General features: G+C 65.3%; 52 protein-coding genes (1 of these 52 only partly in view). 28 read left to right on the forward strand and 24 right to left on the reverse strand.

The genetic code is table 11. The features are described 5' to 3' along the window. Positions 1–61 precede the first annotated feature (61 nt). The 10 genes from KBI52_RS28735 to KBI52_RS28780 form a co-directional block, all read right to left on the reverse strand. Complete coding sequence (locus tag KBI52_RS28735; protein ID WP_210812481.1) at positions 62–832, reverse strand: sulfite exporter TauE/SafE family protein; 771 nt, start codon at positions 830–832, stop codon at positions 62–64. Positions 833–835: 3 nt separating this feature from the next. After that, entirely contained in the window at positions 836–2,839 is a 2,004-nt protein-coding gene (locus KBI52_RS28740; protein ID WP_210812482.1) for an alpha-glucosidase, read from the reverse strand. Positions 2,840–2,848: 9 nt separating this feature from the next. Further along, entirely contained in the window at positions 2,849–3,613 is a 765-nt protein-coding gene (locus KBI52_RS28745) for an SDR family NAD(P)-dependent oxidoreductase (RefSeq protein ID WP_173949307.1), read from the reverse strand. A 12-nt stretch (positions 3,614–3,625) separates the two neighbouring features. Continuing rightward, positions 3,626–4,507: an SMP-30/gluconolactonase/LRE family protein gene (locus KBI52_RS28750; protein WP_210272268.1), complete on the reverse strand. Its 882-nt coding sequence runs from the start codon at positions 4,505–4,507 to the stop codon at positions 3,626–3,628. Positions 4,508–4,518: 11 nt separating this feature from the next. Next, a complete protein-coding gene (locus KBI52_RS28755; protein WP_210812483.1) occupies positions 4,519–5,325 on the reverse strand; it encodes an HpcH/HpaI aldolase/citrate lyase family protein in 807 nt (268 codons plus the stop codon). A gap of 9 nt (positions 5,326–5,334) precedes the next feature. Beyond that, the gene (gene araD / locus KBI52_RS28760) at positions 5,335–7,068 is read right to left on the reverse strand and encodes an L-arabinonate dehydratase (RefSeq protein ID WP_210812484.1); all 1,734 of its coding nucleotides are present in this window, start codon (positions 7,066–7,068) and stop codon (positions 5,335–5,337) included. 12 nt (positions 7,069–7,080) lie between these two features. After that, positions 7,081–7,932, reverse strand: coding sequence for a carbohydrate ABC transporter permease (locus KBI52_RS28765; RefSeq protein ID WP_173949303.1), 852 nt, complete (start codon positions 7,930–7,932; stop codon positions 7,081–7,083). A gap of 5 nt (positions 7,933–7,937) precedes the next feature. Beyond that, a complete protein-coding gene (locus KBI52_RS28770) occupies positions 7,938–8,876 on the reverse strand; it encodes a carbohydrate ABC transporter permease (protein ID WP_210812485.1) in 939 nt (312 codons plus the stop codon). A gap of 74 nt (positions 8,877–8,950) precedes the next feature. Continuing rightward, complete coding sequence (locus KBI52_RS28775) at positions 8,951–10,210, reverse strand: ABC transporter substrate-binding protein (RefSeq protein ID WP_371823225.1); 1,260 nt, start codon at positions 10,208–10,210, stop codon at positions 8,951–8,953. Between the two features lie 64 nt (positions 10,211–10,274). Continuing rightward, positions 10,275–11,348, reverse strand: coding sequence for an ABC transporter ATP-binding protein (locus KBI52_RS28780; RefSeq protein WP_210812486.1), 1,074 nt, complete (start codon positions 11,346–11,348; stop codon positions 10,275–10,277). Between the two features lie 300 nt (positions 11,349–11,648). Between KBI52_RS28780 and KBI52_RS28785 the strand changes: the two genes are divergently transcribed. After that, positions 11,649–12,686 carry a LacI family DNA-binding transcriptional regulator gene (locus KBI52_RS28785; RefSeq protein ID WP_247654708.1) on the forward strand — a complete coding sequence of 346 codons (1,038 nt, stop codon included), beginning with the start codon at positions 11,649–11,651 and terminating at the stop codon, positions 12,684–12,686. Between the two features lie 193 nt (positions 12,687–12,879). Then, entirely contained in the window at positions 12,880–13,233 is a 354-nt protein-coding gene (locus KBI52_RS28790; protein WP_173949300.1) for a RidA family protein, read from the forward strand. A 13-nt stretch (positions 13,234–13,246) separates the two neighbouring features. Here KBI52_RS28790 and KBI52_RS28795 read toward each other — a convergent pair whose 3' ends face one another. Together KBI52_RS28795 and KBI52_RS28800 are read right to left on the reverse strand one after the other, a co-directional pair. Beyond that, positions 13,247–14,044 carry a glycosyltransferase family 2 protein gene (locus KBI52_RS28795; protein ID WP_173949299.1) on the reverse strand — a complete coding sequence of 266 codons (798 nt, stop codon included), beginning with the start codon at positions 14,042–14,044 and terminating at the stop codon, positions 13,247–13,249. Positions 14,045–14,142: 98 nt separating this feature from the next. After that, positions 14,143–14,952, reverse strand: a complete 810-nt coding sequence (locus tag KBI52_RS28800; RefSeq protein ID WP_173949298.1) for an endonuclease/exonuclease/phosphatase family protein — start codon at positions 14,950–14,952, stop codon at positions 14,143–14,145. 248 nt (positions 14,953–15,200) lie between these two features. Here KBI52_RS28800 and KBI52_RS28805 point away from each other — a divergent pair, with 248 nt between their 5' ends. Continuing rightward, on the forward strand, positions 15,201–17,726 hold the full coding sequence (locus KBI52_RS28805; protein WP_210812487.1) for a heavy metal translocating P-type ATPase: 2,526 nt from the start codon (positions 15,201–15,203) through the stop codon (positions 17,724–17,726). Beyond that, positions 17,723–18,178 carry a Cu(I)-responsive transcriptional regulator gene (gene cueR, locus KBI52_RS28810; protein ID WP_173949296.1) on the forward strand — a complete coding sequence of 152 codons (456 nt, stop codon included), beginning with the start codon at positions 17,723–17,725 and terminating at the stop codon, positions 18,176–18,178. The genes KBI52_RS28805 and cueR overlap by 4 nt, the downstream gene beginning before the upstream one ends. 129 nt (positions 18,179–18,307) lie before the next feature. Here cueR and KBI52_RS28815 read toward each other — a convergent pair whose 3' ends face one another. Beyond that, positions 18,308–18,886 carry a tyrosine phosphatase family protein gene (locus KBI52_RS28815; RefSeq protein WP_173949295.1) on the reverse strand — a complete coding sequence of 193 codons (579 nt, stop codon included), beginning with the start codon at positions 18,884–18,886 and terminating at the stop codon, positions 18,308–18,310. A gap of 259 nt (positions 18,887–19,145) precedes the next feature. Here KBI52_RS28815 and KBI52_RS28820 point away from each other — a divergent pair, with 259 nt between their 5' ends. From KBI52_RS28820 to KBI52_RS28830, 3 genes are all read left to right on the forward strand, one after another. Next, positions 19,146–19,877: a L,D-transpeptidase gene (locus KBI52_RS28820; RefSeq protein ID WP_173949294.1), complete on the forward strand. Its 732-nt coding sequence runs from the start codon at positions 19,146–19,148 to the stop codon at positions 19,875–19,877. A 105-nt stretch (positions 19,878–19,982) separates the two neighbouring features. Then, positions 19,983–20,186 carry a DUF2892 domain-containing protein gene (locus KBI52_RS28825; RefSeq protein ID WP_173949293.1) on the forward strand — a complete coding sequence of 68 codons (204 nt, stop codon included), beginning with the start codon at positions 19,983–19,985 and terminating at the stop codon, positions 20,184–20,186. Between the two features lie 234 nt (positions 20,187–20,420). Beyond that, positions 20,421–20,804 carry a DUF1622 domain-containing protein gene (locus tag KBI52_RS28830; RefSeq protein WP_173949292.1) on the forward strand — a complete coding sequence of 128 codons (384 nt, stop codon included), beginning with the start codon at positions 20,421–20,423 and terminating at the stop codon, positions 20,802–20,804. Here KBI52_RS28830 and KBI52_RS28835 read toward each other — a convergent pair. Further along, a complete protein-coding gene (locus KBI52_RS28835; RefSeq protein ID WP_210812488.1) occupies positions 20,787–21,746 on the reverse strand; it encodes a homocysteine S-methyltransferase family protein in 960 nt (319 codons plus the stop codon). The two genes, KBI52_RS28830 and KBI52_RS28835, sit on opposite strands and share 18 nt — an antisense overlap. A gap of 253 nt (positions 21,747–21,999) precedes the next feature. Here KBI52_RS28835 and KBI52_RS28840 point away from each other — a divergent pair, with 253 nt between their 5' ends. Next, a complete protein-coding gene (locus tag KBI52_RS28840; RefSeq protein WP_247654711.1) occupies positions 22,000–22,692 on the forward strand; it encodes an EAL domain-containing protein in 693 nt (230 codons plus the stop codon). 252 nt (positions 22,693–22,944) lie between these two features. After that, positions 22,945–23,775 carry an alpha/beta fold hydrolase gene (locus KBI52_RS28845; protein WP_210812490.1) on the forward strand — a complete coding sequence of 277 codons (831 nt, stop codon included), beginning with the start codon at positions 22,945–22,947 and terminating at the stop codon, positions 23,773–23,775. 128 nt (positions 23,776–23,903) lie between these two features. On the opposite strand, the gene tyrS is transcribed toward KBI52_RS28845, so the two are convergent. The 5 genes from tyrS to galE form a co-directional block, all read right to left on the reverse strand. Next, the gene (gene tyrS, locus KBI52_RS28850) at positions 23,904–25,157 is read right to left on the reverse strand and encodes a tyrosine--tRNA ligase (RefSeq protein WP_173949288.1); all 1,254 of its coding nucleotides are present in this window, start codon (positions 25,155–25,157) and stop codon (positions 23,904–23,906) included. A gap of 207 nt (positions 25,158–25,364) precedes the next feature. Next, positions 25,365–26,339 (reverse strand): phosphoribosylaminoimidazolesuccinocarboxamide synthase, encoded by a 975-nt coding sequence (locus KBI52_RS28855; protein WP_173949287.1) that lies wholly within the window; start codon positions 26,337–26,339, stop codon positions 25,365–25,367. A 228-nt stretch (positions 26,340–26,567) separates the two neighbouring features. Next, complete coding sequence (locus tag KBI52_RS28860) at positions 26,568–27,671, reverse strand: outer-membrane lipoprotein carrier protein LolA (protein WP_210812491.1); 1,104 nt, start codon at positions 27,669–27,671, stop codon at positions 26,568–26,570. Positions 27,672–27,818: 147 nt separating this feature from the next. Beyond that, a complete protein-coding gene (locus tag KBI52_RS28865) occupies positions 27,819–28,361 on the reverse strand; it encodes a DoxX family protein (protein ID WP_173949285.1) in 543 nt (180 codons plus the stop codon). Between the two features lie 118 nt (positions 28,362–28,479). Next, complete coding sequence (galE, locus tag KBI52_RS28870; RefSeq protein WP_210812492.1) at positions 28,480–29,472, reverse strand: UDP-glucose 4-epimerase GalE; 993 nt, start codon at positions 29,470–29,472, stop codon at positions 28,480–28,482. Positions 29,473–29,586: 114 nt separating this feature from the next. Here galE and KBI52_RS28875 point away from each other — a divergent pair, with 114 nt between their 5' ends. From KBI52_RS28875 to KBI52_RS28890, 4 genes are all read left to right on the forward strand, one after another. Beyond that, positions 29,587–29,892 carry a hypothetical protein gene (locus tag KBI52_RS28875; protein ID WP_173949283.1) on the forward strand — a complete coding sequence of 102 codons (306 nt, stop codon included), beginning with the start codon at positions 29,587–29,589 and terminating at the stop codon, positions 29,890–29,892. A gap of 470 nt (positions 29,893–30,362) precedes the next feature. Next, positions 30,363–33,473 carry a calcium-binding protein gene (locus KBI52_RS28880; protein ID WP_210812493.1) on the forward strand — a complete coding sequence of 1,037 codons (3,111 nt, stop codon included), beginning with the start codon at positions 30,363–30,365 and terminating at the stop codon, positions 33,471–33,473. A 301-nt stretch (positions 33,474–33,774) separates the two neighbouring features. After that, positions 33,775–35,151 (forward strand): pyridoxal-phosphate dependent enzyme, encoded by a 1,377-nt coding sequence (locus tag KBI52_RS28885; RefSeq protein WP_173949280.1) that lies wholly within the window; start codon positions 33,775–33,777, stop codon positions 35,149–35,151. Next, positions 35,148–36,308, forward strand: coding sequence for a cystathionine gamma-synthase (locus tag KBI52_RS28890; RefSeq protein ID WP_173949279.1), 1,161 nt, complete (start codon positions 35,148–35,150; stop codon positions 36,306–36,308). The genes KBI52_RS28885 and KBI52_RS28890 overlap by 4 nt, the downstream gene beginning before the upstream one ends. A gap of 154 nt (positions 36,309–36,462) precedes the next feature. On the opposite strand, the gene hutC is transcribed toward KBI52_RS28890, so the two are convergent. Continuing rightward, positions 36,463–37,167 carry a histidine utilization repressor gene (gene hutC / locus KBI52_RS28895; protein ID WP_210812494.1) on the reverse strand — a complete coding sequence of 235 codons (705 nt, stop codon included), beginning with the start codon at positions 37,165–37,167 and terminating at the stop codon, positions 36,463–36,465. A gap of 7 nt (positions 37,168–37,174) precedes the next feature. After that, positions 37,175–38,533, reverse strand: coding sequence for a formimidoylglutamate deiminase (locus KBI52_RS28900; RefSeq protein WP_210812495.1), 1,359 nt, complete (start codon positions 38,531–38,533; stop codon positions 37,175–37,177). Positions 38,534–38,699: 166 nt separating this feature from the next. Here KBI52_RS28900 and hutI point away from each other — a divergent pair, with 166 nt between their 5' ends. The 9 genes from hutI to KBI52_RS33700 all read left to right on the forward strand — a co-directional run bounded on the left by hutI (position 38,700) and on the right by KBI52_RS33700 (position 48,576). Beyond that, positions 38,700–39,902: an imidazolonepropionase gene (hutI, locus tag KBI52_RS28905; RefSeq protein ID WP_210812496.1), complete on the forward strand. Its 1,203-nt coding sequence runs from the start codon at positions 38,700–38,702 to the stop codon at positions 39,900–39,902. Positions 39,903–39,913: 11 nt separating this feature from the next. Further along, complete coding sequence (gene hutH, locus KBI52_RS28910) at positions 39,914–41,449, forward strand: histidine ammonia-lyase (RefSeq protein WP_210812560.1); 1,536 nt, start codon at positions 39,914–39,916, stop codon at positions 41,447–41,449. Then, positions 41,446–42,276: an N-formylglutamate deformylase gene (gene hutG, locus KBI52_RS28915; protein WP_173949275.1), complete on the forward strand. Its 831-nt coding sequence runs from the start codon at positions 41,446–41,448 to the stop codon at positions 42,274–42,276. Before hutH ends, hutG begins: the two co-directional genes overlap by 4 nt. 16 nt (positions 42,277–42,292) lie before the next feature. Continuing rightward, positions 42,293–43,957, forward strand: a complete 1,665-nt coding sequence (hutU, locus tag KBI52_RS28920) for a urocanate hydratase (RefSeq protein ID WP_173949274.1) — start codon at positions 42,293–42,295, stop codon at positions 43,955–43,957. Continuing rightward, positions 43,957–44,535 (forward strand): HutD family protein, encoded by a 579-nt coding sequence (locus KBI52_RS28925; RefSeq protein WP_210812497.1) that lies wholly within the window; start codon positions 43,957–43,959, stop codon positions 44,533–44,535. Before hutU ends, KBI52_RS28925 begins: the two co-directional genes overlap by 1 nt. Positions 44,536–44,715: 180 nt before the next feature. Further along, the gene (locus KBI52_RS28930) at positions 44,716–45,657 is read left to right on the forward strand and encodes an ABC transporter substrate-binding protein (RefSeq protein ID WP_173949272.1); all 942 of its coding nucleotides are present in this window, start codon (positions 44,716–44,718) and stop codon (positions 45,655–45,657) included. Positions 45,658–45,760: 103 nt separating this feature from the next. Then, positions 45,761–46,537, forward strand: a complete 777-nt coding sequence (locus tag KBI52_RS28935) for an ABC transporter permease (RefSeq protein ID WP_173949271.1) — start codon at positions 45,761–45,763, stop codon at positions 46,535–46,537. After that, entirely contained in the window at positions 46,534–47,325 is a 792-nt protein-coding gene (locus KBI52_RS28940; RefSeq protein ID WP_173949270.1) for an ABC transporter ATP-binding protein, read from the forward strand. Before KBI52_RS28935 ends, KBI52_RS28940 begins: the two co-directional genes overlap by 4 nt. A 117-nt stretch (positions 47,326–47,442) precedes the next feature. Continuing rightward, entirely contained in the window at positions 47,443–48,576 is a 1,134-nt protein-coding gene (locus KBI52_RS33700) for a hypothetical protein (RefSeq protein ID WP_210812498.1), read from the forward strand. 73 nt (positions 48,577–48,649) lie between these two features. Here the strand turns inward: KBI52_RS33700 and KBI52_RS28950 are convergent, their stop codons facing one another. After that, a complete protein-coding gene (locus tag KBI52_RS28950) occupies positions 48,650–49,066 on the reverse strand; it encodes a hypothetical protein (protein WP_210812499.1) in 417 nt (138 codons plus the stop codon). A gap of 307 nt (positions 49,067–49,373) precedes the next feature. Between KBI52_RS28950 and KBI52_RS28955 the strand changes: the two genes are divergently transcribed. Both KBI52_RS28955 and KBI52_RS28960 read left to right on the forward strand, forming a co-directional pair. Then, positions 49,374–49,601: a hypothetical protein gene (locus KBI52_RS28955; protein ID WP_210812500.1), complete on the forward strand. Its 228-nt coding sequence runs from the start codon at positions 49,374–49,376 to the stop codon at positions 49,599–49,601. 125 nt (positions 49,602–49,726) lie between these two features. Continuing rightward, positions 49,727–50,131, forward strand: a complete 405-nt coding sequence (locus tag KBI52_RS28960) for a hypothetical protein (protein WP_210812501.1) — start codon at positions 49,727–49,729, stop codon at positions 50,129–50,131. A 19-nt stretch (positions 50,132–50,150) separates the two neighbouring features. On the opposite strand, the gene KBI52_RS28965 is transcribed toward KBI52_RS28960, so the two are convergent. Next, positions 50,151–50,636 (reverse strand): Lrp/AsnC family transcriptional regulator, encoded by a 486-nt coding sequence (locus KBI52_RS28965; protein WP_259060110.1) that lies wholly within the window; start codon positions 50,634–50,636, stop codon positions 50,151–50,153. Between the two features lie 106 nt (positions 50,637–50,742). Here KBI52_RS28965 and KBI52_RS28970 point away from each other — a divergent pair, with 106 nt between their 5' ends. Genes KBI52_RS28970 through KBI52_RS28980 form a run of 3 tightly spaced genes read left to right on the forward strand, consistent with a single transcriptional unit; the run spans position 50,743 to position 54,354 of the window. Then, a complete protein-coding gene (locus KBI52_RS28970) occupies positions 50,743–51,951 on the forward strand; it encodes a diaminopropionate ammonia-lyase (protein ID WP_210812502.1) in 1,209 nt (402 codons plus the stop codon). Then, positions 51,948–53,183: a Zn-dependent hydrolase gene (locus KBI52_RS28975; RefSeq protein WP_210812503.1), complete on the forward strand. Its 1,236-nt coding sequence runs from the start codon at positions 51,948–51,950 to the stop codon at positions 53,181–53,183. The genes KBI52_RS28970 and KBI52_RS28975 overlap by 4 nt, the downstream gene beginning before the upstream one ends. Positions 53,184–53,193: 10 nt before the next feature. Then, positions 53,194–54,354, forward strand: coding sequence for a M20 aminoacylase family protein (locus tag KBI52_RS28980; protein ID WP_210812504.1), 1,161 nt, complete (start codon positions 53,194–53,196; stop codon positions 54,352–54,354). 58 nt (positions 54,355–54,412) lie between these two features. Here the strand turns inward: KBI52_RS28980 and KBI52_RS28985 are convergent, their stop codons facing one another. Continuing rightward, on the reverse strand, positions 54,413–55,603 hold the full coding sequence (locus tag KBI52_RS28985) for an amidohydrolase family protein (RefSeq protein WP_210812505.1): 1,191 nt from the start codon (positions 55,601–55,603) through the stop codon (positions 54,413–54,415). Positions 55,604–55,779: 176 nt separating this feature from the next. On the opposite strand from KBI52_RS28985, the gene KBI52_RS28990 reads away from it, so the two are divergent. After that, positions 55,780–56,481, forward strand: partial view of a GntR family transcriptional regulator gene (locus KBI52_RS28990; protein WP_210812506.1) — the 5' portion only. 6 nt of this gene lie beyond the right edge of the window; 702 of the gene's 708 nt are visible here — the first part of the coding sequence; it begins with the start codon at positions 55,780–55,782; its stop codon lies beyond the right edge, outside the window.

Raw genomic sequence — 56,481 nt, forward strand, 5'->3', positions numbered from 1 at the left:
ACCAGAAGCGACGGGTCCTTCAGATCAACAACACGACGCGCAACAGGGTTCGCATGAACGGTCATCTCGTGGCTCCCAGAAGATGAGTGACGGCAGGCGCTCCGAGCGACACGCCTGAGAGGAAAAGGAGAATGAACACGATACGGCGCATCGTGGCCGGCGAGACGGGAGGCGGCCATCGGCGCGCCGCGTAGGTCGCCCCCATGACGCCCGGAATGGCGAGAAGCCCCGTGAGCGTGGATCCGGACGGCAAATTGCCGGACAGCACCACGAGGCCGATCCGGAACACGGCATTAAGCGCGAAGACGGTGACGAGGGTTTCCCTCACCGTCGCGAGCGGCATGGGCTGGCGATAGAAATGGTAGACGAGCGGCGGGCCGGCCGTTGAGAACATCCCGCCCATCAATCCGGCGATGCCGCCGAAGAAACCGAACGAGCCATCGGGCGACTGCTTTGCGAGAGGCTCGGGCTTTCGCGCGAGCTGCAGGCTGGACACGATGATCACGAGACCGAGGATCAGGCGCAGGACATCGGCCTGCGTTCCGGCGAGCCACTCCAGCAGCCAGTATCCGACGAAGAGCAGCGGAATGCTGGCTGCCATGACGATTCCGAATTCGCGCCATGCCACGTCCCGCCACCCTTTCAGGAGCATCTGTGTGGCATTCACGAGCGTCAGCACGCTCACGATCATGGCGGCGTCCGGCAGCGACAGCAGCCCGGTCAGCCCCACGCCGCCCATGGTGATGAGCCCGAAGGCGAAGCCCGTCAGGGTCTGTGCGTAGGCGGCGGCGCCTGTCAGCACGAGAAAGCCGATGAGCTCCGCGCCGGACATTGCTCAGAGTTTCCTCAGGCCAGCAAACAGCTCCGCGAACTCCGAGCCCGTCCGGTAGAACACGGGCGGCTCACCGAAGGGTGCGCCCACCGTGGCATCTCGGCCTCCCGCGAACGTCTTGCCGGACCAGACATGGGTCCACTCGGCGCCCTCTGGAAGATAGGTGCTCCATTCCGTCTTTCCGGCCTGCCAGACGGGCGCGATGAGCAGATCGGGCCCGTAGAGATAGGCATCCTGGATCGCGTAGGTGCGGGCATCGTCCTCGAAATGGAGGAACAGCGGGCGCTGCACCGGCAAGCCCCGGGTCGAAGCTTCCGCCACGAGCGATTTCAGATACGGCACGAGGTGCACGTAGACCCTGGTCATCCTGGCGAAATGGGCGAGGACCTCCGAATCCTGATCGATCTGCAGGTTGTCGCGCGGGCGGTTGCCCTCATGGGTGCGCACCACGGGCGTGAACGCTCCCATCTCGGCCCAGCGCATGACAAGTTCCGCCGTGCGCACATTGCCGAAGAGGCTCGTATAGCCGCCGATGTCGGAATGGTGATAGGCGTTGCCGAGAAGTCCCGACGACAGCGCACCCGACATCACCGTCACGAGCCCGTCATGGCGGGTGAAATCGACCGACTGGTCGCCACCCCACAGCAGCGGACAATGCTTCTGTACCCCGGTGAAGCCGGCCCGCATGAAGAACAGGGCCTCGCCGGTCTTGCCGCGGCTCGCCACCGCGCGTGCGTTCACCTCGGCCCAGAGCGTCGGCCAGGCGTTGTGCATCAGCTTCGCATCGACGCCGTTGGCGAGCTTCACATCGATCGGCAGATATTCCCCGAAATCGGCCATCCAGCCCGAGAGGCCGAAATCGAGCATGTTCTGTCCGATCACCCGCTCGGCGAACCAGGCGGCCGCCTCCGGGTTGGTGAAATCGACGACGCCGCAGTCGAACTCGCCGAAATCGACCAAGGCGGTCTTTCCGCTCTCATCCTTGGCGAAGTAGCCGGCGGCCTCCGCTTCCGGGAAGAGCGACCCGTCGACGGCGAGATAGGGATTCACGTATCCAAGGAAACGGATGCCCCGATCTTCCAGTTCGGCCATCCGCTGGCGAAGACCGGGATAGCGGTCGTCGTTGGCCTTCCAGTCCCAGAACAGCCGCGCTCCGAACGAGGTGTGACGGAGCCCCACCCAATCCTCGCACCACAGTCCCGACACCTTCGTGCCGGCCGCCAGGATGGTTTCCAGCCGCTCGAACGAGTTCGCCCCATCCTTCAGCCCGATGATCGCGCCGCCATAGACCCATTCCGGCAGCGGCGGCTGACGCCCGAAGCGCTCGGACATGGCCTCGACGAGGGAGATGAACGTCGGACGCGCCGAGAGCTCGATCCGTTCGGGGACGGCCCAGATCTCGATCTCGTGGAAGTCGCCGCGTCGGAAGTCGAAAGCGGAATAGGCGGTCGTCTCCACGTGCAGCGTATAGCGCCGGGACGAGAGAAAGGTCGGCTGCGGATAATTGGTATTCCAGTAGTCGCCACCCGACTTGCCGCTGACATCCGCCTTGAAGGTGATCTCCGTCGTCTTGTCCCGTCCGACCCCAGGCTCGGACGTCCAGAGCGGAAAGCGGCGGCCGCGCATGTCGAAATACGACATCTGCTCCCCGCCACCCCAGACGTGCTCGCCCGGCTCGGCCTGAACGCGGAGCCAGATCCGGTTGAGGGCAGCATCCTCCGTCCGGAACGCGATGGCGCCATTCCGGTCATCTCCTGAAAGCTGGAGGATCATCCGGACCGGTTGCCCGGGAGCCGCCGAGAACGCGATGTTTGACCCGGACACGACCGCATGGGCGAGCGGCGTCCGCTCGACGACATAATCCTCGATGTCGAAATTGCCGCGATACATGTCCATCCGGGCATCGCCCTGCCCCACGAAGAGGCACGGGGCGTCGCTGCGATGGCGCAGGATCGGCCTTCCGTCGAGAATGAGATCGAAGCCGTCGGCGGTCTTTTGGATCTGCATGGGATGCTCTCAGTTCTGGGTCAGGCCGGCATCGACGATGAAGTTCGCGCCCGTGCAGCCGCCGCTCTCGTCGGAGCCGAGGAAGAGGGCCATCTTCGCCACGTGGCTGGCATCGAGCCGGAACTTCAACGCCTGGAGGTCGAGGAACTGCTGGTTCAGCTCGGGCGTCAGCCAGAGCTGCTTCTGGCGCTCCGTGAGGATCGCGCCCGGCACGATGCAGTTGACCCTGATATTGGACGGCCCCAGCTCACGGGCGAGCGTGCGGGTCATGCCGTTGATCGCCGCCTTCGCGGTCGTGTAGCCGACCATGCCGGGACGGCCGCGCATCCATGAGATCGAGCCGAGCATCACGATGGAGCCCGCCCCGCGTGCCCCCATGCCCTTCGCGACCGCCTGCGTTGCGAAGAACTGATGGTCGAGGTTCAAAGCGAGCGCCCGCCGCCAGTAGTCCGGCTCCACCTCGGCCATGTCGTGCCGGTCGTCCTTGCCCGCATTGTTCACGAGAACGTCGACGCTACCGAGTTCGTTTTCGATCCGAGCGAGCACCTCGCGGAGCGCCGGAATGTCGGTGACGTCGCAGGAATGGAAGCTGGCACCCGTCGCGTTTGCCAGAGCCCTCCCTGGCTCCTCGGCGATATCGATGAAAGCCACCCGGGCGCCCTGGGCGGCGAAAGCTTTCACCATTTCCTCGCCGATGCCGGACGCGCCGCCCGTGATGACGACCGAACGGTTTTCAAGGGAGCGATATTGGACGGTTGTATAGTCGAATGCCATCGCAGCGCGGCCTCAAACGGAAGGATCGAAACGGTTTTCAGGCAGTCCCGGCACGTCGACCGGCATGGAGAACAGGCTTCCTGACTGCGGAAGGGCCTCGAGCTCAGCCTCGGAACGGCCGTTGCGCGCCGATGTCACGTAGAGGGTCTTCAAGTCGGCGCCGCCGAAGCAGACCATCGTGGGACACCGGGCCGGGACGGGATATTCCGCCAGCAATCGCCCGTCGGGCGCATAGCGCTGGATCCGTCCACCCTCGAACAGAGCCGTCCAGTAGCAGCCTTCCGCATCCACCGCGGCGCCGTCGGGCCGTCCGCGGTCCATCTCGGACGGCTGGAGGCGCACGAACAGGGTCTTGTCCGTGGCCTCGCCAGTCTCGGGCTCATAGGCATAGCGCCAGACCGTGAAGGTCGGCGTATCGGAATGGTAGAGCGAGCGTCCGTCCGGCGAAAATGCGACGCCGTTCGACGTGAGGAGACCGCCGGCAAGTTCCGCAAGCCCGCGCCGGTCGTACCGGTAGAGATGTGCCCTGCCGCCATCCTTCGGCTCGTCGATGGTCCCGGCCAGAAAGCGGCCGGCTGGATCCACGCGGCCATCGTTGAAGCGGCTGGTGCGCTGGTCCTCCGGATTGTCGGCCAGCATCGCCTCGCGGTTTCCCTCGGAGTCCAGCAGCCAGAGGCCCGAGCGGAAACCCGCGATGAAGCCGCCGCCCTTCCGGAATGCGACGCAGCCGATCTCCTCGGGCATCGTCATGACGGCGTGCTCGCCGGTTGCAGGGCGAAAGCGATGGAGCGCCCGCCCCTTGATGTCGACGAAGACCAGCGCCTGCCCGTCGGCGTCCCAGATCGGGCACTCGCCCAACTCGGCGCGGATATCGAGGGCGACGGTCAGCGACATCGCACGCATCCTCAGTAGGCCGCAGTCGGAGCGTTCGACGCCACCGGCTGATCGCGCAGGGCACCCAGCCATTCCGAGGCGCGGCTCGTCATCATGGCGATGTCGGAGGCCACTGCCACATAGCTGTAGCCGTATCCGATGAAGCGGCGCACCATGTCCGGGTTCGGGCCGACAATTCCGACCGGCTTGCCCGCCTCGTGAGCCATCCTCGCCGCCTTCTCGATGAGCGCCTGAACGTCCGGATGCGCGATATTGCCGATATGCCCCATGGCGGCCGCGAGATCGCCGGGCCCAACGAACAACGCGTCGATGCCGGGGACAGCCGCAATGTCCGGCAGACGCTCGATCGCCTCCGGCGTCTCGAGCTGGACGATCACCGCCACCTGATCGTTGGCGCGTTTGAGATAATCCGCCGCGCGGCCGAACCGCGAGCCGCGATGCACCGCGGCGACGCCGCGAACGCCGTCGGGCGGATAGTTGGCGAAAGAGACGGCCTGTCGGGCCTCCTCGGCGGTCTGCACGAACGGGATCATGATCGTCTGGGCGCCCGTATCGAGGACGCGCTTGACGAGTACCTGATCGTTCCAGGCGAGGCGCACGACCGCATCGGCCGGCGTGCAGCCGATGGCGCGCAGGATGTGGGCCAGGTCGGAGACTTCGATCGGCACGTGCTCCATGTCGACGACCAGGAAGTCGAAGCCGCTGTAGCCCATCGCCTCGGCGGTCGCCGGCGCCGCCGCCATGAGCCAGGTGCCGAGCGGCGGGCGCGGTCCCTCGCCCTTCAGCCAGCCTTTGAAGCGGTTCTCAATGTCGATCATGACGTGCCCCTAGAAGATGGACGGCTCGACCACCGGGCCGGGCGCGCTGAGGAAATCGAAGTCGCAGCCCTGATCGGCCTGCGAGACATGGCGCTGGTAGAGGGCCGCGAAAGAGCGGCCGTAGACGTGTGCGGTCGGCTTCCATTCGGCGCGGCGGCGCTGCAGCTCCGCCTCGTCGACCTTCATGTCGAGGCGTCCGGCCTCGACATCGAGCTCTACGAGATCGCCGGTCCGGAGAAGCCCGAGGGGGCCGCCCACGGCGGCCTCGGGGGCCACATGCAGGATGCAGGTGCCATAATGGGTTCCGCTCATGCGCCCGTCGCAGATGCGCACCATGTCGCGCACACCCTGCTTGAGGAGCTTCTTCGGGATCGGCAGGTTGCCCCATTCGGGCATGCCCGGAGCTCCGACCGGGCCGGCATTGCGCAGGACGATGACCGTGTCCTCAGTGACGTCGAGACCGGGGTCGTCGATCGTCCGGTTCATCTCGGCGGGATTGTCGAAGACGAGCGCCGGCCCGACATGCTTGAGGAACTTCGGGTTCGCGGCCGAGGACTTCATCACGGCGCCATTGGGGGCGAGGTTGCCACGCAGCAGCGCGAGCGTCTTGCCGCGCGAGAGCGGCACGATCGGGTTGTCCTCCCCGCGAATGACTTCGTCATTCCAGCACTCCGCACCCGCGATGTTCTCGCCCAGGGATTTGCCGTTCACCGTCATGCCATCCCGGTCGAGATGCCGCTCCAGCTTCTTCAGCAGGGCGAGCAAACCGCCGGCGAAGTAGAAGTCTTCCATCAGGTATTCGCCAGACGGGAAGAGATTGGCGCAGACCGGCACCCTTCCGGCCATGTCGGACATGTCGTCGAGGGTCAGATCGACATTGGCGCGGCGCGCCATGGCGATCAGGTGCACGGCGGCATTGGTGGAGCCTCCCAGCGCCATGTAGGTCACGAGACCGTTGCGGAAGCTCTTTGCATCGAGGAAGCGGGATGGCTTCCAATCTTCCCAGATCATCTCGACGATACGCTCGCCGCAGAGGGAGGCCATACGCGGATGGCCGCTGTCGGCGGCCGGGATCGAGGAGGCGCCGGGGAGCGTGAGGCCCATGGCGTCCACGATGGACGTCATGGTGGAGGCGGTTCCCATGGTGTTGCAGGTACCAATGGAACGGGTCATCCGGCTTTCCAGATCGACCCAGTCTCCTTGAGTAATGTTGCCGGCCCGAAGCTCGTCCCAATACTTCTTGGTATGGGTACCGGCTCCCGTCTTCTGCCCACGCCACTGCCCGTTCGACATCGGACCCGCCGGACAGTAGATCACCGGAATGTCCATGCTGATCGCCCCCATGAGGAGCCCGGGCGTGGACTTGTCGCAACCGCCCAGCAGCACAGCCCCGTCGATCGGATGCGAACGCAGGAGCTCCTCCACCTCCATAGCGAGGAAGTTGCGATAGAGCATCGTGGTGGGCTTCACCATGACCTCGCCGACGGAAAGAGCCGGCAGCTCGACCGGATAGCCCCCGGCCTGCCAGACACCGCGCTTCACGGCCTCCGCCCGGTCGCGCAGATGCGAATGGCAGGGACTCAGGTCGCTCCAGGTGTTGATGATGGCCACGACAGGCTTGCCCAGGAATTCCTCCCGGCGCAGGCCCATCTGCTGGGTGCGCTGGCGGTGCGCGAAGCCGCGCATGTCGTCGGAGGCGAACCAGCGCTGGCTCCGCAACTCCCCGATGGGTCGGCGTGTCATTGCAGTAGTCCCTTATCCCTTGATGCCGCCGGAGGTCAGACCAGACACGACACGCTCCTGGAAGATCACGATCAGGACCGCGACGGGCACGATGCCCACCACGAGCGCGGCCGAAATCACCGGCCATGGGAACGCGAACTCGCCCTGATAGAGCGTGATGCCGACGGGAAGCGTGCGGAGCATCGGGTTGGAGTTGAACGAGAGCGCGAGCAGGAACTCGTCCCAGGAATTCACGAAGGCGAGAATGCCCGCAGTGAACACACCCGGCGCCGCGAGCGGCACCACGACCTTGAACAGCGCGCCCAGGCGTGTGCAGCCGTCGATCATCGCGGAGTTCTCGAGATCACGCGGGATGCCTTCGAAGAACGAAACCAGGATCAGCGTGCAGACCGGGAGGCTCAGCACCGTATAGGGCAGGATCAGGGCGATCCAGGTGTTGAGGAGGTTGAGCGCCCGCATGATCTCGAACAGCGGAACCAGGAGCGTCACCAGCGGGAAGGTCGACACCGCGATGATGGCGGAGAGGATCAGATCCCGGCCCCGGATGTGGAGCCGAGCCAGAGCATAAGCGGCAAGCACCGACACGAAGAGCGTCAGGGCCGTCGAGAGAAGCGCCACCATGAAGCTGTTGAATAGGAACAGGATCAGCGGCTGATCCGTAAAGGCGCGCAGATAGTTGGCGATCGTCGGGGCATGGGGCAGCCACGTGATCGGCTTGAGGGTCAGCTCGGACTCCGTCTTGAGCGACGTGAACAGGATCCACAGTGCCGGAAACATCCCGTTCATGACCAGGATGAACCCGATCAGGATGCGCAGCGGCTTGCCGGAGAAGATCGAGCGAATGGCAGGCGTATCATGGCTCATGGCTATCACCCCTTGGCCCGGATCATGCGCAGGTAGACGGCAGTCACGCCCATGGAGAGGACGAACATGAACACCGCGAGCGCGGAGCCGTAGCCGAGATCGAGGAAGTCGACCGTGTTCTGGTGGATGTACATGGCAAGGGTCGCTGTGGAGGTCCCTGGACCGCCGCGCGTCATGGTGAAGGGAATGTCGAAAGTCTGCAGCGCCGTGATGGTGCGGAAGATCAGCGCTACGACGATGGAGGGCTTGAGCAGGGGTAGCGTGATCTCGAAGAACTGCCTCAGGCGCCCTGCCCCGTCCACCTCCGCCGCCTCGTAGAGGGAGCGCGGAATCGTCTGGAGACCGGCCAGGATGATGAGCGCCATGAACGATGAGGTCTTCCAGATGATCGTCAGGCAGATCGCCGCGAAGGCCCAATTGGCCGAGTTGAACCAGATCACGCCCTCGAAGCCGAGACGGCCCAGCACATCGTTGACGACGCCGTATTCGGAATGAAAGAACCACGCGAAGATGAGGCCCGCGAACGAGAGCGGCAGAGCCCATGGGATCAGGAGCGAGAGACGAACCGGCCATTTTCTCTTGAACGGCAGGTTCGCCATCAGGGCGAGAGCGAGGCCGACGAGCAATGCGCCCGGGACCGTGATCAGCGTGATGAGAACCGTGTTCCAGGTCGTCTCCCAGAACACGGGATCCTCGAACATGAGCGAGTAGTTCTCGAGTCCTGCGAAGGCAGCCGGCGCGCCCGACGTCAGCGACAGGTTCTGGAAGCTGGTCCAGACCAGGCGGCAGACCGGATAGACGATGATGAGCGCCAGCAGCAGTGCCGCCGGCAGCAGCAGCAGCATGGCGAGGGTGCGCTCGCTCGGATCCAGGAACCGCGTCCACCACTTCGTGCCGCTCTCATTACGCGCCGTAACCAAGGTAGTTTCGCTCGCCGTTGCCATCGTCGTGATCCTGCCCGGGTGCAACGTTGAGGATGGATGCCTGAGGGCATCCATCCGATGGGTGTGGATGCGGGTTAGCGCAGAACGCGGCGCAGACGACCTTCCATCTGCGTGGCGCCTTCCTCAGGTGTGGACTGCCCGGCCAAAACGGCGTTGACCGTGGTCCGGATGATGTCGCTCACCTCGTTGTAGCGGGGCGTCACCGGCCGGGCCTTCGCGGTCTCCACAACCGGTCGGGCGCTGGCAAACCACGGAACCGCCTTGGTCACGTCCGCATCGGTGTAGACATCGGGGAATTGCGGAAGCAGAGCGGCGTTGATCGCCATGAACTCCGAGGTCTCGGGGCTCGACAGATACTGAACGAACTTCTGCGCTTCGGTCTTGTTGTTGGAATAGGCGGACACTCCCCATTCCCAGCCGCCCAGGCAGGAGGCCGGCTGGCCGCCCTGCACGGCGGGAAGCTTCACGACCCCGACCTTGTCCTTCACGGCGGATTCGGCGCCCTGGAACTGCCCCCAGGCGTACGACCAGTTGACGGCGAACAGCACGTTGCCGGCCTGGAATTCCTTGCGCGTGTCATCGGTCGCGACTTCCGCGATGTTCTTCTTGGCGACACCCTGGTCGACAAAGTCCTTCCACAGCTTCAGCGACTTCACCGCGGCTTCCTTGTCGAAGGACAGCTTGCCGTTGGAGACCAACTGCTTTCCCATGCTCCAGTACGGCAGCAGGAAGGTGCAGACCGCGCCCTCGATTGCCTTGCCCTGGAAGGAGAGCCCCTGGAGGTTCGTATCCTTCTCGGATTCGGTGACCTTCTTGGCCGCGGTCGCAAGCTCGTCCCAGGTCTGCGGCGGCTGGATCCCGTGTTTCTCGAGAAGATCCTTGCGGTAGTAGAGGAACATGGCATCGGCGAAGGCCGGCAGCGCCACGACCTTGCCCTCGACGGTGTTCGCTTCGGCATAGGCCGGCAGGTAACGCTTCATGTAGGCATCGGCGTCACCGCCGAGCACCTCGTTGAATGGCACGGTCCAGCCGGCTGCCGCATACTGCGCCGGGCGGATCACATCGAGAATCATGACATCGAGCGAAGAATCCTTCGCAGTCATGACGGTGTTGAGGTACTGCGCCTGCGCCTCGGACGTGTTGCCCCCGGTCTCGATGGTCACCTTCACGTTCGGGTTCTTGGCCTCGTACATGTCGAAGGCCTTGCGCCAGACATCCGGACGATGCTGGCTGGACACGAACACGCGCAGATTGGTCTGGGCCACGGCGGCTGAGGCCGTCAGGGTGAGGGCCGCGCCGGCCAGAAGCAGTTTCATGGTTCTGTTCACGATCATCATTTCCTCCTTTAAGTTTTGTCGGAGCCGGTGCCTTGCCGGCTCTTTTTATTGCCATGGTCCCTCAGACGAGGGCCCGTTCCGTCGCCGCATCGAACAGGTGGATTCGGGAGGGATCGACACCGATGGACAGCGTCTCCCCAGGGCTCGGCCGCATCTCCGGCGCGACGCGCGCGGTCAGCGTGGACGAACCGAGAGCGAAATGGATCAGGGTATCGGAGCCCAGCGGCTCCACGACCTGCACTCTTCCGGTCAGGGGCTGGCCTTCGCCCGACGGCAGGAAATGCTCGGGACGGATGCCGACGACGACGTCGCGCCCCTCGAGCGCGCCTGCCTGTCCCGCCGGGCGGCTCTGAAGCGGAATGCTGGAACCGCCATCGAACACCACGGCCCCGCCGTGGATCGTACCTTTGGCGAAATTCATGGCAGGGGATCCGATGAACCCACCCACGAACACGCTCGCCGGAGTGTTGTAGACCTCATCGGGCGTGCCGACCTGCTCGATCTCGCCGCCCTTCAGGATTACGATGCGGTCCGCCAGAGTCATCGCCTCGACCTGGTCGTGCGTCACGTAGATGATCGTTGTGCCGATGGCCTGATGGAGGCGCTTGATCTCGGTTCGGACCTGACCACGCAGCTTGGCATCGAGATTCGAGAGCGGCTCGTCGAACAGAAAGACCTGGGGACGGCGCACGATGGCCCGCCCCATGGCCACGCGCTGGCGCTGCCCGCCGGAGAGCTGGCTCGGCTTGCGGTCGAGCAGTTGGGAGATGCCCAGCATCTCGGCCGCCTGTGCGATACGGGGCTGGATGTCGGCCGCCGGGACACCGCGGACCTTCAGGCTGAAAGCCATGTTCTCGTAGACGGTCTTGTGCGGGTAGAGGGCGTAGTCCTGGAACACCATGGCGATATCGCGCTCGCGCGGTGGCAGCCGATTCACCACCTTGTCGCCGATTCGGATCTCGCCGTCGCTGATGCTCTCGAGGCCAGCGAGCATGCGCAAGGTCGTCGACTTTCCGCAACCGGACGGACCGACCAGCACGACGAATTCGCGGTCGGCGATCTCCAGGTCGATTCCCTTCACGATCCGAAGCGCACCATAACTCTTCTCAAGCTTACGGAAGCTGACTGACGACATGCTCCCTCCCTGTTGTTTTGCGCCGCGCTCCAAGCCGGCACGCCTGCGCCCCTGCGATTGATCCCAGGTCGATTTAGTCTATGAAACCATCATAGCGCTACGATAAGCAGCACGCAAGAGGCTTCTCCAATTGACTAAGAATGCTTGCTGACGGCTCGGCCGTTCCGAAAAATCTATCGAAAACAAGCGGTACGGTGCTTTTCCGTTTGATATGCGAGCCTTCTGTCCTATATTTAGGAGAGCTTCTTCCATCGAAGCGCTACGAAAATAGGGAAGCCGATGGACGCCGATAGCAGCAGCATGCAGACTCGCGGCACCCGTAAGCGGCGCAAGATGCAGCGTGTCACGATGATGGACGTGGCCAAGCTCGCGCAGGTGTCCCCTTCCACGGTCTCGCTTTATCTTCGCAAACCCGCCGCCGTCTCGGCTGCGGCCGGGCAGGAGATCGCCCGCGCCATCTCGACTCTGGGCTACGTTCCCAATCTGGTGGCGGGTGGGTTGGCTGCAGCATCCTCGAAGGTCGTCAGCATCATTGTTCCCTCCATCCGCAACGCCTTCTTCGCCGAAACAGTCTCGACGCTCCAATCGGAACTGGCCGCGGAGGGCCTTCAGGTGCTCCTCGGCCATAGCGAATACGGCGAAGATCAGGAGGAGGCCTTGGTCCGAACGGCGCTCTCCTGGGCGCCGGCCGCCGTGGTCCTGACGGGGCTGTCCCACAGCGCCGAGACCCGAAAGCTCCTGCAGGCGAGCGGCGTGCCCGTGGTCGAAATGTGGGAGCTCGGAGGGAAGCCGATCGACATGGCCGTCGGCTTCTCGCACCCGCATGTGGGCGCGTCCGCCGCGAGACATCTCCTGTCGAAGGGCCGCCGGGCCATCGTCTTCCTCGGCGCGCGCATGCAGGAGGACCATCGCGCCGAGAAGCGCGCGAGCGGTTTTGCCGAGACGGCCCGCATGGGAGACGTCCTATCGTACGAGATCATCAATCATCCCGGCGCTGCTACCGTCGAGACCGGCTCCCTCCTTCTGACCCGTGCCCTTGAGCGGATCCCGAATCTGGACGGCATCGCGTGCTCGAACGATCTGATCGCCCTGGGCGTGCTCTTCGAGTGTCAGCGTCGAGGAATCACCGTTCCGGACGATATTGCGGTCGTCGGCTTCGGCGATCTGGACTTCAGCGCCTCATGCATCCCTTCCCTGACCACGATTCGCCCCTCGGGTGATCTGATCGGAAGGGAGGTCGCCCGGCTGATACTCAACAGCATCCAGGGCGAACGCCCGGAGGGAAGTGCGCGAATTATCGATACCGGCCATGTCCTGATCGAGCGGCGGAGCACGTGACGACGGTTAGGCGTTTCAAACGCCCCAGCACGCTCGGAGCGATCGTCGGGACGGAGCAACGGTACTCCTGTGGACTCCTCCAGTCAGTGGAATCGGGCGCGTCACCCCTGACTCGACTGGAGTTCGTAGCTGTCACCCGTTCTCCGCTTGTGGTAGGAGCCGGATCGGCAATCGGACATGGGAAAGCAGAATCGTGACAGACATCCGCCGCATCGGGGTCGCCGCACGCTACAGCGATCTCGTGATCCACGATGGAACGGCCCGTTTCTCTGGCTACGTGCCAGAGACCACTCTGGGGCATTCGGTCTCCGAGCAGACCCGGGACATCCTCGAGCAGATCGAGCAGTCGCTGGCCGAGATCGGCAGCGACAAAGCCAAGCTCCTGCACGCGATGATCTGGTTGGCGGATATGTCCGATTATGGCGCAATGAATGCCGTCTGGGACTCCTGGATCATTCCGGGTCAGGCTCCGGCCCGCGCGTGTGTCGAGGCGAGGCTGGCCAACCCCGACTACAAGCTCGAGATCCAGGTCGTCGTCGCCCTCTGATCTCTGGCCCCGGTCACGCCCGCTCGGCTCTCGCGCCCGACTTTGCGAGCGCACCCAGGCGCTTGCGCTCGTAGTGCTTCGCCAGCCGCAGGTGGCGCCATGTGGCGTAGTTCATGGAGATCAGGAAACCATAGGTTCCGCGCAGGAAGTGCAACCGGCCGAAATAGACCTTCAGGAACGCGGCCGGGAATTCGAAATAGACCCGCCAGGTCGGAATCGAGATGCCCCTGACCTCGAGATCGACCGCCTGCTGATCGGCGTAGCTGTTGAGCTTGGCCAGCTGGTCCCCAAGGGAGCGCACCGACCGGTGGTGCACCAGGCCCTTCAGCTTCCCGACCTTGGTCCCAGGCTTCAGGTCGACTCGATCATGAACGAGCGAGGACGAATACCGGCCGGCATCCCGGCGATAGAGGCGGACCGGGGCGATCCGGTACGCCAGCGGATGCGGAGCGCTCTCCCCGGGATAGGTCTCGGCGATGCGGATTCCATAGGCTTGGCGGGCCGGCTCCCCATGGGCGAACAGCGCCCGCATCTCGGCGAGCAGCTCCGGCGAGACCTCCTCGTCCGCATCCAGGTTCAACAGCCACTCGTAACGGCACTGGTCCTCCGCGAAGCGCTTCTGGAGACCGTAGCCCGGCCAGGGATTGAAGATCACCCGAGCACCGAGGTCCTGGGCCACCGCCTGGGTTCCATCCGTCGAGCCCGAGTCGACCACGACGATATCGTCCGTCAGTCCGCGGACCGCACGGATGGTGGCTCCGATCCGGTCGGCCTCGTTCTTGGCGATGATGAAAACGGAAACGGGAAGCATGGCACCGGGTGCCTAGCCGCCCTGAAGTTCCGTGGCAAGGGCTTTGAAACGTCACAGGGTCGCGCGGCCGTCCGGCGCTTCCGATCCGGCGACACCCCTCAGAGAAGCTCGCCCTCGCGGGCTTGGCTTGCGGCGGACGTTCCCTGGCGTTTGCGCACGCGCAGTTCCGCCAGGAGCGGGAAATGGTCCGATGCGACCCGGGTCAAAGGATTGCGGACAGGCCCGGCATCGATCACTTCGATAGACTTTGTCACGAAGACATGGTCGAGGCGCAGGACCGGCGCCCGGGTGTGGAAGGTCGGTTGCGGCTCTCCGAAAGAGTTGGAAAGCTGGGCGTCCTGCATCCGGTTCGCGATCATCCGGTAGGACCGCGAATATGGCGGCGCGTTGAAGTCGCCCAGCAACACAGCCGGATCGCCGCAATCCGGGTGGCCGATCCAATCCGACCCGATGAGGGCGGACGCCTGGGTACGCCGTTCTCCGGAGCGCAGCGACAGATGGGCATTGACCACCTGGATGGCCTGGCCGTCCACCTCGACGGCAACCCAGAGGGCGCTGCGCTTCTCGAAGGAGGGCCGCGTCGACTGCGTGGGCAGACGCCCGGACTTGACGATCTTCGAGGCATGGCGGGTCAGGACGGCGATGCCGTATTGCTCGCCCAGGATCCGGATCGTCGGCTGAAAATGGAGGTCCATCCCGAGGCGGGACGCCACGGCAGCCGCCTGATCGATCTCTCCGGACCGCACCCGGCCGACGCGAACCTCTTGCAACGCCACGATGTCCGGATCGCAGGACGCAATGACTTCTGCGATCCGCTGTGGGGAGATCTGCCTGTCCGTGCCGAGCCAGCGATGGACGTTGTAGGTGAGGATCCGAAGGGTTCGCCCCTGTTTGTCGCTATGCTTCAAAGGTCGGCACCGGCTCAATCATTCGTGACAGGTAAATGCACCGCGTCGTTCGGCACAAGCAGGAATTCACCTGCCGCCTAAGCGGCAAACGTGTCGGATCAATGACCCAAACTCGACCCTGGTTCCCTCGGCGCAACCCTGGCAGGCGTCTGATCTGGGTCTCCTTGGAACGGTTTTTCACGCCCCTTGACCTTCCCATGATTGGAAGGATTACACGCTCGTCCCATATGAGGACCAGGAGACTCACCATGGCCGCCGGCAAGACCGTTCCGATCGACACTATCGATATTTCCATCCAGGGCATGACCTGTGCCTCCTGCGTCGGTCGCGTGGAGAAGGCGATCCGCTCGGTGGAGGGCGTCATGGCGGCCAACGTCAACCTTGCGACAGAACGGGCCCATGTGGAGTTCGTGCCCTCCGCGATCACGCCCACGGGAGTCGCTGACGCCATCCGGGCCGCAGGTTACGAGCCCTCCGAAGATGCGCTCGAGCTGAAGATCGACGGCATGACCTGCGCGTCCTGCGTCAACAGGGTCGAGAAGGCGCTCAAGCGCGTCCCGGGCGTCGCCGATGCTTCCGTCAATCTTGCGACGGAGCGGGCTTCCATCCGCTATCTCGGCGACCCGGACATCGTGGGGCGTCTGATCGGAGCCGTCGAACAGGCTGGCTACGAGGCCACGGTGATCCGGCCGGAAGACGGACGGGCCGATCGCGAGCGGGCGGCCCGGGAGGCGGAGATCGCCGGCCTTCGGCGGTCCCTGCTGGTCGCCGCGGCTCTCACCCTGCCGGTCTTCGGGTTTGAGATGGGCTCCCACGTCATCCCGGCCGTCCATGACTGGATCATGGGAACGCTGGGGCACCGCAACAGCTGGTACCTGCAATTCGCCCTGAGCACCCTGGTCCTGTTCGGTCCGGGTCTGCGCTTCTTCCGAAAGGGCATCCCTGCCCTCCTGCGCAGGGCCCCGGACATGAACTCGCTGGTCGCCCTCGGCACGAGCGCGGCCTATGCCTATTCGGTGGTGGCGACCTTCCTGCCTGGGGTCCTGCCGGCCCCTATGGAGAACGTCTATTACGAGGCCGCCGCCGTCATCGTGACCCTGATCCTGCTGGGCCGCTTCTTCGAAGCCAAGGCCAAGGGCCGCACCTCGGAGGCGATCAAGCGCCTCATGGGTCTCCAGGCGAAGACGGCCCGGGTGGTCCGGAGCGGCGAGGCGCTGGAGATTCCCCTCAACCAGGTTCTGAGCGGCGATCTCGTCCAGGTCCGCCCCGGCGAGAAGGTCCCGGTCGATGGTGAATTGGTGGAAGGATCTTCCTTCGTCGATGAATCCATGATCACCGGAGAGCCGGTCCCGGCCCAGAAATCCCCTGGTAGCGAAGTGGTGGGAGGTACCATCAACCGAACCGGCAGCTTCACGTTCCGGGCCACCCGGATCGGAGCCGACACGGTCCTGGCCCAGATCATCCGGATGGTCGAGCAGGCTCAAGGGTCGAAGCTGCCGATCCAAGCCCTCGTCGACCGGGTGACCGCCTGGTTCGTGCCCGCCGTCATGGCGGCCGCCGCCCTCACCTTCGTCGTTTGGCTCCTCGTCGGCCCCGACCCGGCCCTCACGTTCGCGTTGGTCAATGCGGTGGCCGTGCTGATCATCGCCTGCCCCTGCGCCATGGGGTTGGCGACCCCGACTTCGATCATGGTCGGAACCGGACGGGCGGCGGAGCTCGGAGTGCTCTTCCGGCAGGGCGAGGCCCTCCAGAGCCTCAAGGAGGTCAGAGTCGTGGCCCTCGACAAGACCGGCACCCTCACGGAAGGACGCCCCGAGCTGACCGACTTCGTGACCGCGCCCGGCGTCTCCGAGGCCGAAGCGCTGCGGCTGGTCGCCGCCGTGGAGAGCCGCTCCGAGCACCCGGTCGCGCAGGCCATCGTGGCGGCCGCCGAGCGGCGGGGTCTCGCCCTGCCGCCCGCGGAAGGCTTCGAGGCCGAGCCGGGCTTCGGCGTCTCGGCCTCGGTCGAGGGGCGGAGAGTGGCCGTCGGAGCGGACCGCTTCATGACGAAGCTCGGGCTGAGCGTCACCGGCTTCGGCGACATCGCAGCCCGCCTGGGCGCCGAGGGCAAGAGCCCGCTCTATGCCGCCATCGACAGTAGGCTCGCGGCCATCGTGGCGGTCGCGGATCCGATCAAGCCGTCGAGCCCGGAAGCGGTCGCGGCTCTGCACGCGCTCGGGCTGAAGGTCGCCATGATCACCGGCGACAACCGTAGAACCGCCGAGGCGATCGCAAAGCGGATCGGGATCGACGAAGTCGAGGCCGAGGTGCTGCCTGACGGCAAGGTCGAGGCGGTGAAGCGCCTGCGCGGGCAGCACGGCCCGATCGCCTTCGTGGGCGACGGCATCAACGACGCGCCGGCCCTGGCGGAGGCCGATATCGGCATCGCCATCGGGACCGGGACGGACATCGCCATCGAGAGCGCCGACGTGGTGCTCATGTCGGGCGATGTGCGCGGCGTGGTCAACGCCATCGCGTTGTCGAAGGCGACGATTCGCAACATCCGGCAGAACCTGTTCTGGGCCTTCGCCTACAACGTCCTGCTGATCCCAGTGGCGGCCGGCGTGCTCTATCCGGTCGACGGCACCCTGCTGTCGCCGGTCATCGCGGCCGGCGCCATGGCGCTGTCCAGCGTCTTCGTTCTCGGCAACGCCCTGCGCCTGCGCCGCTTCAAGGCTCCGGCCGCATCGGGGCACGCCCTCCCCCGCTCTCGAACCGTCGAAGGTGTCGCATGAATATCGGGCAGGTCGCCGCGGCGTCCGGCGTTTCGGCCAAGATGATCCGCTACTATGAATCCATCGGGCTGATCCCGAAGACCGTGCGCACGGAATCCGGCTACCGGGTCTATTCTGATCATGACGTGCACACCCTGCGCTTCATCCGGCGCTCGCGCGATCTCGGCTTCTCGGTCGAGCAGATCGCCGATCTCGTGTCCCTGTGGCAGGACCGCGACCGGGCGAGCAAGGACGTGAAGGCCATCGCGCTCGACCATGTCGGCGTGCTCGAGCGCAAGATTCGGGAACTGCAGGAGATGGCCTCGACCCTGAAGCATCTCGCCAACAACTGCCACGGGGATGCGCGCCCGCATTGCCCGATCATCGAGGAGCTGGCGAACGACGAGGCCGCGCCGCTCCCGGTGAAGCCGGACGCGAAGTTCGGCGCGTTGGGAAAGGCGCCGGGGCGGTAGACACCTTTGCCCGTCATGGCCGGGCTTGTCCCGGCCATCCCGCTCATGTGAAGCGCCGTGTCTTTCCGATCGGGATCACCGGCACGAGGCCGGCGATGACGAAGACGGTCGATGCCTCATCCCGCCCCCTCACGCGGCCATCTCGACCTCGCGGCCGCGGCCGAGATCGTGCATGATCCGCACATAATCCGGCCTGCGGCGGATCTGGCGTCCGTAGTGCCGCCGCAGGGCCTCGGTGAGCCGCCCGTCGCGCGACAGAAGCCCGTCGGCGAAATCGACCATGCGGGAATTCGGCCAGGCCTGGGGCCGGATTTCTACGAGGCGCTCGAACAACGCGTCCTCGCCTTCGCCCGGATTGGACTGCGCCATGAGCGTCAGCATCGCGGCGGTCGAGCGCGAGACGCCCATGTGGCAATGGACGAGCAGGTGACCCTCGGCCCGGTCGGCCCGCCCTTCGCCCACCTCGTCTCCGAAGCGGAGAATGGCCTCCACGTCCGTTCGCGCAGGCAGGATCATGCCCGGGATCGGCAGGATGATGTCGTGGAAGCGCAGGATCGTTCGGTGATGCGGATCGTAGGCTTCAAAGACCTCCGGATCGGGGTGATCCGGGTCGAGAATGGACAGGACATGCGTCACGGACCGTTCGCGCTGGTCCGGAAGTTCCGAGATGCCGCACACCGTGAGCATCTGAATGGAAGGGCGGTGCATGATCAACGCTCACTCGTTGGCTGAATTGGGACAAAAACCTTAACGGGCCTCACGAAAGAGTTAACTCGTTGCGATCCAAATGGATCGGGTCGTTCAAAATACTGTGTCTTGCAAACAACACTGGACCTTTGCCACATTTGCGCCATGTGAGATCCACCTTGTCGTCACCGGCTAGGCTATGTCTCTTCATGAGTAATGCTGCCGCTTCCGAACACCGGCAGATGAACCCCAAAAACAGAAACTGCAGGTCACCCCACTGATGTTTGCTGCCTTGGCTTCGTGCCCGTCACCGTTGAAAAACGCGATCCGCTTTGCGGCGGTTCTCCTTCCGATGGCCCTGGCGGCCTGCGTCACCACGCAAGCCCCTCCGCAGCAAGCCGTGCGCCGCATCGATCCCGCCTATGCCGCCATGTACGGACCCCGGCCGGACGAGCCGCATCCGCTGCCCGCCACCGACATCTCCGAAGTCGACCCGCGCTTCCTGCGCCGCGAGGTGGCCTATTACGGCCGCGAGGAACCCGGCACCATCGTGGTCGACACCGAGGCGCGCCATCTCTATCTCGTGCGCGAGGGCGGCCGGGCGATCCGCTACGGCATCGGCGTCGGCAAGGAAGGCCTGGCCTGGAGCGGCCGCGCCCGCATCGGCCGCAAGGCCATGTGGCCGCGCTGGACTCCGACCGCCTCCATGATCCGCCGCGAGCCCGAGCGCAATGCCCGCTGGGCCGGCGGCATGGAGGGCGGCCTGAGCAATCCGCTCGGAGCGCGCGCGCTCTACCTCTACAACAACGGCCAGGACACCATGTACCGGCTCCACGGCACCACCGAGCCTTGGTCCATCGGCCAGTCCGTGTCGAGCGGCTGCATCCGCCTGTTCAACCAGGACATCATCGACCTCTACAGCCGGGTGCCCGTCGGCTCGCCGGTGGTCGTCCTGCAGGGCCAGCGCCTGTTCGACGTGGAGGACGGAGCGCGGGTCTCGTCGGCCTATTGAGACGACCGCATCGGGATCAAAAGGGTCAGCCGACGGCTGGCCCTTTTTCTTTTGCTCCCGTCAGCCGTGCTGTAGAATCGCCGCGTCTCTCCTGGAGGCGTGGTCATGACAGTCGAACGTGCGATCCTTCTGACCGTCGGCGGGCTCATCATCGTGAGCGTCCTGCTCGCCGTCTACGTGAATATCCACTGGCTCTGGCTCACCGGGCTCCTCGGCGCCCATCTGGTGCAGGCGTCCTTCACGGGCCTGTGCCCGGTGGTGAGGATGTTCAAGCGCATGGGCCTGCCGAGCAAGCCAGGCTTCACGTGATCCGGTAGCGAGCCCGGCTCTATCGTCGCCTCTTCGCCCTCCCCCGTCATGGCCGGCCTCGTGCCGGCCATCCCGATTGTTTTGAGCGTGACGCCTCTCGGATCGAGATCACCGGCACGAGGCCGGTGCTGACGAACGTGCGATCGGCCCGGGCGTCCCTCCCCCTGGAGGCTTCGCCGAACTGTCCTATGAATCTATGTCCATGAAGCTCAAGGATCGCTCCAGGGATCGCTCATGGACGAATGGTTTTTCTCAGCACTCAAACTGACGACCCGCGCCATCGAGGTCGGCGGGATCGCCATCATCGTCCTGGGCATTCTCGGAGCGAGTCTCGCGGTCCTCTGGCAGGTCCTGCACGGGCGATCGGGGTCGGCAGCCTTCAATCTCTACCGCTCGAATGTGGGCCGCGCGATCCTGCTCGGGCTCGAGTTCCTCGTCGCGGCCGACATCATCAACACGGTGGCGATCGAGCCATCGGTTCAGAGCCTGCTCATCCTCGGCGGTATCGTCCTGATCCGGACCTTCCTCAGCTTCTCGCTGGAGGTCGAGATCGAGGGCCGCTGGCCCTGGGACCGGCACAAGGCCGGCGGCGAACCCTCGTCAGACGGCACCGCCTGAGGCCGGAACGCAGGCCTCGCAGATCGCCTCCACATGACGATGATCGGTGCCGCAGCACCCTCCGAGCACCGACAGCTGCGTCATGCGCTCGCGCAGCCTCCGGTAGTGCCGGGCAAGGTCGTCGGGATCGCCCGGGTCGAGCTCGGTGGATTCATCGAGTTCCGCATGGCTCTTCGCCGACGCGTTGGCGCGAAGCCCCCGGATGCGCCGGATCCATTCGTCCCTGCCCGACAGGATGTCGTCGAAGTGGCTGGGATGCGCGCAGTTGATCATGTAATAGGCCGGGATATGGCCCGTATCCCGATCCGTCCGCTCGATGGCGGACCGGAGCGTCTCGCCGGTCGCGAGCCGGCCGTCGGTTTCGACCGTGAACGAGATCACCACCGGCAGGCCGAGAGCCTCCGCGGCCCGCGCGATGCCGATGGCCTCCTCCGCGTAGTTCATGGTGACGGCGCTGACCATATCCGCCCCGCCCTCGCGAAAGGCTTCCACCTGAGGCGCATGATAGGCCTGCGCCTCCTCCGCGCTCATCTGCGCGTCGGCGCGATAGCCGTCGCCGCGCGGACCGACGACACCGTTGATCAGGATGCGCTCTCTGGTATCGGAGAGGCGATCGCGAAGGCCGGCGGCCCAGCGCACCGCCTCCCGGTTCAGCTCGGACAGGTCCTCGACCGAGACATCGAGCTTGGCGCCCCAATCCGCGTTGGCCCGCCAGGTCGGCGTGTCGAGGATGAAGCCGACGTCCCGCTCCACGGCCGTGCGGATGTAGGGCGTGAAGTAATTCTCAAGCCTTTCTCGCCCCCCCTCGCTGCGCAGAAGTGGAAAGGCCGCAAAGCAGGGCAGATCGATCCCGTCGTGGAAGACGAGCGTCGTCTCGAGACCGCCGTCGGTCAGGAAGATCGCATCGCCCGGAGGCGGAAAGGCGAACCGGCTGCTGGTCATGGAAAGGCTCCCGCATTCGTTGCGAAAACGCACCTCCGTCAGCCCGACGCAGGATCGCGGACCACGGCAGGCGGAAAGATTGCCCGAATGCTCCTGATCCCGATGTGCCTTTCCTCACGTTAGGGCAATGGCAAGATCTTTCTCCCATATTCCCGCGTGGAATTCTCCAATTGTCGGAACGGAACTGTCAGTGGATACGAAGGTGGGATGCCAGGGCTGCCGGAACAGCGAACCGCTTCCGTTCGACTTCACCATGGCGTTCCACCCGATCGTCGATCTCGACCGCGGCACCGTCTGGGGCTACGAGGCGCTGGTCCGGGGGACGCAGGGTCAATCCGCCGGGCAGATCCTGAGCCAGGTCGATGAGCACCTGCAATACAAGTTCGATCAGGCCTGCCGGGTGAAGGCCATCGAACTGGCGGGCCGCCTCTTCCCGCGCACCGAGGAGACGCGGCTGTCCATCAACTTCATGCCGAACGCCGTCTACGAGCCCGCGGCCTGCATCCGGACGTCCCTGGAATCAGCCCGCCGCGTGGGCTTCGACGCGAGGCGGATCATGTTCGAGTTCACCGAGAACGAGCGGATGGCGGACACGAAGCACGTCGCCCGGATCATCGCGGAATACAAGCGCCTCGGCTTCATCACGGCCATCGACGATTTCGGCGCCGGACACGCGGGCCTGAACCTCCTCGCCAACTTCCAGACCGACCTCATCAAGATCGACATGGAAATCATCCGGGGCATCACGGACTCGGCCGCGCGCCGCGCGATCATCGCGGGCATCCTGGTGATGGCCCGCGCCCTCGACATCACGGTGATCGCCGAGGGCATCGAGACGAACGCGGAGCTCGCCACACTGCGTGGTGCCGGCATCAGCCTGTTCCAGGGCTTCCTCTTCGCCAGGCCTGCCGTCGAAAGCCTGCCGGTCGTTCCGCTCGTCGCCTGACCGGGCGCCGGACTTGGCAGTTGACGTAACGGTCGGGCGCGTTTAGGAATGCAGTCCCGGCCGCCAGCCGTCGCCACTCTTCCAGTGTCCGCCGGCTTCATCCCTGTCTTTCCTGCCGCTTCAGCCGCATGGTTGGCGCGCCCTGGCGGCCACGCATCGGCATGGCCCCGACGAAGACAGATGTTTTTCGCCAATCCCGCACAGCGCGATCACAGCAGACGCAGCCCGGGCTTGCTCTTCGGCGACACGTCCATGAGACCCTTCGAAACAGGTCTGTTCCTCGACAGAATACCCTATGTGACATCGGGATCGGGGCCCGATCCCATCGTCGTGCTCAACGGTGGGCAGGCTTTCGTCCGGCGACCGACCCCTGCCCGGGCGCAGCGGGATGCCAGGCGCATCGCGCGCCTGCTGCCCGCCGGCCGGCCGGTCTACGTGCTGGGCTATGACCCGGTGCCGTCAGCCGACCATTCCATCGGGACGATCGTCACCGACGTGGCGCGGATCCTGCGCGACGAGATCGGCCCGGCGACCGTGATGGGCATCTCGTTCGGCGGCTTCGTGGCCGCGCGGCTCGCGGCGGATCATCCTGATCTGGTGAAGCGGCTGATCCTGATGGTGAGCGCCCACCGCTTCTCGCCCGAGGGGCGCCGCAGCATCGACCGGCAGATCGACTGCGCCTGGCGGGGCGACCTCGAAGGGTTCCTCGACGAGTTCGGCCTGGTCTTCCGCCGCCCCTGGCTCAACTGGCTGATCCGCTGGCGATTCAGGCGGGAGCGGACGCGGCTGCGCGAGACGATGAACGATCCTGCGGTGATCGTCCGCGGCCTCAATGCCGTCGCGGGCGAGGATTTCGGTGGCGATCCGTCCTGGCTCGCGTACATCGCCGCGCCGACCCTGGTCGTCGGCGCGACCCGCGATCCGTTCTTCGACGTCGCGGCGCTCCAGGAGACCGCCCGCCACATCCCGTCCGCCCGGCTGCACCTCTTCGAGCGCGAGACCCATATGCTGCCCGTCGAGCGCGCCCGCGCCGCGGCGAAGGTGGTCAAGGGGTTTCTGGCGGCGAAGCCATTCGCCGGATGAGCCCCCTCGAAGCCCCACTCACGTCATCACCGGCACAAGCCCGGCCATGACGTGAGAGGCCGTGACCTGACGTGGGAGGGTGCGGCCACGACGGGAGAGGATGTCGTTCCTGGCCGAGCCATGCTTTCTCACCCGCTCACCTGCACCAGCACGTGGCGCTTCTTGCCGGCCGTCAGCTTCAGCGATCCGTCGGCGAGATCCGCGGGATCGACGGTGGCGTCCGCATTCTGCACGACCGTTCCGTTGAGTCGCGCACCGTTGTTGAGCACCAGGCGGCGCGCCTCGCTCTTGGAGCTGGACAACCCGGCCATCACGAGCAGCTGTGCGACCGTCACACCGGCATCGAGCTCGGACCGGGACAGGCCGATGCTCGGCAGCCCGGACGCGTTCTCGCCCTCCTCGAAGGCGCGGCGCGCCGTCTCGGCGGCGTCCCGCGCGGCCGCATCCCCGTGCGCGAGACAGGTCGCCTCATTGGCCAGGATCCGCTTCGCCTCGTTGATCTCGGAGCCCTTCAGCTGGCCGAGACGATGCACCTCGTCGAGGGGCAGCTCCGTGAAGAGGCGCAGGAAGCGGGCGACGTCGTCGTCCTCCGTGTTGCGCCAGAACTGCCAGAACGCGTATGGGCTGAGCTTCTCGGCGTTGAGCCACACCGCGCCGGTCGCGGTCTTGCCCATCTTGGCCCCAGCCGAGGTGGTGAGCAGCGGCGTCGTCAGCCCGAAGAGCTGGCGCTGGTCGATGCGGCGGGCGAGCTCGATGCCGTTGACGATGTTGCCCCACTGGTCCGATCCGCCCATCTGCAGTTCGCAGGCCTGATGGCGCGACAGCTCCAGGAAGTCGAAGGCCTGGAGCACCATGTAGTTGAACTCGAGCAGGGTGAGCGGCTGCTCGCGCTCGAGCCGCTGGCGCACACTGTCGAAGCTCAGCATCCGGTTGATCGTGAAATGGGTGCCGAAATCGCGCAGGAACGGCAGGTAGCGCAGGGGATCGAGCCAGGCGGCGTTGTCCACCATCACGGCGTCGGTCGGCCCGTCGCCGAAGGCGAGGTAGCGGGAGAAGACCTGCTTCAGGCCGGCGGCGTTGCGGGCTATCTGCCGGTCGTCGAGCAGCGGCCTGCTGGCATCGCGGAAGCTCGGATCGCCGATCTGCGTGGTGCCGCCGCCGATGAGCACGACAGGCTTGTGGCCGCATTTCTGCAGCCAGCGCAGGGCCATGATCTGCACGAGGCTGCCCACATGCAGGCTGTCCGCCGTGGCGTCGAAACCAATGTATGCAGCGACCGGCCCGGCCGCGAGCCGTGCGTCGAGGGCTTCGACATCGGTGCATTGGTGGATGAAGCCGCGCTCGGCGAGCGTCTTCAGGAAGTCGGATCTGGGGGTCGTCATCGTGTCGTCTCCTGGGATTGGCGGGAGCCGCTGCCCGGAGACCTGATCACCACATGAAGATGCCGCCGGAGAGCGGCGGCATCGAACGTTTGGTCGCAACCGAACGGAGCCGCCCTATGGGGACGGCGTAAAATAATTCACGAAGCTGGTGCGACCGGTGATCATGGGGCGCAAAATACGTGCGCGGGGCCTCACCGTCAACCGGCTTCAGAAGAAGCCTTTCAGATTCCCCCTCACCCGCTCCAGCACCGGGACGGCCGGGTCCGGCAATGGGAAGGCCTGACCGGTGATGCGCTCGAAGGCGTCGATGTAGACGCGCGCGGTCTCGAGCACCACGTCCTGCGGGATCTCCGGAATCGCGTCCTTGTAGGGATCGCAGCGGGCCGCCACCCAGGTGCGGATGAAGTCCTTGTCGAAGCTCTCGGGCCTCTCGCCGGCCTCGAAGCGACTCCGGTAGCTGTCCAGGAACCAGTAACGGCTCGAATCCGGCGTGTGGATCTCGTCGGCGATCATGATCGTGCCGGTCTCGTCGACGCCGAACTCGTACTTGGTGTCGACGAGGATCAGCCCGCGCTCGCGTGCCATCTCCCGGCCCCGGGCGAAGAGCGCGAGGGCGTAGTCGGAAACCGTCCGCCACTGCTCCTGGCTCAGAAGCCCCTGGCCGACGATCTCGGCCGGGGTAAGCGGTTCGTCGTGCCCGCCGTGGAAGGCCTTGCTCGTCGGCGTGATGATGGTCTCAGGCAGCTTCTCGTTGTCACGCATGCCGTCGGGCAGACGGATGCCATACATCTCGCGCTCACCCTTTTTGTACAGGGACAGGATCGACGTGCCCGTGGTGCCGGCGAGATAGTCGCGCACCACGATTTCCACCGGCAGGATGGTGAGCCTGCGGCCGACCAGCACGTTGGGGTCGGGATATTCGATCACATGGTTGGGGCAGATGTCGGCGGTCGCCTCGAACCAGAACCGGGCCGTCTGAGTCAGCACCTGGCCCTTCAGGGGAATGGACGCGAGGTTGCGGTCGAAGGCGCTGATGCGGTCCGACGCGATGATGATGCGCCGCCCGTCCGGCAGGTCGTAGTTGTCGCGCACCTTGCCGCGATAATGGTTCGGCAGTTCCGGGATGGTCGCGTCCTCGAGGACGTAACCGGCATAGGCTCCAAGGGCTGCTCTATCCACCATGCTCACCTGCCAGGAATGTTCGGACGTGTTCTAAACCGAAATTCCCCGCACGCTAGATGCCAACCGGCGAAAAGATGCTCTTTCCACGCAGGCGGCCGGTGAGGACCTGAGACACCACGTCATCACCGGGCCTGTTCCGGTGACCCCGACGACGAATGGCGTGGTGCTCTGCTGATCGGGATGGCCGGGGCGAGCCCGGCCATGACGAATGGTGGCGGGTGGTGCCCTCTACTGGCCGGCCCTCGCGTCCCGGCGGTAGGTGGCGTTGACGCCCGAGAGGGTCACGGAGGTCTCGTAGCCCTGGGCGTCGATGATGGTCCATTGCTTGAGCGTGTTGGCCCGGCTGTCGTAGCGCAGGGTGATCTTCGAGGTGCCCCCGAGGGTTGCGCTGTCGTCGAACCGGACCGTCACCACGCCGTCGCGCCCGACCTGCACGTCGCGCACCTTGGTGTCCCGCGCCAGGTCGATGTTGTCCTGGACGAGGAACTTCAAAGGCGTCTGCCCGACCGGATAGACATCGTTGGTGCCGAGCTTCTTGTCGCGGATCGCCACGTTGCGCCCGTCCGAGATCACCTCGAGGGTGCTGGGCGGCGCATAGGCGAAGTGGACCTGGCCCGGGCGGCGCATGGAGAGCGTGCCCTCCGCCTGCTGGCCATTCGGGTTCTTCTGGACGAAATAGGCCGACATCACGTCGAGGCTGTTGAAATAGGCATTGACCCGGTCGAGCCCCTCCTCGGGCGTGCGGGGCCCGGGCGGCGATGTCGGCGTCGGAGCCGAGGAAGGCGCGGCCACCGAGGTCGGCGCCGATACGGTCTGGGCGGGCGTCGCCCGGGCGGGCTTCGGCGGCTCCGCCACCTTGGCCGGAGGCGGCGGGGCGGGCTTGGCCGGTTCGGCCGCCTGAACCGGGGGCTCGGGCGCCGGCTTCTGCGGTTCCGGCACGGCGGCCGGCTTCGTCTCGGCCTTCTCGGTTACAGGTGCTCGCGGCGGCTCGGGCTTCGCGGCCGTCTGCGGCGCGGGCTGGGGCTTGGAGCTCGGCTGAGGCTGCGCGGTCCGCTGGGGCGGGGTCTGCGGCTTCTGAGCCGTCGAGTTCGGCTTGGCCGTCGGCGGCTGCGTCCTGGCCTGCGGCTGCGCCTGGGGCCGTGGGGCGGGCTGCTGGGGAGCAGCCTGCGGAGCCGCCTGTTGGGGGCTGCTCCCGGCGGGGGCCTGCGGCTTCTTGAAGATGCCGTCGAGGAAGCGGGTCAGGGGATCGGGGGATTGCTGGGCCGCGGCCGGAGACGCGCACGCAAGTGCGACGGCAAGAGCAAGGAGACTACGCACGGACGAATGAAGCATGACGCGACTGCTAACCTGAAAAATTACCGTTGCCCGTGCGCAAAAGCACGGCGCGGCAATGCTTTATGGCCCGGATAAGAGGCTGAATGAAGGCATGAGCCTCGCAGACGGGAGCGAGTCGGTCCAGGGCCCTCAGCGCCGCTTCGCTCACGCGGCGTCCGCCAGTTCTTCCTCCTCGGCCGCAGGGCGGACGGGCGTGGGACGCGGCTTGGGCGCACGTGGACGGGACGGTTGCCTCTTCTTGCCCTTGGCCGGCTTGGCCTTGCCGTTCAGCCCCCGCCACCAGCCCTGCCAGCTCCAGGCTCCCGGCCCCACGAGGGCGTAGAACAGGAGAGCGGCCAGGACCCCGAGATGGGAGAGGAACACCGCCTGCTCCGTCTGGCGGTTGAGGCCGGCATAGTCCCAGAAGCGGTGCTGGGTGCCGGTCGTCACCACCAGGGCGGCGATCAGAACGGAGGCGCTCAGGCGCGGCGCGAAGCCGAAGATGAGAGCCAGGGGACCAAAGACCTCGGCGAGCACGATCAGGGTCGCCACCACGTCGCCGTAGGGCATGCCCTTCAGGGTCAGGGCAGCGGCCAGCCCGGAAATGTTGGAGAGACGGCCGATGGCGACCGGCAGGAAGCAGCCTGCCAGCAGCAGGCGGTTCAGCAGCAGAATCCCGTTGACGCCCGATCCCCTGTCCTCGCCCATGCCCTCGTCCTCCCCCTCGCCTGGTCCGGCGGCGCCGGGAATCGGCCCGGCGCCTGAGGAGCATTTGAGGCAGAGGTTCTTAATCGGCTGTTAGCGCCAGCCGGCAATCCACCGCCCGTCAGAGCTTGAGGTTCCGCTCGCGAAGCATGGTCTCCCATTTCAGAGAATGCTCCACGATGGTGGCGAGATCGTCGAGGCGGGGCTCCCATCCCAGCTTGGCCCGGATCCGGGTCGAGTCCGCCACGATCGTCGACGGGTCGCCCGCCCGACGCGGCCCGATCCGGGCCTCGACGGGTTTCCCGGAGACCTTGCGCACCGTCTCGATGACATCCGAGACGGAAAAGCCGTGCCCGTAGCCGCAATTCATGACGAGGCTCTCGCCGCCCTGGTCGAGATGGGTCAGCGCCTGCACATGGGCCGCGATCAGATCGCTCACATGGATGTAGTCGCGGATGCAGGTGCCGTCCGGCGTCGGATAATCCGTGCCGAAGATCTCCATGTGGGACCGCATGCCGAGCGCCGTCTGCACCGCCACCTTGATCAGGTGGGTGGCGTTCGCGGTCGACTGGCCGTGGCGCATCAGCGGATCGGCGCCTGCCACGTTGAAATAGCGAAGGGCCACGTAGCGCATGTCGTGAGCGGCCGCGACGTCGTGCAGCATGATTTCCGTCAGCCGCTTCGAACTGCCATAGGGCGACAGGGGCCCCAGGGCCGCATCCTCGTCGATCGGCTTGTCGGAGGTGTCGCCGTAGACGGCCGCCGTCGACGAGAAAACGAATTTCTCGACGCCTGCGGCCACCGCGGCCGCCATGAGGGAGCGGCTCTTGACCGTGTTGTTCAGATAGTAGCCGAGCGGGTCGGAGACGGATTCCGGCACGATGAGCTTGGCGGCGAAATGCGCGATGGCGTCAATTCGGTGCTGCTGCAGCGTGCGGAGAACGACCTCGTAATCGCCCACGTCGCCGACAACGAGGGGTACGCCCTCCGGAACCGACCAGCGGAAGCCGGTCGAGAGGTTGTCGAAGACGACCGGGTTATGCCCGGCATCGAGCAGCGCCAGAACCATGTGGCCGCCGATGTACCCTGCCCCGCCTGTCACGAGAACGTTCATGAAATCTCCTGAAAACCTGCTCAACTTTTCGCCTGCTGGCTTTATGAGTTCTGGAATTCTAGATCAAGCAAGCCTCAATGGAAGACTGCCGGGCCGATTTTGGAGGGGTGCAGAATGGACGATCGGAAGGAATACTGGTGGGTTCATCACGAAGCCGAGGTGCAGCCGGCCGAGGTCGATTTCGTCGGCGGCATTCCGGTGGGCTTCCGGTTCATCGGCAGGGCCGGGACGATCCCCGCCGCCTCCGCCGAACTGCTCGAGCGGCTGCCCGCCCCGCCGCGCCCCGTCATCAGGCCCCAGGCGCCGCAACCGGCCGCCGCGCAGCCTCAGCGGCGCGGCTCCTGGCTCTGGTTCATCGGCATTCTGCTGCTGATTTTGGTCGCGCAATGCTCGGGAGATCTTTTCGACCTGATCAAATGATCAAAAGTTCCGCCACCATGTGATCCATAGGGGTAGCGGCACCTATCAAAAAGGCTTCATCCCATTCGAGGTAGGATTATACTTCGACGGCATTACACCTCTTCATATCTGTTCGTCCTTTAACTCGGAATTGCTCCACGCGTATGAAATAAAGCCATTTCACTTCGCGGGATCTGCCTATTTAATCCTGGGTAATCAGGCCGATACTGTAGAGGAACACGTCCAGATGCTCATCACTTCCAGCGAGGCGGAAGCCAGTTCCGCCTCGAAGACCCGGACGGGTCGCCTGCCCCTTTTGGAAGAGCCGTTTCGTCGGATCGCCAGACACGCAGACCTGAACGCCGCCGCTTAGCCGGCTGCCATCTCCCACAACAATCGGCTTTCGCAATGCGCGCACTGGAGAGGTTCCGGTGACGATGACGCACGCGATCAGTCCGACTCGGAAAACGCAGACCCATAAGGATTTTTCGATGACTATTTTCGTCAACGGGCCTTCGACCAGCGCATCTGAAAACGTGGCCAAGATCAAAGCGGCCATCGTGGCGGCAAACAAGGAGTATCAAACGACCGGAGTTCAGGTGAAGGTCCAACTCAGCGAGGGCAAGTGGGTTGTTACGGGCGATCAGAACAACGCGTCACGTGGAGCAATCGAGCTTCTCTCAGGTGTTGAGCTGACCGGCTCTGGCAACCGCGGTACGATCATTCAGCTGGAAGACAACTTCAATTCCCGGATCAACGGAATCGTAAGGACAGCATTGACGGATGTCGAGAACGTTAAGATCTCGAATCTTATCATCGACGGCAATCGCGACAAGCAGGCCCTCGGCAGCCATCAGGCAGGCTTCATCTGCGGAGCCAAGGACGATCCAGATGATGTTGGTCCAGCGCGCATTCAGAAGGATATCACCATCGACGGCGTGGAGGTACGAAACTGCACGGCCTACGGTTTCAACCCGCACGAAAAGACCTACAACATGGTCATCCGGAACTCCGTCGCCCACCACAACGGGCTCGATGGATTCGTGGCAGACGCTGTTATTGGGGGCGTCTATGAGAACAACAAGTCTTATGCAAATGACAGGCACGGTTTCAACATCCAGAACGAAACCCTGAACCTTGTCCTGAAGAACAATGAAGCCTACGGAAACGGCTTCCGCTACATGTATAATGGTGAGTTCTCCGGAGGTGCTGGGATCACGATTCAGCGCGGCGATATCCCACCCAAGGGATCGACGACGATTCCATGGGTGTCCGGCGTCCAGATCATCGGCGGCTCTTACTACGCCAACGGCAAGGAAGGCATTCTGGTCAAACTGTCGGACCACGTGACAATCGATGGAGCGACTATCTTCGGCAACATGCGCCAGGGTGTCAAGGTCGAGGGCGCAACCTATACGACACTGAAAAACAGCACGATCTACAACAACGCACAGGATACCAGCGACACCTACGATGAGGTGAACATCCGCTTTCGCCCGGACTTCGAGGATGGCCGTGGCCAGGCACTGCCAAAAACGTACTATGCAACGGACACTCAGGTCCTAGATAACATCATCTACTCAGACGGTGCTATTAGAGCTCGATACGGCATTCGAGAAGAACCCAAGAACGATGATGGCAATCCGGCTACCATAACGTTCATCAGCGGCAACGACGTGGAAGGCGCGTTCTCAGGGCGAATTTCGGCCCCCGGCTACCAAGATGTCTGGATCGGGACAGACGGCAATGACACCATCAGCGGCGGCCCGAATGGCGAGGAACTGCGCGGTCTTCGCGGGAACGATACTTACATCGTGAATCACTCGAAAGATATCGTAATCGAGGAGGCCGACGGAGGAATCGATCATGTGCAGTCGACGACGAACTTCACTCTGAAAGCCAACGTTGAGAACCTCACGATCATCGGAGACAAAGTTTCTTCTACCACCGGAAAAGGCATGAATGGCACCGGAAATGAACTCGCCAACAAGTTGACGGGCAATCATCTCTCCAACGAGCTCGAAGGGCTGGACGGCGACGATACCCTGGACGGCGGAGCCGGCGCTGACAAGCTCACGGGCGGCAACGGCAATGACATTTACTACGTAGACTCTGCCGATGACATCATTATCGAGAAAGCAAACAACGTCGGTGGCATTTCCCTAGGTGGGATTGATACGGTTTACAGCACTGTGAGCTATACACTCTCCGCTCAGGTCGAGAACTTGATCCTCCAGGGATCGGGCAATATCAACGGCACTGGAAACTCGTCGAAGAACGTCATCACAGGTAATTCCGGCAACAACATTCTGGACGGCAAGGGCGGCGAGGACCTGATGACGGGGGGAGCCGGCAATGACACCTATTACGTCTATAACTCAAAGGCTGTTGTCGCAGAGTACGCTGGTGGAGGAACCGACACGATCTATACGACGGTCAGCTACACACTGAGTCAATATGTCGAGAATCTGGTCCTTCAGGGGGATGTCATCGAAGGGGTAGGCAACGAACTCGGCAACTTCATACTCGGAAACGATGCTGCCAATAAGCTCTATGGTCATGACGGCGACGATACACTGCAAGGTGGTCTCGGCAACGACACCTTGGATGGCGGAGCTGGTACCGATACGGCCATCTATTCAGGCGTCGGGGCTGACTACACGTTCGCTCAAACCAATGTAGGCCTCACCGTAACGAATAAGAACGGAGAGGTCGACACGCTCAAAGGAGTTGAAATCCTGCAGTTCTCCGATGGCCGCCTGAACAACGGCGTGTGGGAGGCCAACCCCGTAGCTCCAACCAATCCTGGCACCCCTGCCACGCCAAGCAACCCCGGAACGCCCGGCACTCCGAGCGGTCCGATCGTTTCCGAGGTTCCGACTGAGTTCCGCAACGGCAACTCGAAGGGGAACACCCTCATCGGCAATGACAACATCAACGTCATGAAGGGCCTCGGCGGCAACGACGTGATTAAGGGGCGTGGCGGCGACGACAAGCTCTATGGCGGTGTCGGGAACGACAAGGTCTACGGCGAGAGCGGCGACGATTACGTCTACGGCGACAGCGGCAACGACCGGGTTTATGGCGGCGCCGGCGACGACCGGGTCTATGGCGGCTCCGGCAACGACCGGGTCTATGGTGACAGCGGCAACGACCATGTCTATGGCGGCGGCGGCAACGACACGGTCTATGGCGGCGCCGGAGACGACGTGATCGACGGCGACAGCGGCAACGACATCCTCTACGGCAATGCCGGCAGCGACGCCTTCGTGTTCGCGGACAAGATCGGCAGCGCCAGCACCAACCGCAAGGTGAACTTCGACACGATCAAGGACTTCAACGTCAAGTACGACAGCCTCTGGCTCGACAACGCGGTGTTCAAGAAGCTCGGGAGCGGCACGTTGTCGAACCCGACGCAGCTGAACAAGGAGTTCTTCGTCACCGGCACCAAGGCCAAGGAGAAGGACGATTACCTGATCTACAACAAGAAGACGGGAATCCTCAGCTACGATGCCGACGGGTCGGGCTCCAAGGCGGCGGTGGAGATCGCGCAGCTCTCGAAGAACCTCAAGCTGACCTACCAGGACTTCTTCGTCGTTTGACGACGGGGCCAGATCGAGGTCCCTGCCGGCCAGGCAGGGACCTGTCATCCAACGCCGAAGCACCGGCCCCGCTGTGGGGCCGGTGCTTCGGCTGTTTCCAGGGGCGGGTTTCCGGACGCGACCGGGCCAGGGACGGCTCATCCTGCGGTCTGGGCCGGCGGTCGTTCCCGGACCATAGCCGGTGTACCGCCGTTGGGTGAGGAGAACGGCACGTGACAATCCGGAAGGGGATCTATAAGAACCAACCTGTTTCACGTATAAAAAGAAACAAATATTCTATTATACATCAGAAAGATGCGAAATGGTCGCTCACGGAGCCCTGGACCTGATCGGCAAGACCCCCCTGGTCGAGGTCACGAGACTGGATACCGGTCCCTGCAAGCTCTTCCTCAAGCTCGAGAGCGCCAACCCGAGCGGCTCCATCAAGGACCGTCCGGCCCGGGCCATGATCGAGGCTGCGGAAGCCGACGGACGTCTGAAACCAGGCGGCACCATCGTCGAGGCGACGGCCGGCAACACCGGTGTCGGCCTGGCGCTGGTGGGCGCGAGCAAGGGCTATCGCACCCTCCTCGTGGTGCCGGACAAGATGAGCCGTGAGAAGGTCCTGCACGCCAAGGCCCTGGGTGCCGAGGTGGTGATCACCCGCTCGGACGTGGGCAAGGGCCACCCGGACTACTACCAGGACCTCGCCCAGGCGATCACCGACAAGACCCCGGGGGCCGTCTACATCAACCAGTTCGAGAACCCGGCGAACCCGGCCGCCCACGAGGCGAGCACCGGCCCCGAGATCCTCGACGGGATGGGCGGCGACGTGGACGCCGTGGTGGTCGGCGTCGGGTCCGGCGGCACCCTGTCGGGGGTCGGACGCTATCTGAAGAAGGCCTCGCCCAAGACCGCCATGGTGCTGGCCGATCCCGCCGGCTCGATCCTCGCCCCGCTGGTCGAGACGGGACGGATGACCGAGGCCGGCTCCTGGGCTGTCGAGGGCATCGGCGAGGATTTCGTGCCGCCGAACTGCGATCTCTCCTTGGTCAAGAAGGCGTATTCCATCGGGGACAAGGAGAGCTTCTCGGCAGCGCGCGAGCTGCTGCGCCAGGAAGGCATCCTGGCAGGCTCCTCGTCCGGTACGCTGCTCGCGGCGGCGTTACGCTATTGCCGAGAGCAGACGGAGCCCAAGCGCGTCGTCACGCTGGTATGCGACACGGGCGCCAAATACCTGTCGAAGGTGTTCAACGATGCCTTCATCGCCCAGGAGGGCTGGCTCGACCGCCGCACCACCGGCACCGCGCGCGACGTGGTGATCAACCCGTTCGGCGAGGGCGCCACCATCTTCGTCTCGCCGGCCGAGACCTTGCGCTCGGCCTTTGCCCGCATGCGCTCCTCCGACGTCTCGCAGCTCCCGGTAATCGACGACGGCCGCGTGGTCGGGCTGATCGACGAGAGCGACATCCTGGACGCGCTCGTCGCCCACGAGGGTGCGCCACAGAACGTCTTCGACAAACCGGTACGCGACGTGATGGTCACGCGCCTGCAGACGATGTCCGCCGATGCTCCGGTCAGGGAGCTTCTGCCGCTCTTCGCCGCCGGCCTCGTGCCGGTGATCATGGACGGCGATTCCTTCGTCGGCCTCGCCACCCGCATCGACCTCATCAACTACTTCCGGATCCATCGCTCATGACCGCGCGCAACCAGCTCCATTTCGCAACCCGCTGCATCCATGCCGGCCAGTCGCCGGATCCCACCACCGGCGCGGTGATGATGCCGATCTACGCCACCTCGACCTTCGCGCAGGAGAGTCCCGGCGTTCACAAGGGCTTCGAATACGCCCGCTCGCAGAACCCGACCCGCATGGCGTTCGAGCGCTGCATCGCGGATCTCGAGGGCGGCGCAGCGGCCTTCGCCTTCTCGTCGGGCCTCGCGGCGAGCGCCACCGTGCTCGACATGCTGGAGCACGGCTCGCATATCGTCGCCTCCGATGACCTCTACGGCGGCACGCGCCGCCTCTTCGAGCGCGTGCGCAGGAAGTCGGCCGGCCTCGACATCACCTATGTGGATCTCGGGAACCCGGATGCCGTGAAGGCGGCCCTGCGCCCCAACACCAAGCTCGTCTGGGTCGAGACGCCCACCAACCCGCTCCTGAAGCTCGCCGACCTCGAGGCGATCGCGGCCGCCGCCCGCGGCCACGGCACCTGGCTCGTGGCCGACAACACCTTCGCGAGCCCGTGGGTGCAGCGCCCGCTGGAATTCGGCTTCGACATCGTGGTGCATTCCACCACGAAATACCTCAACGGCCATTCCGACATGGTCGGGGGCGTGGTGATCGTCGGCCAGAACCCGGATATCCGCGAGAAGATCGCCTTCCTGCAGAATGCCGTCGGGTCGGTGTCCGGCCCCTTCGACAGCTTCCTGGCCCTGCGCGGCCTCAAGACCCTGTCGCTGCGCATGGAGCGGCACTGCACCTCGGCGCTTAGGATCGCCCAGTTCCTGGAAAGCCATCACGGCGTGGACGGGGTGATCTATCCGGGCCTCGCCTCGCACCCGCAGCACGAGCTCGCCAAGCGCCAGATGCGCGGCTTCGGCGGCATCATCACGGCCCGCATCGCGGGCGGTCTCGAGGGCGCGACGCGCTTCCTGGAGCGCTGCCAGCTCTTCACGCTGGCGGAGAGCCTCGGGGGCGTCGAGAGCCTGATCGAGCATCCGGCGATCATGACCCATGCCTCGGTACCGGCGGAGGTGCGCGCCGAGCTCGGCATCGACGACGGGCTCGTGCGCCTGTCGGTCGGCATCGAGGATGCGGACGACCTGATCGAGGATCTGCGATCGGCCCTGTCGTAAGCCCACCCCCTGCCCTTGACGTCATCACCGGGCTTGTCCCGGTGATCGCGATTGTTCGAACCGCAACGCATGTCCGTATCGGGATGGCCGGCACAAGGCCGGCCATGACGGCGAGGGTCTGCGGTCCGATGCGTCCCTGGCCGACACGCCCCGATCAAGCAACCGGCGAGAACCGTCCCACGAGCTGATGCCGGTCACCCGGATAGGTGATGCGCGCCTCGGTCACGAAGGCGCCGGCCTGCCAGGTCCGGCGCTCCAGCACCAGGCAGGCGGTTCCCGTCTGAATCTGCAGCCGCTTCGCCATCGCGCTATCGGCGCTGACGGCGCGCACGATATGCTCCGCATCCGTCCACGGCACGCGCCGCAACAGCCAGGTGCCCGGCGGATCGTCCTTGAACGTCTCCTCGTCGGCTTCGGGCACGGTGGCGAGATGGATCAGGCGCTGCTCGAAGGCCTGCGGCACGTCGTCCATGACATGAAGCGTGGACAGGCAGAGCATCTTCGTGCCCGCCGGCTGGCCCGTGCGCTGCGCGGCCGCGGCATCGATGGGCTCGATGGCGCGATGCAGGATCTTGAACTCGTAGTCGATTCCGGCCCTGGCCGCCTCGAGGGCGAAGTCCTGGATCTGCAGCACGGCCTGCTGGCTGCTCGGCTCCGCCACCACCGTGCCGGCGCGGCGCCGGCGCGTGATGAGGCCGTTGGCCGCGAGCGTGGAGAGCACCTTGTTCACGGTCATGCGCGAGCAGCCATATTCGGCCATCAGCTCGTGCTCGAAGGGAATGCGGTGGCCCGGCGGCCATTCGCCGGACATGATCCTGGCTTCGATGTCGTCACGGATGCGCTGGTGCAGATGCTTCATGCGTCACTCATGCCAGAATTCGCGCCATGGCGCGCGCATAGCGGGCGAGGATTGCCCCGCGATTCACGTGCCGGCCGTTCCTGACCACGTCCCGGCCCGCGACCACCACGGTATCGACGGCCGCCTTGCCTGCCACGAACACGTAAGAATCGATCCAGCGATCGCCTGAGACGGCGGCGAGATCCGGATGGTCGGCACCCAGCACCACGAGATCGGCGCGGTGCCCAGCTGCGATCGCCCCGATGCGGCGGCCGAGAACCTGGGCACCACCCGCCAGCGCCGCATCATAGAGGCTGCGGCCGGTCGATTGGCCCTCGTGCCCGGCCAGGACGTTGCGGGCGCGGTGCTTCAGGCGCTGGCTGTACTCGAACTGCTTGAGTTCTCCGGGGGCGGAGATCTCGACGTTCGAGTCGGACCCCACGCCGAACCGGCCCCCGGCCATGAGGAAATCGACACCCTCGAAGATGCCGTCGCCGAGATTGGCCTCGGTGATCGGGCACAGGCCCGCCACCGCGTTGCTCCTGGCGATCCCTTCGACCTCCCGCGAATCAAGATGGGTTGCGTGGATGAGGCACCAGCGACGATCCACAGGCGCATGGTCGAGCAGCCATGCGACGGGGCGCTGCCCCGACCAGGCAAGGCAATCCTCGACCTCCTTGACCTGCTCGGAGATGTGGATGTGGACCGGCCCCTCGCCAGATAGCGCAACGACTGCGCGCAGGCTCTCCGGGGTGACGGCGCGCAGGCTGTGCGGCGCGACGCCGACCACCGCATCGTCGAGATCAGCGACGGCTCGGCGCGCGCCCTCGAGCAGACGGGCATAGCTCTCCGGATCGTTGATGAAGCGCCGCTGGCCGTCGCCGGGCGCGGCTGCGCCGAAGCCTCCCTGGGCATAGAACACGGGCAGCAGCGTCAGACCCATGCCGGTCTCCCGAGCGGCCGCCGCAATGCGGCCGGAGAGTTCCGCGCTATCGGCATAGGCGCGTCCGTCCACATCATGGTGCAGGTAATGGAACTCGGCGAGGGCCGTGAAGCCGCCCTCCAGCATCTCCATCATGGCGAAGGCCGCGATGGCCTCGACGTCGTCGGGCGTCAGGGAGCCGAGGAACCGGTACATCACCTGCCGCCAAGTCCAGAAGCTGTCCCCTTCCGGTCCCCGGGTTTCGGCAAGTCCTGCCATGCCGCGCTGGAACGTATGGGAGTGCAGGTTCGGCAAGCCGGGCAGCGTGATTCCGGCAACGCGCTCGCGACCTTCGGGCGTATCATGCGGCCGAACGGCCGTGATCGTCCCGCCGTCGATATCGACCCCCACCTGCTGCGCCCAGCCTTCCGGCAGCAGGGCGTGATCGAGAATGAGCCTGCGCATGGTGACACCTTCGCTGTTGATGCTTTTCGCTGTTGATGCTTCAGGACCATCGCCGCCAAAATGCCATGCCGGGGCCGGACCATCAGAACCGATCGAATAAGTATAGACAATACCCTCGAACCGCGATTATGTATAGACATTATCGAAACCTCACCGGAGCAGGACCATGCGCTTCGACCGGGTCTGGTTCAACGCCCGACTTGCCACGCTGACAGGGGACGATCTCGGGATCGTCGAGAGCGGCGCCGTCGCCGCGAAGGATGGCCGGATCGCCTTTGCCGGCCCGGCGAACCAGTTGCCCACCGGCTGGGAGGCCGCCGAGCGAATCGACTGCGAACGCCGCTGGATCACCCCCGGCCTCGTCGACTGTCATACTCACCTCGTCTATGGCGGCGACCGGGCGCATGAGTTCGAGCTGCGCCTGAAGGGTGCAAGCTACGAGGAGATCGCCCGCGCGGGCGGCGGCATCGTGTCCACCGTGAAGGCGACGCGTGCCGCAAGCGAGGACGCATTGGTGGCGAGTGCCCTGCCCCGCCTCGATCATCTCATCGCGGAGGGCTGCACCACGGTCGAGATCAAGTCCGGCTACGGGCTCGACTTCGAAACCGAGGCGCGCTCCCTGCGTGCGGCGCGCCGGCTCGCCGGAGAACGGCCCGTTTCCGTCGTCACCACGTTCCTTGGCGCCCATGCGCTGCCGCCCGAGGCGAACGGCGACAAGGATGCCTTCATCGAGAAGATCTGCCGCGACATGCTGCCGGCGCTCGCCCGTGAAGGTCTGGCCGACGCGGTCGACGCCTTCTGCGAGGGCATCGCCTTTTCTCCCGAACAGACCGCCCGCGTATTCGAGGCCGCCAGGGCGCACGGGCTCGCCGTCAAGCTGCATGCCGACCAGCTCTCGAACCTGCACGGTGCGAGGCTCGCGGCCGAATACGGGGCCCTCTCGGCCGATCATCTCGAATACACGGACGAGGAAGGCGCCGCCGCGATGGCGAAGGCCGGCACGGTCGCCGTGCTGCTGCCCGGCGCCTTCTACATGCTGCGTGAGACGAAGGTTCCGCCGGTGGCCGCCTTCCGCGAGGCCGGGACGCGCATGGCATTGGCGACCGATTCTAACCCGGGCACCTCGCCGCTGACGTCGCTCCTGCTCACCATGAACATGGGCGCGACCCTGTTCCGCATGACGGTCGAGGAATGCATCGCGGGGGTCACCCGCGAGGCGGCCCGCGCCCTCGGAAAGCTCGACGAGATCGGCACGCTGGAAGCCGGCAAGTCATGCGATCTCGCGATCTGGACCATGGAACGGCCGGCGGAGCTCGTCTACCGCATCGGCTTCAACCCGCTTCACGCCCGTGTCTGGAGGGGACAGTGACACAGACCATCATGCTTCATCCCGGCTCCGTCGCGCTCACCGACTGGCGCCATGTTTATACGGGCGCGGACGTGGCGCTCGATCCGGATTGCCGCGCCGCCATCGAGGCGGGCGCCAGGACCATCGAGGCGATCGTCGCCAAGGGCGAGCCGGTCTACGGCATCAACACGGGCTTCGGAAAGCTCGCGAGCGTGCGCATCGGCACCGCCGATCTGGCGACGCTCCAGCGCAACATCGTGCTGTCGCATGCGGCCGGCGTCGGCGAGCCGCTGCCGCCCGCCGTGGTCCGGCTCGTCATGGCCCTCAAGCTCGCAAGCCTGGCGCAGGGCGCCTCCGGCGTGCGCTGGTCGACGATCGAGCACCTGACCGCCTGCCTTCAGGCAAACCTCATTCCGGTCATCCCCGGTCAGGGATCCGTGGGGGCGTCGGGCGATCTTGCCCCGTTGGCCCATATGACGGCAGCCCTCATGGGCGTCGGCGAGTTCTTCGTCGACGGCAGCCGCGTGCCGGCCGAAGCGGCTCTCGGACGCGCCGGACTTGCGCCCCTGACGCTTGGCCCGAAGGAGGGTCTGGCGCTTCTGAACGGCACGCAGGTCTCGACCGCGCTCGCGCTGGCTGGCCTGTTCGAGGCGGAGCGCGTGTTCCAGGCGGCCCTCGTCACGGGTGCCCTTGCCACCGATGCCGCCAAGGGATCGGACGGGCCGTTCGATGAACGCATCCAGAAGCTGCGTCGCCACCGCGGCCAGATCGAGGTGGCTGCCTCCCTGCGTGCGTTGATGCAGGGCAGCGCCATCCGCGCTTCGCACCTCACCAACGATGACCGCGTGCAGGACCCGTACTGCCTGCGCTGCCAGCCGCAGGTGATGGGCGCGGTGCTCGACCTGCTGCGGCAGGCCGGCGAGACCCTCGGCACCGAGGCGAACGGCGTCTCCGACAACCCCCTCGTCTTCTCGGAGACGGGGGAGGTCATCTCGGGCGGCAACTTCCACGCGGAGCCGGTGGCTTTCGCCGCCGACATGATCGCCATGGCCCTGTGCGAGATCGGCTCGCTCGCCGAGCGGCGCATCGCCATGCTGGTCGATCCCGCCCTGTCGGGCCTTCCGGCCTTCCTCACCCCGAAGCCGGGCCTGAATTCCGGCTTCATGATCCCGCAGGTGACGGCGGCCGCGCTCGTCTCGGAAAACAAGCAGCGCGCCTATCCGGCGAGCGTGGATTCGATTCCGACCTCCGCCAACCAGGAGGACCATGTGTCGATGGCCACGCACGGCGCGCGGCGGCTCCTGCCGATGGCCGCGAATGCCGCGAACGTGATCGCCATCGAGCTGCTCGCGGCCGTCCAGGGCTGCGACTTCCATGCGCCCATGCGTTCGAGCGAGCGTCTGGAGCGGGCCCGCGCGCTGCTGCGCGGGACGGTGCCGCATCTGGACGACGACCGGCACATGGCGCCCGACATGGAACAGGCCGCCACCCTTGTGGTTTCCGGCGCGCTCGCGAACGCCGTGGGTTCCGACGTGCTGCCGCTCGTGACGGGTGGGGTCCGGGCATGAGCGGTCATCCGGACTGGCTCACGCTCACTCGCGGCGATGCGCCCCTGGTGGTGAGCCTGCCGCATACGGGCACGGAGATTCCCGCCGCGTACGAGCGCGGCCTCGTCTCGCCCTGGCTGGCGCGCAAGGATGCGGATTGGTGGATCGAGCGGCTCTACGGATTCGCCGCCGAACTCGGCGCCACCGTGATCCGAACCACGATCTCCCGCACGGTGATCGACGTGAACCGCGATCCGTCCGGCGTCTCGCTCTACCCGGGACAGGCGACCACGGAGCTGTGCCCGACCACCACGTTCGACGGCGATCCGCTCTACGAACCGGGCACCGAGCCGACCACCGAGGAGATCGCCGAGCGCCGCATCCACTTCTTCGATCCGTATCACGCGACGCTTCGTGGTGAGATCGAGCGTCTGCGCTCCAGACATGACAATGTCGTGGTCTACGATTGCCATTCGATCCGCTCGGTCATTCCCCGTCTCTTCGACGGCACCCTGCCCCACTTCAACATCGGCACCAATGGCGGCACCACCTGCGCGCCGGCCCTGATCGATGCCATCGAGGCGATCTGCGCCGTCAGCGGCTTCGGCCACGTGATCAACGGGCGCTTCAAGGGCGGGTTCATCACGCGCAGCCTCGGGCGTCCCGAAGCAGGCGTTCACGCGGTCCAGATGGAGCTCGCCTGCCGCGGCTACATGAAGGAGCCGCTCGGCCCCGTCGCGGAAGGCGAATGGCCGACGCCTTACGACGAGGACTATGCGGCGCCCATGCGGGCGGCGCTCACCCGCATCCTTCAAGCCTGCCTCACCTTCACCCTGTCCAAAGCCTGATCCGAGGACCCGTCCCATGACCCGCATCGACAACGCCCGCGTGATCCGCGCGCCCCACGGCACCGACCTGTCGGCCAAGAGCTGGCTGACGGAGGCGCCGCTCCGCATGCTGATGAACAACCTCGATCCCAACGTCGCCGAGAAGCCCGGCGAGCTCGTGGTCTATGGCGGCATCGGCCGCGCGGCGCGCGACTGGGAGAGCTTCGACCGCATCGTGGCCGCCCTGAAGAACCTGGAGGCCGACGAGACGCTTCTCGTGCAGTCCGGTAAGCCGGTCGGCGTGTTTCGCACCCATGCGGATGCGCCGCGCGTGCTGATCGCCAATTCCAATCTCGTGCCGCACTGGGCCACCTGGGACAAGTTCCACGAGCTCGATCGCAAGGGCCTGATGATGTACGGCCAGATGACGGCCGGCTCGTGGATTTATATCGGCACGCAGGGCATCGTGCAGGGCACTTACGAGACCTTCGTGGAGGTCGGCCGCCAGCACTACGGCGGCGATCTCTCCGGTCGCTGGATCCTCACCGGCGGCCTCGGCGGCATGGGCGGCGCGCAGCCGCTCGCCGCCACCATGGCGGGCGCCTCCTGCCTGGCGGTCGAGTGCCAGCCGAGCCGCATCGAGATGCGCCTGCGCACAGGCTATGTGGACCGGCGCGCCGACACGCTCGACGAGGCTCTGGCCATCATCGAGCAATCCTGCCGCGACCGGAAGCCCGTGTCGGTCGGCCTCCTCGGCAATGCGGCCGAGGTGTTTCCCGAGATCTACCGGCGTGGCATCCGTCCCGATGCGGTGACCGATCAGACTTCCGCGCACGATCCGATCAACGGCTACCTCCCGAAGGGCTGGACCCTCGCCGAGTGGGAGACCAGGCGCGAGACCGATCCCAAGGCGGTGGAGCACGCCGCCAAGCAATCCATGGCCGAGCACGTGCGCGCCATGCTCGACTTCCACAAGGCCGGCGTGCCGACCCTGGATTACGGCAACAACATCCGCCAGATGGCCAAGGAGGAAGGCGTCGCCGACGCGTTCGACTTTCCGGGCTTCGTGCCGGCCTATATCCGCCCGCTCTTCTGCCGCGGCATCGGACCGTTCCGCTGGTGCGCGCTCTCGGGCGATCCGGAGGATATCTACAAGACCGACGCCAAGGTGAAGGAGCTGCTGCCCGACAACAAGCACCTGCACAACTGGCTCGACATGGCGAAGGAGCGCATCCAGTTCCAGGGCCTGCCTGCCCGCATCTGCTGGGTCGGCCTCGGCGACCGGCATCGTCTCGGCCTCGCGTTCAACGAGATGGTCGCGAAGGGCGAGCTGAAAGCCCCGATCGTGATCGGCCGCGACCACCTCGATTCCGGCTCGGTCGCGAGCCCGAACCGCGAGACGGAGGCCATGAAGGACGGCTCCGACGCCGTGTCCGACTGGCCGCTCCTCAACGCGCTCCTCAACTGCGCGTCCGGGGCCACCTGGGTGTCGCTGCACCATGGCGGCGGCGTCGGCATGGGGTTCTCGCAGCATTCCGGCATGGTGATCGTCTGCGACGGAACGCCGGAGGCGGCCAAGCGCATCGAGCGCGTGCTGTGGAACGACCCGGCCACCGGCGTGATGCGCCATGCAGATGCGGGCTACGACATCGCGGTCGATTGCGCCCACGAGCACGGCCTCAACCTGCCGAGCCTGCGCTGATGGCGACGCGTGTCATCCGCAACCAGGATCTCGTCCGCGTACCTTGGAAGAACGGCCACGGTACCACCGCGGAGGTCGCCGCCTTTCCCGAGGGCTCGGGCTTCGAGACCTTCGGCTGGCGCGTCAGCATGGCGGATGTGGCCTCTGACGGACCGTTCTCGCGCTTTCCGGGGATCGACCGGACTCTGATCGTGGTCGAAGGCGGCGGCATCGAACTCGACGTGGAAGGCGTGTCCTACCGATTGGACCAGGGCACGCCGAAGCTCTCCTTCTCAGGCGACGACATCACCGCCGGGCGCCTCCTGTCCGGCCCGATCCGCGACCTCAACGTGATGACTCGGCGTGAGCAGTTCCGGCATCGGACCCGTTTCGTGGAATCGGGGGTTGCTCTTCTGTCGGAGAACACGGATGCCGCTTTCATCGTCCCGCTCGACGGCTCATTCGACGTGACCGTCGATTCGGCGATCCATTCGCTCGGGAGGCTCGATGCCCTGATGCTGGACGCGACGCAGGATCTGATCGCCCTGTCAGGGACTGGACGCGCGGTTCTCGTGGAGATTGCACCCGACCTCTCGTAGGAGCGCAATTTTTGATCCGGGATGCCCAAAACGGCGGCAAGTCGAAATGTCTATACATTTGACATTGCCGCTCCGGCATGGTGCCATCCGCCCGCTTAAGAGGAACGCTGCCCGGGGACGACAGCGTCCATGGGAACAGCGGGCGGAACGAGCCAGGAAATTGAAGGAACGGAGGCTGCAATGAAGGCGGTATTGGGTGGTTTGGCCGTGTTGGCGCTGGCGGTCGGTTCGGCCTCGGCGCAGGAGACGAAGGTGGCCATCGGCATCTCGGGCTGGACGGGCTTCGCGCCCCTGACGCTCGCCAAGGAAGCCGGGATCTTCAAGAAGAACGGCCTCGACGTCACGATCAAGAAGGTCCCGCAGGCAAGTCGGCACCTCGCCATCCAGTCCGGCGACATCCAATGCGCCGCCACGACGGTCGAGACCTGGATCGTGTGGAACGCGAACGGCGTCCCCACCAAGCAGATCTTCCAGCTCGACAAGAGCTACGGGGCCGACGGCATGGTGGTGAAGAACGACATCGCGTCCATCAAGGACATCAAGGGCAAGCAAGTCGCCGCCTCCGCGCCCGGCACGTCGCCCTATTTCGCCCTCTCCTGGATGCTCAAGAAGAACGGCCTGTCGGTGAAGGACGTGACCGTGGTCAACATGGAGCCGGGCCCGGCCGCCCAGGCCTTCATCGCCGGCCAGAACGACGCTGCCATGACCTACGAGCCTTATCTCTCGTCCGTGCGCGCGGCGCCTCAATCCGGCAAGATCATCGCCACCACGCTCGACTATCCGATGGTCATGGACACCTTCGGCTGCACGCCGAAATTCCTCGCCGACAATCCGAAGGCCGCGAAGGCCTTTGCCGACAGCTACTTCGAAGCACTCGACATGATCGCCAAGGACCAGGCGAAGGCCTACGAGATCATGGGCGCGGACGTGAAGCAGACCGGCGAGGCCTTCGGCAAATCGGCCCAGTTCCTGCGCTGGCAGGACCGCGAAGCCAACAAGAAGTTCTTCGCGAGCGAGTTCAAGACCTTCTCGGCGGAAGCCGCCGACCTGCTGCTCGAGACCGGTATCATCAAGCAGAAGCCGGACATGGAAGCGCTCGCGGATACGAGCTTCATTCAGTAACCCATTCCATATGCGGCGGTCCGCTCGAGTGCAGGCCGCCGCGTCGTTCTATCTTCCCGCGCATCGTCCGGCGTCAATCGCCGGATTGCAGAACAGATCACACATGCCTCGTCCTCTCGAACCGGTCAGCCAGGGCACGCGCGTCGCGCTCGGCATCTCCTTCTTCATCCTGTTCTTCGCCGCCTGGGCCTTCGCGACTCTGGGCGGCTTCGTCTCACGCACCTTCCTGGCCGATCCGATCACCATGGTGCAGGACGGCTGGCTGCTACTCACGCGCTTCGGTTTCCTGAACGATATCGGCGTCACGGTCTGGCGTGTCGTCGGCGGTTTCGTGCTCGCGGCGATCGTCGCCGTGCCGCTCGGCATCATGATGGGCGCCTACAAATCCTTCGAAGCCTTCCTCGAACCGTTCGTATCCTTCGCCCGCTACCTGCCGGCCTCCGCCTTCGTGCCGTTGCTCATCCTGTGGGCCGGCATCGGCGAGATGCAGAAGCTCCTCGTGATCTTCATCGGTTCGGTCTTCCAGATCATCCTCATGGTGGCGGTCGCGGTCGGCAACACCCGTCGCGATCTCGTCGAGGCGGCCTATACGCTCGGCTCCAAGGACCGGGGTGTGGTGAGGCGCGTGCTCATTCCGGCCAATGCGCCCGAGATCGCCGAGATCCTGCGGCTCGTGCTCGGCTGGGCCTGGACCTACGTGATCGTCGCGGAGCTCATCGGCTCCTCGTCGGGAATCGGGCACATGATCATCGACAGCCAGGCGCTTCTCGCGACGGGACAGATGATCTTCGGCATCATCGTGATCGGCGTCATCGGCCTCATCTCGGACTTCCTGTTCAAGGCTCTGAACCGCTCGCTCTTCCCCTGGAGGCTCGCATGACCGGCACGATCCTCCAGATCGACAACGTCTCGCGCGTGTTCCCGGGCGTGCGCGGCGGCGCGCCCGTGCGGGCGCTCGAGCCCACGAACCTGCAGGTGGTGCAGAACGACTTCATCACCATTCTCGGCCCGTCCGGCTGCGGGAAATCCACGCTCCTGCGCATCGTCGCGGGCCTCGACCGCCCGAGCGGCGGCCGCGTGCTGCTCAACGGCCGCGGGATCAAGGGACCGGGCGCGGATCGGGGCATGGTGTTCCAGTCCTACACCCTGTTCCCGTGGCTGACGATTGCCGAGAACATCGCGTACGGCCTGCGCGAGAAGGGCATGGCCAAAGCGGAGCGCCAGGACATCGTCGCGTCGTACACGGACAAGGTGGGCTTGCGCGGCTTCGAGAATCATTATCCCAAGCAGCTCTCCGGCGGCATGCAGCAGCGCACCGCCATCGCCCGGGCGCTCGCCAACGATCCGGACATCCTGCTCCTCGACGAGCCCTTCGGCGCCCTCGACAACCAGACCCGCGGACTGATGCAGGAGCTGCTGCTGGGCATCTGGGAACGCGAGCGCAAGACAGTGCTCTTCGTCACCCATGACATCGAGGAAGCGATCTTCCTCGCGTCCCGCGTCGTCGTCATGTCGGCCCGCCCGGGGCGGATCAAGGCGGACATTCCGGTCGACCTGCCGCATCCCCGCCACTACACCATGAAGACGACGCCGGAATTCTCGAGCCTGAAGGCGCAGCTGACCGAAGAGATCCGCGTCGAGGCCATGCAGGCGGAAGGCGTGCATTGACGCTCGAGGCGGCCGCAGCGCATACAACGTAAGGCCTTTGCGCTACCCTTCCGGGTGAATTGACGCTTCAACCGTCTTCAGGCGACCCTTCGTGTCTGTCATATAGGACAAGGCACGATGCTCAAGCGCCTGTTAGCCGGATCCATCCTGATCGCCAGCGGCATGCCCGCCATGGCCGACATCGTCATCGATCAGGCGATGATCACCGCCGGCGAATTGCGGGTCGTCGGGCGGTTGAGCAAACCGCGACAGGTGTCGATCTTCCTCGACGAGCGCTTCGAGGCGAAATCGGATGCCAGCGGCCGTTTCACCTTCCGCATCCCCTATCATCCCGCCAACTGCATCGTGAACCTGCAGGCGGAGAACGAACAGCGTCAGGCGGTCGTCGGATTCTGCGGTCAACGCGGGCCGGAAGGATCAGGCCCCGCACAGCAATCCGCAGCCGTCACACCGACCGAGCCCGGGCCTGCCGGACCACCCGGGCCACAGGGCGAGCCCGGCCGTGATGGAGCCCCCGGCCTTCAGGGGGCTGCCGGTCCGGAAGGACCAGCAGGTCCGCAGGGGCCGGCGGGCCCTCCCGGCCCGCGCGGAGAGCCCGGACCGACAGGTCCGATCGGGGCGCAGGGACCCGCCGGTCCTCCCGGACCACCGGCGAATACAGAAGCGCGCGCCGTCTCGGAAGGTCAGCCTGGCCCTGCAGGACCGGCAGGTCCGGTCGGCCCTGAAGGTCCGGTGGGACCACCCGGGCCACAGGGGCCGCAGGGGCTGGCAGGTCACCAGGGGCCGCAAGGACCCCAGGGCGTGCCGGGACCGCGCGGCGAACCAGGGACTGTCGGCCCACCCGGCCCGGTCGGACCGCCGGGCCCCATCGGAGCGGCAGGACCGGCCGGCGCCATTGGCCCCGCAGGACCACCAGGACCTCAGGGAGTCGCGGGCGCGATCGGTCCCATCGGACCACCGGGTCCAATGGGCCCAGCGGGCCTTACGGGTCCTGCTGGCCTCACCGGGCCGGCCGGCCCGGCAGGTCCCGAGGGCAAGGCCGGACCAGCCGGAACGATCCTGCGCGTCTTCGTTCAGGAATGCGCCTCGCAGGGCCGGTGCATGGCACGCTGTGAGGAGGACGAGTATCCGATCAACGGCACATGCAACCGCGGCGACCGTTTCGACATGGATGAAGCCGGCGTCTACTGCTTCTCCACCGGCGACAGCCCGAAAGGCATGATCGCCCGCGCCATTTGCGCGAAGAAGTGAACGGCTGGATCAATCGCAAACGGGTCCCGGGGCGAGCCCCCGATTACCCCCGATGAGGCATGATGCAGGGACGCTATTGCGTCGCGTGACTGTCCTTGGACCGCGTCGCGGTGTCGCCCGCGAGCCTCGGAGCGAAGCTGCTGTTAAGCGGATGCGGGTTCCATGTGGCGTCTGACGACGAGACGACTTTCAGCCCCCCGAACCAGCGCTGCCTGAAGCGGGTCGCGGCTCTCAGGTCGTCGAAGCCCACCAGCCCCCATTCGTCGAGCAGGTGGTAGAACTCCCAGTCGCTCTCCTGCTCGTCGAGCCAGCGGACCACCTCGGGCTTGAGGTCTCGCCCGCTCTCGTTCCAGACCAGCCAGTCATTGACCATGAAGACATAGGGCCAGAGCTTGGCATAGGCGTCGATTCCATAGCAGGCCGATGACGCCATCTCGGCGTCGCGCCACTTTGCGGCAACGGTCTTTTTCAGCTCGTCGAGGTTCGTCATTGGCCATGTCTCGAACTATATTACGTTATTGACGATAGCACATAGGTGTAACCCAAGAGTAGTAGAAAATGTTTCAACGCTCTGAATTGAAGTCCAAGGCGCATGCACTCTTGTGGCGGTTACATGTGGACTGCCGCGTTTCTCAAGCTCATCTATGGAAATGATCCTAAGACCCCTCCTATCCAATAGTGGTATTGAAGCGAATAAGATCAATCGGTTGCCTCTTCTCATAAGTGGTAAGCCGAAAGAGAGAGGGAACGAATACCTCTTTTGGTACCTATCTGATTAAAGGTGCAGGGAGACTTGCATGACGCCAGACCAGGTCGAACTTGTCGCGCAGGCGTTCTACGGCGCAGAATACCCAGGCGACTGGGGCGATGCTTCCGAGGCTCTGCAAGAGCAATTCAGAGATCTCGCCCGCACGGCCATCCTGCTCCTGCATCGACAGACGTCCCGCAGCCTACTATCTTCTCTCATCATGGCGAAGGTTCTCGAACCTGCCCGCGAAGACGACGTCGTTCAGCTTCCATCCTGAACGCATCGACAGGCCGTCGCGAACCTCTCGATAAACCCTCACGAACCTCCATGTTTGGATGGGAAGGCCACGTCAGGGCCATGCTATCGTTGCAACATATCGCTACGTCATAGCAGGTCCGTTCCATGCCACCTCCGACAAGAAAGCTCGCACTGGCCGCGGCATCCCTCATGGTTCTCGCCGGGTGTCAGAGTTCCGGCCCCATGGCGTCGGCAACGTCTCCAGGCGTGAGCGTCGGTGAGCCGGGATCGGCCTCGGCAAGGGTCCACGCCGAACTGGACGCCGAAGCCCGCGCGCTCGGCAACGCCCAGGGCGTTGCCGCCATGGCGGCATCCATGGACAAGACGGGCGCAGCTTCCATTCCCCTACTCATCGGCGTGAACGCTTCCAACGCGGCTTACCAAGCCAGAAGCGAGGCTCGCGTCAAGGCAGCCGAAGAAGAGGATATGCAGGCGACATACAGGAAATACGGCATGAACCCGGACGGAACGCCGTCAGGCCGACCGGGGCCAGGATCGGCGGCACAATAGACACGCCGGTGCGGCCCCGTCACTCCGCCACGGGAACCGTCAATCCGACCTTGATGCGGTCCATGGCAACCAACGTGCGGAACCGCTTCACGTTGTTGTTTCCGAAGAACAGCCGCCGTGTCAGCGCCTCATAGGCCGTCATCGTCGGCACCACGACGATCAGCACGAAGTCGGCCTCTCCGGTGACGTAGTAGCACTGCTGTACCTCCGGAATGGCAGCGAACTCCCGCTTGGCGGCATCGATCAGCTCGGCGGTCTCGCTGATCACCTCGACCTCAACCACGATCGTGATCGACGGCCCCAACCGCGCTGGATCGACGACCGCGACATTGGCCGTGATGACACCCGCCTCCTCCATGCGTCGGATGCGGCGCTGCACGGCCGGTGCCGACAGGTTGACGGCCTCGCCGATCAGCCGCTGCGGCGTGGCGTTATTCCGCTGAAGAATGGCCAGGATAGCCCGATCATGGCGATCCAGGGTGATCGACGGCAAGGACCTGGACACGGAAACTCCTGGGAATGAAAAAAACTTGCGTATAAGGGCCTCAGATAGAGCGCATCTCTCGTCGGCATTGCAATATCTTCCCGCCATTCGAGGCACGAGGGCGGCGATGTTTCTCTCCAACAGGCACTCCGACTACCACATGCCGCTCGATCCGGCGGATGCCGAGACCCTGAGCGTGAAGGCCGCCGAGGACGTCGAGCGGCATCTGCTCCACCGCGCCAACCATGCTCCGACGCCCCTTCGCACACTTCCGATCCTGGCGGCCGAACTCCGCGTGGGTGCGGTCCATATCAAGGACGAAGGCTTTCGCCTGGGCCTCGGCAGCTTCAAGGCACTCGGCGGATCGTACGCGGTCATCCGGCTCGTGCGGGAGGATGCGAGCAGGCGGCTCGGACGAGCAGTCGATATCGCCGACCTCCGGTCGGCGGACGTTCGTGCGATCGCGGCCGGCATGACTTTCGCCTGCGCGACGGATGGCAACCACGGCCGCTCGGTCGCCCAGGGCGCGCAGCTCGTGGGGGCCAAAGCCGCCATCTTCGTGCATGGCGGCGTCAGCGACGAGCGGGTGGCGGCCATCGCGCGCTTCGGCGCCGAGATCATCCGGGTCGCTGGCACCTACGACGACTCGGTCGCCGAGGCTGCCCAAGTCGCGGCCGCGCGGAACTGGATTGTCGTGTCGGATACGTCCTGGCCCGGCTACGAGCGGATCCCTGGGCTGGTCATGCAGGGCTACACGGCCATGGTGCGGGAAGCCCTGCGCCAGCTCCCCCGACCACCGACCCATGTCTTTGTGCAGGCCGGTGTCGGCGGCGTCGCTGCCGCCGTAGCGGGACATCTCGCCCTCGTGCTCGGCGACCGGCGGCCGACCTTCGTGGTGGTCGAGCCCGCGCGGGCTGCCTGTCTGCTGGAGACTGCCAGGGCGGGACGACCGGTCAAGATCGAGCATGGCGAGCCGACCGTCATGGCGATGCTCGAATGCTACGAGCCGTCCCTCGTCGCTTGGCGCGTGCTTCGTCGCGTGGCGGATGCCTTCATGACCGTCGACGAGGATGACGCCGTCGGGGCGATGAGGCGCCTTGCCCGCCCTGCCGGAAGCGATCCGGCCATCGTGGCCGGCGAGAGCGGCGGAGTGGGCCTGGCCGGCCTCGTCTGCGCGGCGGCCGATCCAGGGAGCAGGGCAGCACTTGGCCTCGATGAGGCGTCCCGCGTGTTCCTCATCAACACCGAAGGGGCCACCGATCCGGAGCGCTACGCCGATTTGGTCGGGATGCCGCCTGACGACGTGGCAACCACCACCAAGGGAGCAGATGCGTGACACCACTTTCCATCAACGCGGAGCGACTGCTCGGACGTCTGCGGGATCTCGGGCAGATCGGTCGAGACGATGATGGCCGGCTTGTGCGGCTCGCCGCCTCCGATGCCGACAGAGCCGGCCGCGACGCCCTCGTCGCCTGGATCCGCGCCGCAGGATTGGAGGTCGTCGTCGACCGCATCGGCAACATCTTCGGGATCTGGAGCAACGACGCGAATGCGGAGCAGGCTCCCGCCCTGCTCGGTTCGCATATCGACACCGTCATCGACGCGGGCATCTATGACGGTTGCTACGGCGTCCTGTCCGGGCTCGAAGTTATCGAAACCCTGAAGGCTGCCGGGTACGCCCCGACGCGGCCGATCGCGGTCGCCGCGTTCACGAACGAGGAAGGCGTGCGCTACGCGCCCGACATGATGGGCTCGCTCGTTCATGCGGGCGGCCTCTCCGTCGACGAAGCGCTGGCGACGATCGGCACCGACGGTACTGTTCTCGGGGCCGAGCTGGAGCGGATCGGCTATGCCGGCACCGAGGAGCCCGGCTTCCTCAGGCCGTACGCCTATGTCGAGCTGCACATCGAACAGGGATCCGTTCTGGAACGCGAGGGCGTGTCCGTCGGCGCGGTCGAGAACCTCCAGGGCATCTCCTGGCAGCGCATCACCATCGAGGGCGAGGCCAACCATGCCGGAACGACGCCGATGGCGATGCGCCGGGACGCAGGCCACGCGGCGGCGTGCGTGGTCACATTTCTGCGCGATCGGGCCCTCAACGCGAACTCGCCCACCGTCGCGACGGTGGGCTGCATGAGCTTCGAGCCGAATGCGATCAACGTCATTCCCTCCCGCGCCATCTTCACGGTCGACCTGCGCGATCCCGACGGGGAGCGGCTCCGGACCGAGGAAGCCGCTCTTGCCGACTACCTGAAGGAGTTGGCCGCCTCCGAAGAGGTCACGATTGCGGTGGACAGGTTGGCGCGGTTCGAGCCCGTGACCTTCGATCGGAACATCGTAGCCCTGATCGAGGGTGCTGCCCGGGAACGCGGTCTGGCCGTGAAGCGCATGACATCGGGCGCCGGCCACGACGCCCAGATGATCGCCCGGATCGCGCCGGCGGCGATGATCTTCGTGCCGAGCATCGGCGGCATCAGTCACAATCCCCGCGAGCACACCCCGGACGCCGATCTCGTCGCGGGCGCCAACATCCTGCTCGACGTGGTCGCCCGCCTCGCAGCCCGGTAAGGAGAACCCCATGGCCCTGGATCTGGATGCCCTCCAACGGGAGATGACCGCCTGGCGGCGTGACCTGCACGCTCATCCGGAATTCGGCTTCGAGGAAAAGCGAACGAGCGCCTTCGTGGCCGCGAAACTGCGCGAATTCGGTCTCAACGACGTCGCCGAGGGTATCGGCGGAACAGGTGTCGTCGGCACGCTGACGCGAGGCAGCGGCAATCGGGCGATCGCCCTTCGGGCCGATATGGACGCGCTGCGCATCACGGAGCAGAACGCTTGCGACTATCGTTCCCAGAACCTCGGTATCATGCATGCCTGCGGCCATGACGGCCACACCGCCATGCTGCTGGGGGCGGCGAAGCTCCTGGCCGAGGATGGCGGCTTCGACGGCACCGTGCGTTTCGTCTTCCAGCCCGCCGAGGAATGGGGCAAGGGAGCGCTCGCCATGCTGGCCGACGGATTGATGGAGCGGTTCCCGTTCGAGGAGATCTACGGTCTGCACAACATGCCGGGTCTGCCGGTCGGGCATTTCCAGACGCGCCCGGGGCCGATCATGTCGGCGGAGGACAATTTCGAGATCGTTCTCAAGGGCGTCGGCGGACATGCCGCCCGCCCGCACTGGGGCAGCGAGGTGCTGGTCGCCGCCTGCGCCACCGTCATGAACCTCCAGACCATCGTGTCGCGCCGCCTCAGCCCGACCGATGTCGGCGTCGTATCGGTGACCGAGCTCACCACGGACGGTACCCGCAATGCCCTGCCTGGGCTCGCACGCATCCTGGGCGACGCCCGCAGTTTCCGGCCCGAGATCAGCGCCGGGATCGAGAAGCAGATGCGCGTCATCGCGGAGGGTACGGCGCTGACCTACAACGTCGCCGCCGAGGTGACCTACACGCGTGAATTCGTGCCGACTCTGAACGATGCGGCCCTGGTGGACGAAGCCTTCGCGGCCGCGCGAACCGTGTTCGAACACGACCATGTCGCAACGGCGCGCGAGCCCATGACCGGCTCCGAGGACTTCGCCCGCTTCCTCGAACATGTGCCCGGATGCTTCGCCTTCGTCGGCAACGGCGAGAGTTCCGCGCCCCTGCACAATCCGGCCTACGACTTCAACGACGAGGGGCTGCTCTTCGGCGCGTGTTTCCACGCTGCGATCGCCCGAAAGCGTCTCCCGTCGGCCTGACGTGACCGAGCCGACACGATGTCGATGACGACGACCCGCTCGAACGAGCGATGCGGCCTCACGGTGCCTCGAACAATGCGACGCCGTCGCGAGCGATGACCTTTCCGCCCTTCAGCACCATCCTGCGCGGACGGCGGCTGACGACGGCATCTGCCAGAGTCTCACCCTCGACAAGAACGAGATCGGCTCTGTCGCCGGTGTTGAGACCGTAATCGTCCAGGCCCATCATCCGCGCACCGCCATGGGTACATGTGTCGAGCGCCAGCGCCACCTCGTCGTCGCGCCGGAGATTGTTGCGCAAGCCCACGAGCACGGCGCGCTCCAGCATGTCCGGGTTGTTGTAGGGGCCCCAGGTATCGCGCACGCCGTCGGTGCCCGCCGCGACGACGATGCCCGCCTCCACCAGACGCTTGACCGCAGGGGCTGGTCTCGAGGCGGGCGCCGTGGTCAGGATGTGGATCCGAGCCTCGGCCAGGGCGTCGATCAGCGCCGGGACGTAGTCCTGATCGGCCATGCCGAGGCAGAAGGCGTGGCTGATCGTAACCTTCCCCTGCAGACCCAGCGCCTTCGTGCGCTCGATGATGAGCTCCATGGAAAACGCCCCCAGCTCCGCCGGTTCATGGAGATGGATGTCGACCGGCACGCCATGGCGCTCGGCGAGCCCGAACACGGCGTCGAGATGCCCCTTCGGGTCGCGGTCGATGGCTGCCGGATCGAGACCTCCGACCACTTGGGCGCCAAGCTGAAGGGCTCTGTCCATGAGTTCGACCGTGCCGGGCCGGATGAGCATGCCGCTCTGCGGGAATGCGACGAGTTCGATGTCGATCATGTCGCGGTAGCGCTCCCGCGTCTCGAGAACGCCTTCGATGCCCGCGACGCCAACCTCGGTGTCCACGTCGACGTGGGTCCGGATATGGGTCGTTCCGAGGGAGGCGGCGAGCACGGCCTGCCGGGCCGACTGGCGGGCCGGATCGATTCCGAGAACCCGACGTTGCATCCGCTCGTTCTCGATCTTGTCGATCAGGCGCGGTCCGACCTCGTTGCGGTACCAGCCCATCCCGAGGAGCGTCTTGTCCATGTGGGTATGAGCCTCCACGAGGCCCGGGATCATGATCGCCCCGCCCCCGTCCAGGGTCTCCGCGCCGCCCTCGACCTCTTGTCCGTAACCGGCAATCCGCCCCTCGCGGATCATCACCGAGGTCGCCTCTCCGCCCATCGGGCGCACGTTGCGGATCACCAGGGTATGCATCAGCAGCCTCGCTTCTTACGTCTGTTTCCATCCGGCATTGGCCAAGGGCCTTGCCGGTTCGTCTACTTTGTATACAATGTTGAATACAGAATGCCAACGAAAACTCCTCTTCCTGCGCGGGGAGTTTTGTGGAACATAGTTCGTCCTTAGTCCTTCGAGTTGCCCAGCACGCTGTCATGAACGCACCGGTCAGAAAGCCAAAATCAGCCACCGGCACCCGAAGCGAGTCCGTCTATGCCGGGCTTCGCCGCGCGATCATCGAGCAGGCCCTGATGCCGGGCGACAAGCTGACCGAGGATCTGATCGGCGACCGGTTCGGCGTCAGCCGGACGATCGTCAGAACCGCCCTGGCCCGCCTCCATGCCGAGGGTCTCGTCGACATGCAGCCGAACAAGGGGGCTACCATCGCTCAGCCGAGCCTGTCAGAAGCCCACGACGTCTTCGAGGCGAGAATGTGCCTTGAGCGTCAAGTTCTTGTTCGGCTTGCGAAAAAGGTGACGGATCAGGATATCGAGAAATTGCAGCAGCATGTGGCGCTCGAGGCCAAGGCCAATGCGCATGACGGCCCCGCGGCAATACGTCTGGCGGGAGAGTTCCACATTCTGCTGGCCTCCCTCTCCGGCAACGGCGTCCTTGCGCGCTATGTGGACGAAGTGGTGTCGCGCTGCTCGCTGATCCTAGCCCTCTACGGCAGGCCGCATTCCTCGGATTGCTCCATCAACGAGCACCAGCAGATCATCGACGCGCTCCGGACGGGCAACAGCCAGGCTGCTGCCGATGCGATGGAGCACCATCTCAAGGCGGTGACCGACAGGGCGCTGCTGTCCTCGAACTCCGACCGGCACCGCGACATCCGGTCCATTCTGGACCGCTACGCG

The sequence above is a fragment of the Microvirga sp. HBU67558 genome, assembly GCF_018069605.1.
In the GTDB taxonomy this organism is placed as follows: domain Bacteria; phylum Pseudomonadota; class Alphaproteobacteria; order Rhizobiales; family Beijerinckiaceae; genus Microvirga; species Microvirga terrae.

Bases quoted from the DNA above. Each gene is read 5' to 3' on its own strand.
- KBI52_RS28735 (WP_210812481.1), bottom strand. From the start codon at position 832: ATGTCCGGCGCGGAGCTCATCGGCTTTCTCGTGCTGACAGGCGCCGCC.
- KBI52_RS28740 (WP_210812482.1), bottom strand. From the start codon at position 2,839: ATGCAGATCCAAAAGACCGCCGACGGCTTCGATCTCATTCTCGACGGA.
- KBI52_RS28745 (WP_173949307.1), bottom strand. From the start codon at position 3,613: ATGGCATTCGACTATACAACCGTCCAATATCGCTCCCTTGAAAACCGT.
- KBI52_RS28750 (WP_210272268.1), bottom strand. From the start codon at position 4,507: ATGTCGCTGACCGTCGCCCTCGATATCCGCGCCGAGTTGGGCGAGTGC.
- KBI52_RS28755 (WP_210812483.1), bottom strand. From the start codon at position 5,325: ATGATCGACATTGAGAACCGCTTCAAAGGCTGGCTGAAGGGCGAGGGA.
- araD (WP_210812484.1), bottom strand. From the start codon at position 7,068: ATGACACGCCGACCCATCGGGGAGTTGCGGAGCCAGCGCTGGTTCGCC.
- KBI52_RS28765 (WP_173949303.1), bottom strand. From the start codon at position 7,932: ATGAGCCATGATACGCCTGCCATTCGCTCGATCTTCTCCGGCAAGCCG.
- KBI52_RS28770 (WP_210812485.1), bottom strand. From the start codon at position 8,876: ATGGCAACGGCGAGCGAAACTACCTTGGTTACGGCGCGTAATGAGAGC.
- KBI52_RS28775 (WP_371823225.1), bottom strand. From the start codon at position 10,210: ATGATCGTGAACAGAACCATGAAACTGCTTCTGGCCGGCGCGGCCCTC.
- KBI52_RS28780 (WP_210812486.1), bottom strand. From the start codon at position 11,348: ATGTCGTCAGTCAGCTTCCGTAAGCTTGAGAAGAGTTATGGTGCGCTT.
- KBI52_RS28785 (WP_247654708.1), top strand. From the start codon at position 11,649: ATGCAGACTCGCGGCACCCGTAAGCGGCGCAAGATGCAGCGTGTCACG.
- KBI52_RS28795 (WP_173949299.1), bottom strand. From the start codon at position 14,044: ATGCTTCCCGTTTCCGTTTTCATCATCGCCAAGAACGAGGCCGACCGG.
- KBI52_RS28805 (WP_210812487.1), top strand. From the start codon at position 15,201: ATGGCCGCCGGCAAGACCGTTCCGATCGACACTATCGATATTTCCATC.
- cueR (WP_173949296.1), top strand. From the start codon at position 17,723: ATGAATATCGGGCAGGTCGCCGCGGCGTCCGGCGTTTCGGCCAAGATG.
- KBI52_RS28815 (WP_173949295.1), bottom strand. From the start codon at position 18,886: ATGCACCGCCCTTCCATTCAGATGCTCACGGTGTGCGGCATCTCGGAA.
- KBI52_RS28820 (WP_173949294.1), top strand. From the start codon at position 19,146: ATGTTTGCTGCCTTGGCTTCGTGCCCGTCACCGTTGAAAAACGCGATC.
- KBI52_RS28825 (WP_173949293.1), top strand. From the start codon at position 19,983: ATGACAGTCGAACGTGCGATCCTTCTGACCGTCGGCGGGCTCATCATC.
- KBI52_RS28830 (WP_173949292.1), top strand. From the start codon at position 20,421: ATGGACGAATGGTTTTTCTCAGCACTCAAACTGACGACCCGCGCCATC.
- KBI52_RS28835 (WP_210812488.1), bottom strand. From the start codon at position 21,746: ATGACCAGCAGCCGGTTCGCCTTTCCGCCTCCGGGCGATGCGATCTTC.
- KBI52_RS28840 (WP_247654711.1), top strand. From the start codon at position 22,000: ATGGCGTTCCACCCGATCGTCGATCTCGACCGCGGCACCGTCTGGGGC.
- KBI52_RS28845 (WP_210812490.1), top strand. From the start codon at position 22,945: ATGAGACCCTTCGAAACAGGTCTGTTCCTCGACAGAATACCCTATGTG.
- tyrS (WP_173949288.1), bottom strand. From the start codon at position 25,157: ATGACGACCCCCAGATCCGACTTCCTGAAGACGCTCGCCGAGCGCGGC.
- KBI52_RS28855 (WP_173949287.1), bottom strand. From the start codon at position 26,339: ATGGTGGATAGAGCAGCCCTTGGAGCCTATGCCGGTTACGTCCTCGAG.
- KBI52_RS28860 (WP_210812491.1), bottom strand. From the start codon at position 27,671: ATGCTTCATTCGTCCGTGCGTAGTCTCCTTGCTCTTGCCGTCGCACTT.
- KBI52_RS28865 (WP_173949285.1), bottom strand. From the start codon at position 28,361: ATGGGCGAGGACAGGGGATCGGGCGTCAACGGGATTCTGCTGCTGAAC.
- galE (WP_210812492.1), bottom strand. From the start codon at position 29,472: ATGAACGTTCTCGTGACAGGCGGGGCAGGGTACATCGGCGGCCACATG.
- KBI52_RS28875 (WP_173949283.1), top strand. From the start codon at position 29,587: ATGGACGATCGGAAGGAATACTGGTGGGTTCATCACGAAGCCGAGGTG.
- KBI52_RS28880 (WP_210812493.1), top strand. From the start codon at position 30,363: ATGACTATTTTCGTCAACGGGCCTTCGACCAGCGCATCTGAAAACGTG.
- KBI52_RS28885 (WP_173949280.1), top strand. From the start codon at position 33,775: ATGGTCGCTCACGGAGCCCTGGACCTGATCGGCAAGACCCCCCTGGTC.
- KBI52_RS28890 (WP_173949279.1), top strand. From the start codon at position 35,148: ATGACCGCGCGCAACCAGCTCCATTTCGCAACCCGCTGCATCCATGCC.
- hutC (WP_210812494.1), bottom strand. From the start codon at position 37,167: ATGAAGCATCTGCACCAGCGCATCCGTGACGACATCGAAGCCAGGATC.
- KBI52_RS28900 (WP_210812495.1), bottom strand. From the start codon at position 38,533: ATGCGCAGGCTCATTCTCGATCACGCCCTGCTGCCGGAAGGCTGGGCG.
- hutI (WP_210812496.1), top strand. From the start codon at position 38,700: ATGCGCTTCGACCGGGTCTGGTTCAACGCCCGACTTGCCACGCTGACA.
- hutH (WP_210812560.1), top strand. From the start codon at position 39,914: ATGCTTCATCCCGGCTCCGTCGCGCTCACCGACTGGCGCCATGTTTAT.
- hutG (WP_173949275.1), top strand. From the start codon at position 41,446: ATGAGCGGTCATCCGGACTGGCTCACGCTCACTCGCGGCGATGCGCCC.
- hutU (WP_173949274.1), top strand. From the start codon at position 42,293: ATGACCCGCATCGACAACGCCCGCGTGATCCGCGCGCCCCACGGCACC.
- KBI52_RS28925 (WP_210812497.1), top strand. From the start codon at position 43,957: ATGGCGACGCGTGTCATCCGCAACCAGGATCTCGTCCGCGTACCTTGG.
- KBI52_RS28930 (WP_173949272.1), top strand. From the start codon at position 44,716: ATGAAGGCGGTATTGGGTGGTTTGGCCGTGTTGGCGCTGGCGGTCGGT.
- KBI52_RS28935 (WP_173949271.1), top strand. From the start codon at position 45,761: ATGCCTCGTCCTCTCGAACCGGTCAGCCAGGGCACGCGCGTCGCGCTC.
- KBI52_RS28940 (WP_173949270.1), top strand. From the start codon at position 46,534: ATGACCGGCACGATCCTCCAGATCGACAACGTCTCGCGCGTGTTCCCG.
- KBI52_RS33700 (WP_210812498.1), top strand. From the start codon at position 47,443: ATGCTCAAGCGCCTGTTAGCCGGATCCATCCTGATCGCCAGCGGCATG.
- KBI52_RS28950 (WP_210812499.1), bottom strand. From the start codon at position 49,066: ATGACGAACCTCGACGAGCTGAAAAAGACCGTTGCCGCAAAGTGGCGC.
- KBI52_RS28955 (WP_210812500.1), top strand. From the start codon at position 49,374: ATGACGCCAGACCAGGTCGAACTTGTCGCGCAGGCGTTCTACGGCGCA.
- KBI52_RS28960 (WP_210812501.1), top strand. From the start codon at position 49,727: ATGCCACCTCCGACAAGAAAGCTCGCACTGGCCGCGGCATCCCTCATG.
- KBI52_RS28970 (WP_210812502.1), top strand. From the start codon at position 50,743: ATGTTTCTCTCCAACAGGCACTCCGACTACCACATGCCGCTCGATCCG.
- KBI52_RS28980 (WP_210812504.1), top strand. From the start codon at position 53,194: ATGGCCCTGGATCTGGATGCCCTCCAACGGGAGATGACCGCCTGGCGG.
- KBI52_RS28985 (WP_210812505.1), bottom strand. From the start codon at position 55,603: ATGCATACCCTGGTGATCCGCAACGTGCGCCCGATGGGCGGAGAGGCG.